Consider the following 57,164-nt stretch of genomic DNA (forward strand, 5'->3'; position numbering starts at 1 on the left):
ATCGGATTGAGGCGGATGCAGCGCGCCAGCTGCAGCACCGTCGTTCCGGCATCGAGGAAGAGCGAGCAATGGGGCGCGAGCTTCTCGAAGGCTGCCTCGGCGATCGCGCGTTTGGCGGCGAGGTTCTGCTGCTCGCGATGCTGGAACGCGACCTCGATCCCGGCGCTGTCGGCGATACGGGCGCCGCCGCGGGTCCGGGTGACCGCCCCGGTCGATTCCAGCGTCACGAGATCGCGGCGGACGGTCGCCGGAGACGCCCCGACGGCTTCGGCGATCTCCTCGATGGAGGAACTGCCGGAACTGTAGAGTATCTGCCTGATCGCCGAGAGCCGATCGCGCTTCATCAGTGGGGCTCCATTCAACTTTCATCAGGTTCTCAACCATTATGATCATTGTCAATCATTTTTTTGATTGATATTGATTGAAGCGTCGCCACAAGCCGAACCGGAGAATGCGATGACCGCGGACATCCTTGCGAATTTGCCAGACGCCAACCGGGCGAGAGGCGAAGGCATCGTCTCGATCTGCTCGGCCCATCCGCGCGTCGTCGAAGCGGCGCTTCTTCAAGCGGCGGAGGGCGAGTGGCCGGTGCTGATCGAGGCCACCTGCAATCAGGTCAACCAGGACGGCGGCTACACCGGCATGACGCCGTCGGACTTCCGGCGCTTCGTCGAGGCGATCGCCGAGCGGACGGGCTTCGACGCATCGAGGATCATCTTCGGCGGCGATCATCTCGGGCCGAACCCCTGGAAGCATCTTCCCGCGGAAGACGCGCTGCGGCGTGCCGAGGTCATGGTCGGCGCCTATGTCGAAGCCGGCTTTTCCAAGATCCATCTCGACACGAGCATGGGCTGCGCCGGCGAGGCTGCGGCGCTTCCCGACGAGGTGACGGCGGTGCGGGCGGCGCGGCTTGCGAGGGCCGCCGAGGCCGCGGCGGAACGCTGCGGTGTGGTGCCGCGCTATGTCATCGGCACCGAGGTCCCGACGCCGGGCGGCGCCACCGAGACGCTGTCATCGCTGCAGCCGACACCGCCCGAAGCGGTCCTGCAGACGGTGGAGGTGCATCGCGCCGCCTTTGCGGAAGCCGGGATGGACGCTGCCTTCGACCGGGCGGTGGGGCTCGTCGTCCAGCCGGGCGTCGAGTTCGGATCCGAAAGCGTCCACGTCTATGACCGTGCCGCGGCACGGTCACTCGCTGCCTCGCTCAAGACCCTGCCGCAGTTCGTTTTCGAGGCCCATTCGACCGACTACCAGCCGGCCGGCGCCCTCGCCGCGCTGGTCGAGGACGGGTTCGCGATCCTCAAGGTCGGCCCCGGCCTCACCTTCGCCATGCGCGAGGCCCTTTACGGCCTCGACGCCATCAGCGCCGCGCTTCACGGCGTGTCTGAGGGTGAAGGCCTGCGGGCGGCGATGGAGCGGCTGATGCTGGCCGCCCCGCAGCACTGGCGCGGCCATTACCATGGCGACGAGGCCGCCATGCGCCGGCAGCGTCACTTCAGCTATAGCGACCGCATCCGTTACTACTGGCCGCATCCCGAGGCCGAAAAGGCCGTCGAGCGGCTGATGGCGCGGTTCGGATCGGAGCCGATACCCGAGACGTTGATCAGCCAGTATCTCAGCTGGCTCGCCGCCGACGTGAAGGCCGGCCTGTTGCCCGCGCGCCCGCAGGACCTAGTCACCTGGTCGATCCGGCAGGTGATCGCAGGATACGAGCGCGCCGTCGGACACGTGTGAGAGCGGCACGAGCGGCCGGCGAACCCGGCCGCGTTCGTCAGAAGACCTTCCCCCGAGCGGTCACCGGCCAGAGGGTCTCGACCGTTTCTCCGCGCACAACGACGAACCAGTCATGGAGATTGCAGGTCGGGTCGCAATGGCCGGGGACGAGCTTGATCCGCTCGTTGATCGAAACTTCCCCGCCGTCGACCGCAAGGACGCCGTGCTCGTCGGAAGCGCCGTCGTAGCGCAGGCCCTTCCGGTCGAAGACACGCGGCAGGCCGCTGTCGACGGCAAGCGCCTTCAGGCCCGCGTCGCAGACGGCGCGATCGCGCACTGGAACGCTCATGACGGAGGTGAGGACGAAGAGCGCGTTCTCGAACCCGCCGACCCTTCCGCCGTCTTCCGCCCGGATCCGTTCGTAGTCTGCGTCCATGAAGACGTAGGAGCCGCATTGCAGCTCGTTGTAGACGCCCGAACGCGCCTCGAAGGGGAAGCTGCCCGTCCCGGCACCGCCGACGATGTCGCAGTCGAGGCCCGCATCCTTGAGGAGCGAGATTGTTTGCGCCGTAACGTCTGCCGCTGCGGCGATCGCTGCGGCCCTTTCGGCCGGATCGGCAATGTGCTGGGCAGGTCCGTGATAGGCCTGCAGACCGCCAAACCGAAGACCCTCCGCCCCGTCGATCACCCGCGCGAGCTGCACGGCCGGCGCGCCGGGAAGGGTCCCGCAGCGGCGGGCGCCGCAGTCGATCTCGACCAGAGCCTCGATCGTCACGCCGTGCCGTTGCGCCGCCCTTGAAAGCGGCGCGACATTTTCAGGATCGTCGACGCAGACGATGATGCGGGCCCGCGCGGCGAGCCGGGCCAGCCGGTCGATCTTGACCGGATCGCGGACTTCATTGGTAACCAGGATATCGGAGATGCCGGCGCGCACCAGCGCCTCGGCTTCCGAGACCTTCTGGCAACATATTCCGCAGGCCCCGCCGCGCTCGATCTGCAGCCGCGCGATGTCGGCCGATTTGTGCGTCTTGGCATGGGCCCGCAGCCGCATTCCGCTGGCCTCGGCATGACTGCGCATCCGGGCAAGATTGCGCTCGAAGGCATCGAGATCGACGACAAGCGCCGGCGTCTGCACTTCGCGGAGGGCCATGCCGGGCAGCGCCGGCACGTCGTAACCCACTTCGAGGCCCGACCAATCATGCATTTTTCGCTTTCCCCTTCGCCATGGCGTATGCCCCTCTCTCGCACGATCTGTAGCACCATCGACGGCCGGGGATCACCTCCGGCGCCCGGTTGCCGCTCCCACCAAGCTTCGACACGTTGAGCCGGGATCCGGCGGAGGAACAGGCGCTTGCGGGTCGTGACGGCCGCCTTCCGTTTTGCGGTATTCCGCCTTCCGCATATATCGTGATACTCCTTCGCACGTCGCGACGAGGCCTGGCACCACCATCGACGCGGCGGCGGGAGGAGCATTTGATCGATTCGCTGGCGGAAACGCCCGTGCCACACCGTTCCCAAGCTGCACCGGCCGAAGCGCGGTCCCCCGCCGAATCGGGGCCGCTCGCCCGCCTGCAGGCCACTGTCGAGGCCGGACTGATAGGCCGCACGCGGCTCGTCGAGCGCCTGATGATCGCACTCCTGACGGGCGGCCATCTTCTCGTCGAAGGACCGCCGGGTCTTGCCAAGACGCGCGCGGTCAAGCTTCTGTCCAGCGGTCTCGAAGCCTCCTTCTCCCGCATCCAGTGCACGCCCGACCTGATGCCCGCCGACCTGACGGGCACGCAGGTCTTCAGGCCCGAGGCCGGACGATTCGAGTTCGTCGCAGGGCCGCTCTTCCACTCGCTGGTCCTCGTCGACGAGATCAACCGCGCCCCGCCGAAGGTCCAGTCGGCTCTCCTCGAAGCGATGGCCGAGGCGCAGGTGACCGCCGGCGGCGTCACCTATCCGCTGCCGAGCCCCTTCATGGTCGTCGCGACTCAGAATTCGATCGAGCACGAAGGCACGTTCCCCCTGCCGGAAGCCCAGCTCGACCGCTTCCTGATGCATGTCCTCGTCGAACTGCCGGACGCGCGGTCGGAACTTGAAATCCTCGACCTCGTCGAGCGGGAAGACGCCGGCGAAAGCCCGGCCCGGCCCGACCCGATCTCGACCGGCGCGATCCTGAATGCGCGGCGCGAGGTTGCCGCGATCCATCTTGCCCCGGCGCTGAAGGACTACATCGTCCGGCTGGTCATGGCGACGCGCGAGGCGGAGGCAATCCCCGGGGTGAGCGGCCGGATCGAACATGCCGTCTCGCCGCGCGGCACGCTGGCCCTTGCCGCAGCGGCCCGCGCCCGCGCCTTTCTCGCCGGCCGCGACTACGCCGTTCCGGAAGACGTCTCGGAGCTCGCGCCGGATATCCTCGCTCATCGCGTCATCCCGACCTGGCGGGCAAGCGCCGAGGGCGTGACCGGCCGCGCGCTCGTCCAATCGCTGATCGAGCACGTCGAACCGCTATGATGCCTGCGGCCGCTTTAGAGCCGGGCGAAGGAGGAATCGCGGTCGACGCCGCGCATCTCTTTCACCTGCGCCACATCCTGCGCAGCGGACCCGAGCGGTCCGTGCGGGCGATCGGACGAGCCGGCGGCTTCGCCGGCAAGAAGCGCGGCAACGGGCTCGAGATCGTGGATGTCAGGCTGTTTTCTGAGGGCGACGACATCCGCCATGTCGACGCGGCGGCAACCGCGCGGACCGCGAAGACGCATGTGCGCACCTTCCGCGAGGAGCGCGACCGGGCGACGCTTCTGATTGCCGACTTCCGCACCCAGATGTTCTTCGGGACGAGGCGGCGACTGCGCTCGGTCGCCGCGGCGGGCGCGCTGGCTTTGGCCGGCTGGCGCGCGATCGAAACCGGCGGGCGCGTCGGTCTTCTCTCGGCCTTCGCCGGGCGGACCGAATTCCTGCCGCCGCGGGCGCGCGAACGGGCGATGGCCGGCATCGCCGGCGCGCTGGAGAGCGCCCATGCCGAGGCAGCCGGCATGCTCGCGGCTGGTAACGACCTTGCCGAACCCGGCCTTGCCGACATTCTCGACCAGGCGCTGGCCCGCGCGCTTCCAGGCACCTCGCTTGTCCTCGCAAGCGGCCTCGACGATGCCGGTGAGGATTTCTTCCGCCTCGCCGAAACCGCCGGAAAGCGCTTCGACCTCACGATTCTTCTCGTGAAGGACCGGTTCGAGACGGATCCGCCGCCGGGAGCCTACCCCTACCGGGCGATCGGCGACGGCCGGGCGGGCCCAATGCGCTGGGCGCTGCTGCGCAAGAGCCCGGGCGTCGCCAAGCGACGGGAAGAAACCCCTGTCGACGCGCGCGTCGAGCGCCTGGCGAACGGCAGGGTCGCCGTGCGCGTCCTTGCCGCCGATTGCGACTATGAGGTCATGGCGGCGAGCCTCGTCGGAGGCGTCGATGGCCGCTGATGCCGATTTCATCGAGAAGCTGCGCCCGATCCGGCTTCCGGCCGGTTTCGAGGCCTTCGACCTTCACGGCGCGCTCGCGGTCTTCGCGCTCGCCCTTCTGGCCGGTCTCCTGCTTTCCCTCTTCGCGCGCCTTGTGACGGCGCCGCGTCCCTCCCGGCGCCGCGAGGCCGAACGCGCAATCGCCGAAGCCCGCACGCTCGCCCGCGAGGAGAGGCTTCTCGCCCAGTCGCGTCTCGTCCTGCGGCTGAAGGAAGATGACGGCCGGCGGATCAGGAACCGCGGCTCGGTGCGCCGGCATCTCGACGAGTTGAAGCTCAAGATCGACGCTGAGCTCTACCGGCCAGATCCGGCCCTCGATCCCGACGCTCTCGACCGGGCCATCCTCGACGCGCTTGCGGCGCGAAGGTAGACGATGCCCGATTTCGCCCTGCCGCTTGCCTTCCTCCTCCTGCCGCTGCCGCTCCTCGCAATGCGCCTCCTGCCCGGGCGCGAAGCCGTCACAGGAGCGCTGCTCCTGCCGGCCAGCATCCGGCGAACCCTGCCGGACGGCGCCGAGAACGGCGTGCGGGTCCGCGTGCGGCGTGCCGTCCCGGCGCTCCTGTGGATAGCGCTGGTCACCGCCCTCGCCGGGCCGCAAAGCGTCGAGACGGTAGAGGCCCTGCCCGTCTCGGGCCGCGATCTCGTCATCGCCCTCGATCTGTCAGGCAGTATGGAGCGTGAGGATTTCACGCTCGACGGCGCGACCGTCTCCCGGCTGGAGGCGGTCAAATCGGTCGCCAAGCGCTTCGTCGCGGAGCGGGCGGGCGACCGCGTCGGGCTCGTGATCTTCGCCGAGAACGCCTATGTCGCCGCGCCGCTCACCTTCGACGTCGCCGCCGTCGCGCGCACCATAGACGAGGCGACGATCGGCCTTTCCGGGCGCTCGACGGCGATTGCCGGAGGGCTGGGCGTCGCGCTCAAGCGGCTAGACGGATCCACGGCGCGTTCGAGGGTCGTCATCCTGTTGTCCGACGGCGCGGACACTTCCGGCACCGTCATCCCCGAAGACGTCGCCCATCTCGCAAGGCAGATCGGCGTCACCGTCTATACGATCGCCCTCGGCCCGGCCGATCTGGAGAGCCAGCCGGAGACGCGCGACGCCGTCGACACCAAGACGCTGCGGGCGATCGCCGAGACGAGCGGCGGCGAAAGCTTCCGGGTGCGCGACACGGCCGACCTGGAAGCCGTCACCGCGGCGATCGACCGCCTGCAGGCAAGCGGTCTCGCCAAGCCCCCGGCCTCCGTCCGCCAGGCGTTCTGGATCTATCCGGCCATGGTCGCCTTCGCCTGCGCACTCTTCCTCGTGGTCAGCCGGAGGGCATTGTGATGGGCGATCCGGACCTGATGGGGCTGGGCGCGAGCGTCCTTTTGCGTCCCTGGTGGCTCGCGGCACTTCCCGCCGTCCTGATCCTCGCCATTCTCGCGCTGCGACGGGCCCGCGGGCTCGGCGCCTGGGAGCAGGCGGTCGACCCCGTCCTGATGCGGGCGATGGAGGACTTCGGCCGCGTCGTGCCCGGCCGCGGACGGCGTCTTCTCCTGCCGGCCACCATCGCGGCGATCCTCGCCCTCGCCCTGTCCGGACCGGCGCGGCGGATCGCCGATCCCGAGACCTTCCGCAATCTCGACGGCATCGTCCTCGCCATCGACCTCTCGCGCTCGATCGTCGAAGGCGGCGGGCTCGCCGACGCGCAGGCCGCCGCCCAGCTGGTACTGCAGCGGGCCGGCGGGCGGCCGGTGGCGATGATCGTCTATGCGGGCGAAGCCTATGTGGCGAGCGCCTTTACCAGCGACGCTGCTGCGCTCTCGCCCCTGCTCGCGGTGCTGGATGCCGGCATCGTGCCCAATCCCGGCACGCGAACCGACCGGGCGCTGGCGCTCGCGGACCGCATCTTCACCGAGGCGAAGGTGCTGAAGGGCGACGTCGTTCTCGTCACCGATGGCGACAATCTCTCCCCGGACGCCTTCGGCACGGCAGACACGCTCGGCAAGCGCGGCATCCGCGTCGACGCTTTCCTCGTCGAGCCCTCCTCAGGGAACGGCGATACGCCGCCCCCCGACGCGGCGGCGCTGCGACGTCTGACGCAGGAGGGCGGCGGCAGCTTCGGCGAGGCGCGCGAGCCGTTCCAGCTCGCCGAGACGATCTCACGGCGGGCCGCGAGCGAGCTTGCACGGGGCGACACCGCCGCGCTCCTCTTCTCCGATCTCGGACGCTACCTGCTGCTGCCCGCCCTCTTTCCCGCGCTGCTTCTGTTCAGAAGGGCGAATTAAGATGCGGTTTGCGCTTCCGATCCTATGCATCCTCGCCGCAGGTCTCGCAGCACTCGCGGCGAGGCCGGCGGCCTTCGGCAAGCTCGCGCTCGTCGCCGGCATGCCCGACCTCGCCGCACCGCTTCTCGGCGATAGCCATGCGCGCGGCGTCGCGCTTTTCGAGGCGGGCCACTACGGCGAAGCCGACAAGGCGTTTGCGGCGGCCGGCCGGCTTGCGACCTACGACCGGGCGATGTCGCTTGCCGGGCTCGGAGACTATGCCGGCTCGGTCGCCTATTTCGATGCCGTTCTCTTTGCCGATCCCGCCGACGCCGACGCCCGCTACAACCGCGAGCTTGTCGCCACGAAGGTGAAACCGGTCATCGGCGAGTCCAACTCGATCGACGGTATTCCTGCGACCGCCCCCTCCGACGGCCCGTCGCAGTCAGCCGCCACCAAGCGCGACATTCTCAAGCAGTTGACGCTCGCCGAGCAGCGCGGCGTCATGGATCCGCGGGTCAAGCGGATGACGGCGGCCACGACGGGATGGCTAGCGACACTGGAGGACGAGCCGGCACTCTATCTGAAGCGCCGCATCAAGGCCGAATACGAGCGCCGGCAGGACCTCGGCCTCGCCAATCCGCCGGAGGACACGGCATGGTAGCGTTTCTCGTTCGCCTCATGGTCGCGCTCTGCCTCGCAGGCGGGCTGCGGAGCGTGGCGGTCGCGGCGCCCACGGGCGAGCTGGCGCTGAACGTCACGATCAAGGCCGACAGTCCGGAGCCCTATGTCGGCGAGATGATCCTCGCCACTCTGCGCGGAAACTACGACGCCTTCATCACGCTGGAGCATTTCGAGGGCATCGAACTGCCCAACTTCACCTGGATCCAGCTTGGCCGCGACGTCTGGTCGAAGGACCGGGTCGGCGGGCGGGAGGTGACGACGGTCGAGCGCCGACTGGCCCTCTATCCACGCAAGGAAGGCCGGCTGTCCATCGGTCCGTTCCGTCACGTCCTCACCGTCGACGACGGCAAGGGCAAGCGCTCGGCCACCACCGTCGTCTCGAACCGGGTCGATGTCACCATCCGGCCGAAGCCGCTGACCAATGGGGGGTGGTGGCTGCCGGCGCGTCGGCTCACGGTCGACGACCATTTCGATATGGATACGGCCCATCTCGAAAACGGCGCAACTGCGACCCGGACCGTCACGCTGACCGTCGAGGGTCAGACCGCCGACGCATTGCCGCCGCCGCCCGAGATGCGGGCGCCCTGGCTGATCTCCTTCATCGCCCCAGAGGTCCGCGAGACGAAAGTCACCCGCGAAGGGCCGGTGGGCAAGGTGACGTGGCAATGGCGCATGCGCCCGTCAATGTCCGAACCGGGTGAACTCGCCGCCTTCCACATTCCCTGGTTCGACACGACCAGCCGTCAGGTGCGCGACGCGGTGCTGAAGTCGCACCGGATCGCCTATGCAGCGATCGCAGAGCCGGCGTCTTCCTTCAGCCCCGTCGCGATCTCGGCATGGCTGCTTCCGCTCTGTCTGGGACTGTTCCTGCCGGTCGCGGCGACCCTCACCGGACGCCGGCCGCTTCCGGCTGCCACGATCCTCGCCCGCATCCGCCTGGCGCTGCCACAGCGCGAGACATTCGCCATGCGCTGGGCCATTATCCGAAACGACGCGAAGGCTTATCGGCGCGCCGCGGCGCGGCGGCTTGCCTCGCGTGGGCTCGCTCCGGAGGCCCATCTTGCTCCCCTCGACACCGCGCTCTTTCGCGGTGGGCTAGAGAAGGCTCTGGACCTGCGGGCGCTTCACCGATCGCTGCGCCGGACCAGCGTCGGCTGGCGCGGAGACGTCCGGCCGAAGTGACGGCCGGCCGGTTCGGCAGAGCGGCGCGGAAGGCGGAGATCCTCAGGCGATCGCGGCCGGCCGGCGTTGGCGCTCCCGCCCGGCGGCATCGTCCTCGGATCGATCGTCGTCGCCGCGCTCCGTCGTCCCGGCTCCATCCTCCAGCGCGGCGAGCCGCGCTTCGACCGCCGCCTTCACCTCGGCAACGGCGGCCTGCTTGACCGGACCGTAGCCGCGCATGTCCATGGGCGCGGCTGCGATCGCGACGAGCTCGGCCTCCGGCACCTCGCCAAGCCGTGCGAGGAGCTGGTCGACGACTCCCTCGTACCAGCCGACCAGCGCGCGCTCCATCCGGCGCTCCTCGGTATAGCCGAAGGGATCGAAGGGGGTCCCGCGCAGCCGCTTCATCGGGGCCAGCATTCGAAACGCACCGATCATCCACGGACCGAAACGTTTCTTCAGCGGCCGGCCGCCGGCATCCGTCGCCCCGTTCAGCATCGGCGGGGCGAGGTGGAAGTTCAGCCGGTAGTCGCCGGTGAACCGCCGGGCGATGTCGGCGTGAAAGGCCGGATCCGTGTGGAGACGCGCCACCTCGTACTCGTCCTTGTAGGCCATCAGCTTGAACAGCGAGCGGGCCACCGCCTCGGCCAGCGCCTCCCCGCCCCGCCCCGAAGACGCCTGGCGCACCCGGTCGACGGCGGCGCGGAAGCGCCGCGCATAGGCCGCGTCCTGATAGGCGGTGAGGAACGCCTCGCGCCGGGAAACGAGCTGGTCGAGCGTCTCGACCTCGGGCTCCGGATCGCCGCCGGCGGAGCGCAGGAGCGCGGCAAGGCCGTCCGGGTCGGCGCGGGCGAGACGGCCGATCGCGAAGGCCTCGCGGTTCTTCTCGATGGCCACCCCGTTCAGCGTGATGGCGCGATCGAGCGCGGCAAGGCCGACCGGCACGAGCCCGCCCTGCCAGGCAAAGCCCAGCATCATGACATTGGCGAAGACGGCGTCGCCGAGCAGCGTTTCGGCCGCCGCGTTCGCGTCGAAGCTCGCGACGTTCTTCGGACCCGCGACGCGCTCGATCGCCTTCAGCCGGCGGCGGGCCTGCAGGTCGGCATCGCGCAGGCGGACGATGTCCCCGGTCGGCATTTCGGCCATGTTGACCGCCGCCTTCATGCCCGCGCGATAGGTATTGGAGGCCTTCGGCGAGGAGGAGACGACGATGTCGCAGCCGATCAGCGCGTCCGCCGAACCCTCGTCGATCCGCACCTGATTGATCGCCTCGGGACGATCGGCGAGGCGCAGATAGCTGAGGACCGGGCCGAACTTCTGGGCAAAGCCGGTGAAGTCGAGCACCGAGGCGCCCTTACCCTCGAGATGCGCGGCCATGGCGATCAGCGCGCCGACGGTGATGACGCCGGTGCCGCCGACGCCGGTGACGAGGAGATCGAAGGGCTTGGCGAGCGACGGCAGGACCGGATGCGGCAACGCGCCTGCCTTCGCCTCGGCATCGGTCTCGACCCGCTCGGGCCGCCGCCGCTCGCCGCCCTCGACGGTGACGAAGCTCGGGCAGAAGCCGTCGAGACAGGAGAAGTCCTTGTTGCAGTTCGACAGGCTGATCCGCCGCTTGGTGCCGAAGGGCGTCGGCTTGGGCTCCACGCTGAGGCAGTTGGAGGTCTTCGAGCAGTCGCCGCAGCCCTCGCAGACGAGGTCGTTGATCACGGCGAAGCGCTTGGGATCCTCCATCGTGCCGCGCTTGCGGCGGCGGCGCTTCTCGGTGGCGCAGGTCTGTTCGTAGATGAGAACCGTGACGCCCAAGATGTCGCGGAGTTCGCGCTGCACGGCGTCGAGTTCGGACCGGTGGTGGATGGTCGTGCCCGCCGGCAGATCGGGCGCGGCGAACTTTTCCGGCGTGTCGGAGACGAGCGCGACACGCGCGACGCCCTCGGCCCGCACCATATGCGCGATGGCATGCACGCTGATCGGCCCATCCACCGGCTGGCCGCCAGTCATGGCGACGGCGTCGTTGAACAGGATCTTGTAGGTGATGTTGGCCTTCGCGGCGACCGCCTGCCGGATCGCCATCGAGCCGGAATGGTAGTAGGTGCCCTCGCCGAGATTCTGGAAGACGTGGCGGTTGCCGGTGAAGCGGCTGGAGGCCGCCCAATTGACACCCTCGCCGCCCATCTGGATCAGCGATGTCGTATCGCGGTCCATCCAGCTCGCCATGAAATGGCAGCCGATGCCGGCGAGCGCCTGGCTGCCCTCCGGCACCCGGGTCGAGGAATTGTGCGGGCAGCCCGAGCAAAAATACGGCGTGCGCGTCGCGCCCGGCACCTGGATCGTCCGGTCGGCCGCGCCTGCGAGGGACGCGGCACGCTTGGGAAGGCCGAGTTCCGGGATGAAGCGGTCGAGGCGGCGGGCGACGAGCGGCGCCAGCATCCGCGGCGAGAGCTCACCGGTCCACGGCACCAGCCGCTCGCCGTCCTCGTCGCGCTTTCCGACCATGCGCTGCGGCTTCTCGCCGGGAAAATCGTAGAAATATTCCTTGAACTGGCTCTCGATGATGCCGCGCTTCTCCTCGACGACGAGAACCTCCTCCTTGCCCCGCACGAAGCGGAGCGCGGCGCCGCGGGCGAGCGGCCAGACTAGGCCGACCTTGTAGATGTCGATGCCGAGCCGGCGGCATTCTGCTTCATCCAGCCCGATGAGCCGCAGCGCCTCCAGGAGATCGAGATGGCCCTTGCCGGTGGTCACGATCCCGTAGCGCGCATCCTTGATGTCGTAGATCGCCCGGTCGATCGGATTGGCCTCGGCAAATGCGAAGACGGCCGCCTTCTTGTCGACGAGCCGCTCCTCGATCTGCGGCCCCGGCAGGTCCGGCCAGCGATAGTGGAGCCCCGAGGGCGGCGGGGTGTAGTCCGGCCGGGCGAAGCGGCGCGGCGGGCAAAGCTCCAGCGATGCCGCCGCCTCCACCGTTTCCGAGACCGCCTTGAAGCCGACCCACATGCCGGAGAAGCGCGACAGCGCGTAGCCATATTCGGCGAAGCTCAGATATTCGGCGATCGAGGCCGGGTTCAGCGTCGGCATGAACCAGGCCATGAAGGCGACGTCCGACTGATGCGGCATCGACGAGGACACGCAGCCATGGTCGTCGCCGGCGACGACGAGGACGCCGCCATGCGGCGACGAACCGTAGGCGTTGCCGTGCTTGAGGGCGTCACCGGCGCGGTCGACGCCCGGGCCCTTGCCGTACCAGAGGCCGAACACGCCCTCGACGGTCCGGTTCGGATCGCTCTCGACCTGCTGCGTTCCGAGGATGGCGGTGGCGGCGAGATCCTCGTTGACGGCCGGAAGGAATTCGATCCGGTGCTCGTCAAGAAGCGACTTCACTCGCCAGGCTTCGAGATCGACGCCGCCAAGCGGCGAGCCGCGATAGCCGGAGACGAAGCCGGCCGTGTCGAGCCCGGCTTCCCGGTCTCGCCGCGCCTGGTCGAGGACGGCGCGCATGAGCGCCTGCGTGCCGGTCAGATAGACCCGCCCCGTCTGCCGCGCATAGCGGTCCTCCAGGCGGTAGTCGGCGTCAAACAGGCCGGCGGCTTCGCTCGGGGCTGCGGCGATGGCTGACATGGTGGTCCTCCCAGTGCGATGGCGGTCTGGAACAATTCTAGTCGGATCGGCCGGCAGAACCTGCCGGAATGGCTTGATCCGGGCCTCGCTTATGGGAGATCCTGCCGATCGACGCCGTCCGGCTGAAAGGATCTGCCATGACCTCGCTCACCGATGCCGACCGTCGCATCCTGCGGCTGCTGCAGGCAGACGCTCGTCGCTCCAATCAGGAACTCGCCGATCTCGCCAATCTGTCGGCCTCGGCCTGCTGGCGGCGGGTCCGCTCGCTGGAGGAGGCGGGGATCATCAGGCGCTATGCGGCGATCGTCGATGCCGAGCGGGCCGGATTTCAGTTCAGCGCCATCGTCCATGTGACGCTGACGCGGCACGAGGCCTCGCATGTCGACGCCTTCATCTCCCGGATCGCCGACCGGCCGGAGGTGCTGGAATGTCTTTCGACGACCGGAGACGCGGACTATCACCTGAAGGTCGTCTGTGCCGACAAGGACGCCTACAACCGCTTCCTCGAACAGTTCCTGTTCAAGCTACCCGGCATCGCCCATGTCCGAACCAACCTCGTCCTGAAGGAGATCAAGTTCACCACCGCCCTGCCCTTCGACGGCAGCTGACGTCGGCAGCTCCGTCGGCGAGCGCGTTGGATGTCGGGTCCAACTGAGAGCGGAGCGTCCTAGCTCTGGCTGCTCTCGGCGCCCGGCACCAGATCGTCGCGCAGCCCGGCGAGCGCCGTGCGGGTGGCGAAGTCGGCATAGTCCTGCCGGCTGAGGCCCCGGTCCGGGCGGAACCAGGTGAACACCCAGTTGAGCATGCCGAGAAGGCTCATGCTGACCGCCGTCAGCCGTGCCCGGTCGGTCGAAAGCCGGGGCTCGAGGGCGATTAGCGCATCCTGGAACCGGGTCAGAATCGCCCGCTCCACCAGCCGAATCCGCTTCGCATCCGCCTCGGGGAGCGCGTCGAGCGAACCGAGCTGCAGGCGATGCAGATCGTCGGCATCCTCGTAGAGTTCGAGCAACCGGCGCGACAGCGCCCGGAGGCGCGCCTCGCCGCACAGTCCCGCCTCGGCCTTGGCGAGGCTGGCGTCGATGTCCTGCAGATGCTCGTGCAGGATGTCGAAGATCAGGGCGTTGCGGTCCTTGTAGTAGTGGTAGAGCAACGCCTTGGAGATGCCGCAGGCTTCGGCGATGCGAGCCATGGACGCGCGGCCGTTCTCCCATGACAGGATCTCCGCCGCCGCGCGGTGGATCGCCTGCCGCTTGTCGTCGTAGTCGCTCGCCCGCGGACGCGCCATGGCCCGTCTCAGCCTGCCTTAAGAAGCCGCAGCAAGTCCGCCGACGGCTCGCGGGTGAGCGCCCGGGCGAGGCCCGACCGGCCGAGAGACCGGGCGGCGTGCATCGGCCCGCCCCGCCAGCGCGGGAAGCCATAGCCGTGGATCTCGACGAGATCGATCTCGCCCGGCTCGCCGGCGATGCCCTCGGCGATGATCGCCGCGCCTTCCTCGGCCATGCCGGCGACCAGCCGCTCGGCGATATCCGCCGGGTCACCCGCCGTATCGGACGCATCGACGCCCGCCTGCCGCAACAGCGCGTCGACGGCCTCCGACGGTTTCGGCCGGCGGTCGCCCTCGGCATAATCGTACCATCCGCCGCCGCTCTTCTGGCCGAGGCGCCCGGCGCGCACGAGGTGATCGCCGAGCGTCTCCGGCACACTCTCGCCCGCTGCCCGCGCCGCCTCGCGCTGGCGGAAGGCGATGTCGAGGCCGCCGAGATCCTGCGCCTCGAAGGGCCCCATCGCGAAGCCATAGCCGCGCATCGCGGCGTCCACCTCGGCGACCGGAACGCCCGTCCGCACGAGGCTCTCGGCCTCGGCGCGGTAGCGTTTCAGGATGCGGTTGCCGATGAAGCCTTCGCAGATGCCGCTCTTCACGCCGATCTTGCCGAGCCGGCCGATGAGGGCGGAGGCGGTCGCGAGCGCTTCCTCAGACGTCTCCGGCACAGGCACGATTTCGACGAGCTTCATTACCTGGGCCGGGCTGAAGAAGTGCAGGCCGACGAAGCGCGAGGCGTCCGCGAGCCCTGCGGCGATCTTGCGCGGGTCGAGATAGGAGGTGTTGGTCGCGAGGATCGTCTGCGGCCGCACCGCCTCGCCAAGCCGCGCGAAGACATCGCGCTTGACCGCGAGGTCCTCGAAGACCGCCTCGATGACGAGGTCGGCTTGCGCGAAGGCCGAGAAATCCGTCGTCACGATGAGACGCGAGAGCGTCCCCGCCTCGTCCGGGACGAGGCCGCGCTTTGCCGCCGCTGCGATCGCTGAGGCGATCCGCGCCCTTGCGGCCTCGGCCGCCTCCAGCGTCGTCTCGGCCAGCGTCACGGCGAGGCCGCGCTGCAGGCAGGCCGTGGCGATGCCGGCACCCATGGTCCCGCCGCCGACGACGCCGACATGACGCAGGTCGCGCGCTCCGCCCGACTTTCCGCTCTTTGCGGCCCGGCGCTCGGCGAAGAAGACATGGCGCAGCGCCGCCGCCTGCGGCGCGTCCCTGAGACGCTCGAAGGCGGCCCGTTCGACACGCCGCGCCGCCTCGAAGGGCGTCCCGCATGATTGCCGGAGAACGTCGAGCGCGACCAGCGGCGCCTCCGCGCCGCGCGCCTTGCGGCGGACGTCGGTCTCCTGCTCTGCCCAGAAGTCCGGTCCGGGATCTGCCGGCGCGTCGCGCTGCGACAGCGGCGTCGGAAGGCGGCCTGCCGCAAGCTCCTCGGCAAAGGCGATCGCCGCCTCGCGAAGATCGAAGGAAACCACCCGGTCGACGAGGCCGAGCGCCTGCGCCGTCTCGGCCGAGACGGGCTTGCCCCCGGTGATCAGCGGTACGGCTTCAGCGAGAGGCGTAACGCGCACCGTCCGCACCACGCCGCCCGATCCCGGAATGACGCCGAGGGTCACCTCCGGAAAGCCGATCCGCGTGCCCGCGAGCGCGATCCGGCCATGGCAGCCGAGCGCCATCTCCAGCCCGCCGCCGAGCGCATTGCCGTGCAGCGCCGCGACCACCGGGAAGGGCAGTGCCTCGACGATTTCCGCCACCTCGTAGATCGCCGGCGGCTCCGCCGTCTGCCCGAATTCGCGCACGTCCGCGCCGGCCATGAAGGTGCGCCCTGCGCAAAGAAGGACGGCCGCGCGCGGCGGATCGGCCTTCAGCGCGGCGAAGGCCTCGGCGAGGCCGCTGCGCACGGCGTGGCCGAGCGCATTCACCGGCGGGTTGTCGACGATGATCAGCGCGATGTCGCCGGTCCGCTCGGTCGCGACGAGGGTCATGTCAGGCTCCCAGATAGGCTTCGCGGATCGCCGGGTCCGCGATGAGGTCCGCGGCGGAGCCGGACATCGCGATGCGCCCGGTCTCCATGACATAGCCGCGATCGACGATGGTGAGCGCCGCATAGGCGTTCTGCTCGACGAGAAGAACGGTGACGCCGCGCTCGCGCAGCGTCGTGATGGTCGAAAGGATCTGGTCCACCAGCACCGGCGCGAGGCCCATGGAGGGCTCGTCGAGCAGGATCAGCCGCGGCCGGCCCATCATCGCGCGGCCGATCGCCAGCATCTGCTGCTGGCCACCGGAAAGGCCGCCGGCCTGAAGATGACGCTTGTCCTTCAGGATCGGGAACAGCGCATACACGGCGTCACGATCCTCGCCGAGATCGGCACCGCGGCGGTGATAGGCGCCGAGGTCGAGGTTCTCCTCCACCGTGTGGTCGAGGAAGATCTGCCGACCCTCCGGCGAGTGCGCGATGCCGAGCGCGGCGCGCGCATGATCCGGCCTGGCGGTGAGGTCCGCGCCGGCAAAGCGGATCGTCCCGGCCGTGACCGGCTGGACGCCTGAGATACAGCGCATCAGTGAGGATTTGCCGGCGCCGTTCGCCCCGACGATGGTGACGATCTCGCCCTCACTGATCGAAAGGTCGATGCCGTGCAGCACCTCGACCGGGCCGTAGGCGGTCTTGAGGCCCTTGATCTCAAGAAGCATGGGCCGCCCTCGCCTCCGCCGCGCCATGAGCCCCGAGATAGGCCTCGATCACCCGCGGGTTCTCGCGGATATCCTCCGGCCGGCCCTCGGCGATCTTCCGGCCCTGGTCGAGGACGACGATGTGCGAGGAGATGCGCATGACCATCCGCATGTCGTGTTCGATGAGGACCACGGCGGCACCCTCGGCGGCGATCTCCTGGACGAGGTCGTCGATCTCGCGGGTTTCCACCGCGTTGCAGCCGGCGGCCGGCTCGTCGAGCAGCAGGATGCGGCAGTCCATCACCAGCGCGCGGGCGATCTCGAGACGCTTCAACTGGCCGTAGGAGAGTTCCGAGGCGAGCCGGCCGGCGCGATCGCCGAGCCCGACGCGCTTCAGCGCGGCGCGGGAGGCCTCGCGGCTCTTGTCCGTCTCGCGCCGGCTGGACGGCAGGCCGAGAAGATCGGCGAGAAAGTTCGGGCGCTCCTTGAGATGGCGGCCGGCCATCACGTTGTCCTCGGCCGTCATCTGCGGGAAGACCTGCAGGTTCTGGAAGGTCCGCGCCATGCCCCGCTCGGCGAGGCGATGCGGCGGCAGGCCGGTGACATCCGTTCCGTCGATCGTCGCGCGGCCGGTATCGGCCGGATAGATGCCGCTGATCAGGTTGAACAGCGTCGTCTTGCCCGCGCCGTTCGGCCCGATGATCGAGGTCACTTCGCCCCCGGCGGCCTCGAACCCGACGCCGTCGACGGCCCGCAGCCCGCCGAAGGAGATGCCGAAATTCTCGATCGCGAGAACGCTCATTTGCGCCTCCGCAGGACGTCCGCGATCGCGGGCACGAGGCCGCGCCGCATCAGGATCATGGTCAGGACCATCACCGCGCCGAGGACGAGGTTCTCGTATTCGGCAAAGACCGTGAGGACCTGCGGCAGCGCCGTGAGGATCAGCGAACCGACGATGGCGCCGTAGACGGACCCGGCTCCGCCGAGCACCGCCATGGTCACCATTTCCACCGAATGCATGAAGCCGGCCGTATCCGGCGAGATATAGCCGTTGGCGAGCGCCAGCAGGGCGCCCGCGACGGCCGCATAGACCGCGGAGGTCACGAAGGCGGCGGACTTCGCCTTGGCCACGTCCACTCCCAGCGAGGCGGCCGCGACATCGCTGTCGTGGACCGCCTTCAGCGCCCGCCCCCAGGGGCTGTTGCCGAGATTGACGGCCAGAACCGCGCCGACCACCATGACGAGGCCGGTGAACCAGTACCAGGCTTCGGCCGTGTTCACCTTCAGCCCGACGAAGCGGAAGAGGTCGCGTGGATTGAAGCCGGAGACCACCATGCCGTCGGGCCCGCCGGTAAGCCAGGCTTCCTTCGACAGCACCATCCAGATCAGCATGCCGAGCCCGAGCGTCGCGATGGCGAGATAATAGCCGGACAGCCGCAGGATCGGCCGGCCGACGAGAAGCGCCAGGAGACCGGCGAGGACCGCGCCCGACAGCGCGGCCAGGAGCGAGGGAATGCCGTAGCCGGGCAGGATCGCCGCCGCATAGGCGCCGATGGCGAAGAAGCCGGCATGGCCGAGGCTGACCAGCCCGACATAGCCGAGCAGGACGACGATCCCGGTGACCGAGATGGCGTTGATGAAGACCAGCGAGCCGACCCGGTAGTAATAGCTCGACGGAAACACCAGCGCGCCGAGGACGACGAGCGCGGCGGTGATGACGAGGGCCCTGAGCGTCGGTCCCATCACACGCGCTCCGTGATCCGGCGGCCGAACAGGCCCTGCGGCATGAAGAACAGCACTGCGAGAATGACGATGAAGGCGGCCGCGTCCTTGTAGTCGGAGCTGATATAGCCCGCCGTCAGCGCCTCGATGAGGCCGATCGCGAAGCCGCCGACGAGCGCCCCGAGCGGCGATCCGACGCCGCCGAGCATGGTCGCCGAAAAGCCCTTCAGCGCGATCAGGACGCCGGCATCGTAGCTGGTGAATGTCACCGGCGTCGCGATGACGCCGGCGAGCGCGCCGACCGCCGCCGAAAGGGCGAAGGAGAGGTTCATCGCGCGCGACGTGTTGACGCCGACGAGCTTTGCCGCCAGCCGGTTGGAGGCGGTCGCGCGCACCCCGCGGCCGGCGCGTGTTCCCCCGAAGAACCAGGCGAGCACGAGGAAGACGAGGACGCTGCCGCCGACGATCCAAAGGCTCTGCGGCAGAAGCGTCGCGCCGAGAACCTGCAACGCCTCGTCGCCGGAAAAGCCGGGATAGCGGTGGATCTGCTTGTCGAAGACGAACTGCACGGCGCCGCGCAGGAAGATCGACGCGCCGATGGTGATGATGATCAGCGAGACGAGCGGCGCCTGCCGCGCCGGCTCGATCGCCACCTTATATAGGAGCACGCCGACGAGCGTGCCGACGAGGACGGCGACGGGTGCCGCGATGAAGACGGGAACGCCGGCGGCGATCAGGGCGGCCGTCGTCATTCCGCCGATCACCACGAATTCGCCTTGGGCGAAGTTCACGACGCCGGAGGCGTTGTAGATGATGGTGAAGCCGAGTGCGACGGCGGCGTAGATCGCGCCGACCGTCACACCCGAGAACAGGAACTGCAGAAGTTCTGCCAAGATCGACTCTACTTCACCGGGACGAACTTGCCGTCGCGGATCTCCAGCATGCGGAAGGCCGCAAGGTCGAGGCCGAGATGATCGTCCGGCGACATGGTGTAGACACCGGTGACGCCGGCATAGCCGCTGGTCGCTTCGAGGCCGTCGCGAATAGCCGAAGGCTCGTACGAACCTTTCGCCTCGATCGCTCCCTTGACCAGGTTGAAGGCGTCATAGGCATAGCCGCCGAAGGTCGACGGCGCCTCGCCATAGGCCTTCTTGTAGCTGGAGATGTAGTCGTTCACCGGCCCGCGCTGCGGATCGTCCTCGGCCATCTGGTCCGGGATGAGCAGCGCCGTGGCGGGCAGGCGCACGCCTTCGGCCGCCTTGCCGGCAAGCTCGATGAAGCTCTGCGAGGCAACACCGTGGCTCTGGTAGAAGGGCAGCGTCAGCCCGAGCTGCTGGAAGTTGCGCGTCACCACTGCCGGACCCTGGCCGAAGCCGGGATTGACGACCGCTTCGATGCCGGCGGTGTTGGCGATGTTGGTCAGCTGCGGCGTCATGTCCGCGTCGTTCGGGCCGTAGGTCTCGTCCGCAACGATCTCGACGCCGGCGTCCTTGGCGACGTCGAGGCACTGTTCGCGCATCGACTTGCCGAAGCCGTCGGTGCCCGAGATCAGCCCGACCTTGGCGAGGCCGCGATCGGTGATGTCCTTGAAGATCTTCTCGCAGGCCATCCGGTCGGTGTGCGGCGTCTTGAAGACGTATTCCTTGACCGGATCGATGATCACCACGGCGCCGGCGAGCGAGACGAACGGGATCTCCGCGTCCTGGAACAGCGGCACCATCGCCATGGTCGCTCCGGTGGAGGTGCCGCCGATCACTGCGTCGACCTCGTCCTCCTCGATCAGCCGAGTCGCGAAGGTGCGCGCCTTGTTGGGATCGCCGCCGTCGTCATAGATGACGAGTTCGATCTTCTCGCCGTTGATCCCGCCCTTGGCGTTCAAATCGTCGACGAGCATCTTCAGCGTCTTCGCCTCCGGTTCCCCGAGAAAGGCAGCCGGCCCCGTCTCGGCGAGCGTCGCGCCGATCTTGATCTGCGCGAGGGCGGGTGTCGAAAAGGCAATCGCGAGCGCGGATGCGCCGATGCCGAGCTTGGCAAGCGTCATGAATCTCCTCCCAAAACATCACCGATCGGAATTTCTCATCCGAATTTCGTGATGCTTTATTCATTGACCAGACGGTCGGCTTATGCAACACATTTTTCGAGGGAGGAGGCCAAAACTGTGATGCGTTCGGCCTTCGAAACGGAATAAGGCCGAGTCCGACATGAGTGAAGAGCCTCTTCTGCGGGAGACGTCCGAGGGCGTGCTGACGCTGACGCTGAACCGCCCCGACAAGCTCAACGCCTTCACGCCCGACATGCACAGGGCGCTCCACGTAGCGCTCGGCGATGCGGCCGAGGATGCGGCGATCCGCGCGGTGCTTCTCACCGGCGCCGGCCGCGGCTTCTGCGCCGGCCAGGACCTCGGCGACCGCAATCCGGACGCGGCGGACGGACCGCCGGACCTCGGCGAGACGATCGAGACTTTCTACAATCCGCTGATCCGCGCGATCCGCTCCCTGGCGAAACCGGTCGTGTGCGCCGTCAACGGTGTCGCTGCCGGCGCCGGCGCCAACATCGCCCTCGCCTGCGACATCGTCCTCGCCGCCGAGGGCGCGAAATTCGTCCAGTCCTTCTCGAAGCTCGGCCTCGTGCCCGATTCCGGCGGCACCTGGATGCTCGCCCGCCTGATCGGCGAGGCGCGCGCCAAGGCGCTGTTCCTGACGGCCGAGCCGATCACCGCATCGCAGGCCGCCGAATGGGGCCTCATCTGGCGCGCCGTGCCGGACGCCGAGCTGATGGTCGAGGCACGGCAGCTCGCCGAGAAGCTCGCCGCCGGCCCGACCTTCGGCCTCGGCCTCATCAAGCAGGCGGTGCATGCCTCCGCCGACCAGTCGCTCGATGCGAGCCTCGATCTCGAGCGGGACCTGCAGCGCCGCGCCGGCCGCAGCGCCGACTATGCCGAGGGCGTCCGGGCCTTCCTGCAGAGGCGCAAGCCGACCTATTCGGGGGTCGAATAATGGACTCGCCGAACGCCACACTCCCTGACCAGGAACGGGCCGAACGCTCGGCCGCCGCGATGTGGGCGAACGACCGCGCGAGCCAGGGCCTCGGCATGGACCTCGCCGCCGTCGGACCGGGCACGGCGACCCTGACCATGCGGGTGCGCGAGGACATGCTGAACGGGCTGTCGACCTGCCATGGCGGCTTCATCTTCACGCTGGCCGACAGCGCCTTCGCCTTCGCCTGCAACAGCTACAAAGAACGCGTCGTCGCCCAGCACTGCTCGGTCACCTTCCACGCCGCGGCTCTCGAGGGCGACCTCCTGACGGCCGTCGCCCGCGAAGTGACCCGGTCCGGCCGCTCCGGCCTCTACGACATCGCCGTTACCCGCGAGGACGGGACGCTGATCGCGAGTTTCAGGGGCCATTCGCGCATGGTCAAGGGCTCGCACTACGAGGATGCCTGAACGCTTCGGCGTTCCATCGGGAGGATTTCATGCTGACACGCAATCACGATCATGCGCCGCTCGACGCCATCGAGACCGCCTCGCGCGACGAGATCACGGCTCTTCAGACCGAGCGCATGCGCCGGACGCTCGGCCACGCCTATGCGAACTCGTCCTTCTATCGCGCGCAGTTCGACGCGGCGGGCGTTCATCCGGACGACTTCCGCACCCTTAACGACCTGTCGAAGTTCCCGTTCACGGTGAAGCAGGACCTTCGCGACAACTATCCCTTCGGCATGTTCGCCGTGCCGCGGGAGGAGATCGCGCGGCTGCACGCCTCTTCCGGCACCACCGGCAAGCCGACCGTCGTCGCCTATACGAAGAACGACATCGACATGTGGGCGCAATGCGTCGCGCGCTCGATCCGCGCGGCGGGCGGGCGGCCGGGGGACATCGTCCATGTCGCCTATGGCTACGGCCTCTTCACCGGCGGCCTCGGCGCGCATTACGGCGCCGAGAAGCTCGGCTGTACCGTGGTGCCCGTCTCCGGCGGCATGACCGAGCGCCAGATCATGCTGATCGAGGACTTCAAGCCGCGCGTCATCATGGTGACGCCCTCCTACATGCTCTCGATCCTCGACAGCTACCGCAAGGCCGGGCTCGATCCGCGCGCCTCCTCGCTGAAGGTCGGCATTTTCGGGGCCGAGCCCTGGACCAACGCCATGCGCACCGAGATCGAGGAAGCCTTCGACATGGATGCGGTCGACATCTTCGGCCTGTCGGAGGTGATCGGCCCGGGCGTCGCGCAGGAGTGCGTCGAGACCAAGGACGGCCTGCATATCTGGGAAGACCACTTCTACCCGGAGGTGATCGACCCCGCGACCGGCGAGGTCCTGCCCGAGGGCGAGGAAGGCGAGCTCGTCTTCACCTCCCTCACCAAGGAAGCCTTCCCGATCATCCGCTACCGCACCCGCGACCTCACCCGGCTCCTGCCAGGCACGGCCCGCTCGATGCGGCGCATGGAGAAGGTCACCGGCCGCTCGGACGACATGATCATCCTGCGCGGCGTCAATGTCTTTCCGACCCAGATCGAGGAGCAGATCCTCAAATGCGCGGCGCTCGCCCCGCATTACGAGATCGTGCTGTCGCGCCAGGGCCGCATGGACACGATGACCGTGCGCTGCGAATGCAAGGGCGACGCCGAGGCCGGCGCTCGCGACAGCGCGGCACGCGAGCTCGTCCACCACGTCAAGAGCGTCATCGGCGTCTCGACCCTGGTGGAAATCGTCGAGACCGGAAGCATCGCCCGCTCCGAGGGCAAGGCCAAGCGCGTGCGCGACGAGCGTCCGGCCCGCTGACCGCCGCGCGATTGCAGTGCGGGAGAACGCGGACTATGGCCGGGGGGAGCGTCCAACAGGTTCCCCCATGCCCGAAGCTTCCGGCGTCATCGACACCATCCTCGACACCTTTCCCGTCCGCGCCGGCGCCTTCATCGTCACGCTCTACGGCGATGTCGTCGCGCCGCGCGGCGGCGAGGTCTGGATGGGCAACATCATCGACACCTGCGCCACCATGCGCATTACCGAGACCCGCGTGCGGACCGCGGTCTCCCGCCTCGTTGCAGCCGACCAGATCATGGGCGAGCGGGTTGGCCGCAAGAGCTACTACCGGCTGACGCCCGCCGCCGAGGCCGCCTTTTCCTCAGCCGCCAGGCTGATCTACCGCCGGCCGCGGTCCCGGCCGCTGAAGGGCTGGCACCTCGTCGCCCTGCCGCAGGGCCCCGAGCGGGACGCTCTGGTATCCAGGCTGACGGCACTGCGCTTCGGCCTGCCCCAGCCGCATCTGGCCATCCTGCCGGATCGCGGCGAGGATCTGCCGCCGCTTGGCGCGCCGCATTTCCAGGCGGTGACGACAGACGATCTCACGGTTCTCCTGCGCAACGCCTGGCCGCTCGCCGAGATCTCCGCCCGCATCGGCCAGTTCGTGGAAGGCTTCTCGCCCCTCGCCGGCCGCCGGACCACACCCGCCGAGGCGCTCGGCCTTCGGCTCCTTCTCGTGCACACCTTCCGCCAGATCGCGCTCACCGATCCCGACCTGCCCGAGGACCTCCTGCCCGAGGACTGGCGGGGCGCGGAAGCGCGAGCGCTCTTTGCGCATCTCTATCTCGAACTCTCGCCCGCGGCGGATATGGCGATCGCGGACGGCTTCGTGAACTCGTCGGGGCCGCTAACGGCGGATCCGACGCGCCTTGCGCGGCGTATTGCCGACCTCTCCTACGCGTGACGCGTCCGCCGCGGGTTCATCCCGCAGCGCACACCAAACAGCCACCAAAAGCATCACATGAAAATCTTCACCACACTTGAAGTGTGATGCTTTCCATGCGATATCAGTCTGGCGCGCTCGGCTGGAATCGGCCGCGCGCCGGGAGGAATGCGCCGGAACTCCTCGGATCCGCCGATTACGGCGTCGCATCCGGGGCGCCCCATCGGGGAGCCGTCCGGACCGATACGCGTTTCTTCTCGAGGACGACCGGGTGGCCGACCCTCATGCAGTGCAGCATGGCTCGGGCAGGCCCGGTAATCAGGGAGAGATGCAGATGTACGCGCAACTCGTCGAATCCGGTGAAGCCGGCCAGTCGCCCGAGGAGATCGCCTTCCAGAAGCGGATCGATGCCGACATCCGGATCGAGCCGAAGGACTTCATGCCGGAGGGCTATCGCAAGACGCTGATCCGCCAGATCAGCCAGCACGCCCATTCCGAGATCGTCGGCCAGCTGCCCGAGGGCAACTGGATCACGCGCGCGCCGACCCTGCAGCGCAAGGCGATCCTGCTTGCCAAGGTGCAGGACGAGGCCGGACACGGTCTCTACCTCTATTGCGCGGCCGAGACCCTCGGCATCTCGCGCGACGAGATGACCGAGCAGCTTCTGGCCGGGAAGGCCAAATATTCCTCGATCTTCAACTATCCGACGCTGACCTGGGCCGATATCGGCGCGATCGGCTGGCTGGTCGACGGCGCCGCGATCATGAACCAGGTGCCGCTGCAGCGCTGCTCCTACGGCCCCTATTCGCGCGCGATGATCCGTATCTGCAAGGAGGAGTCCTTCCACCAGCGCCAGGGCTTCGACATCATGCGCGCGCTCTGTGAGGGATCGGACGAGCAGAAGGCGATGGCGCAGGACGCGCTGAACCGCTGGTGGTGGCCTTCGCTGATGATGTTCGGCCCCTCCGACAAGGATTCGGTGCATTCCGAGCAGTCGATGCGCTGGGGCATCAAGCAGAACACCAATGACGAGCTGCGCCAGAAATTCGTCGATCAGACCGTCCCGCAGGCCGAGTGGCTGGGCCTCACCGTTCCCGACGAGGCGCTTGCCTGGAACGAGGAGAAGGGCGGCTACGATTTCGGCGAGCCGGACTGGACCGAGTTCTTCGAGGTCATCAAGGGCAATGGCCCGTGCAACCGCGAAAGGCTGGCGGCGCGTCGCAAGGCCTGGGACGACGGCGCCTGGTTCCGCGACGGCCTGATGGCGCATGCCGAGAAACAGCGGCCGATGGCCGTCGCCGCCGAGTGACGGGCGGCCGAGAGAACAGCGGGCCACTAGAAAGCAGGAATGTGTCGATGAGCAAGGAATGGCCCCTCTGGGAAGTCTTCATCCGCGGCCAGCACGGGCTGTCGCACCGTCATGTCGGCAGCCTGCATGCGCCGGACGCGGAAATCGCGCTGCGCAGCGCCCGTGACGTCTATACGCGGCGCAACGAGGGCCTGAGCATCTGGGTGGTTCGTTCGGCGGAGATCACCGCCTCCTCGCCGGACGAGGCGGCCGAGCTGTTCGAACCGGCCGAGAGCAAGATCTACCGGCACCCGACCTTCTTCGACATCCCCAAGGACGTGGGGGCGATGTGATGGACGCGTTCGTCACCTTCGCGCTGAGGATGGGCGACAACAGCCTGATCCTGGCACAGCGCACCGCGGAATGGTGCGGCCATGCACCGGTGCTGGAGGAGGACATCGCCTTCGCCAATATGGGTCTCGACCTGATCGGCCAGGCGCAGCTCTGGTACGCTCTCGCCGGCGAGGCCGAGGGCAAGGGCCGCACGCCGGACGACATCGCCTTCCTGCGCACCGAACGCCAGTTCCTGAACTCCCTGCTGGTCGAGCAGCCGAATGTCGATTTCGGCCACGCCCTGATGCGGCAATATCTGTTCGACGCCTGGCACCTGCCCATGCTCGACGCGCTGACCGCTTCGACGCATGACGGCGTGAAGGCCCTGGCGGGTAAGGCGGTCAAGGAGGTGCGCTACCATCTCGAGCGGTCCCGCGACCTGGTGATTCGGCTCGGCGACGGCTCCGAGGAGAGCCACAGGCGCATGCAGGACGCGCTCGACGCGCTCTGGCCGTTCACCGCCGACCTTCTCGGCACCGACGCGGTCGATGAGGAGCTTGCGGAAAAGGGCGTGCTGCCGGATACAGCGGCGATCGAGAGCGCCTTCAGGGCCGAGGCCGCCGCGACCATGGCCAGGGCGAATCTTACGCTTCCCGGTAGCGGGCTGTCGCGCACCGGCGGGCGCAACGGCGTCCACTCCGAACACATGGGCTACATCCTCGCGGAGATGCAGTACCTGCAGCGCGCCTATCCCGGCGTCGCCTGGTAGCCCGATGCAGCCATCCCTTGAAACGGTCCGCGACTGGCTCGGCGAGATCCCCGACCCGGAAATCCCGGCCATCTCCCTCGTCGATCTCGGCATCGTACGCGACGTCGCCTATGAGGACGAAACGCTGGTGGTGACGGTCACGCCGACCTATTCCGGCTGCCCCGCCACCCTCGTCATCGCGCTCGACATCGAGACCGAGCTGACCCGGCGCGGCGCCGGCAAGGTCAAGGTCCGCCAGCAGCTTTCGCCGGCCTGGACCACCGACTGGATCAGCGAAGCAGGCCGCGAGAAGCTCCACGCCTACGGCATCGCGCCGCCGGCGGTCGCCGCGGCGAGTTGCGCCGGCATGCTGTCGGCGCAGACGGCCGCCTGCCCGCATTGCGGCTCCCAAAACACCGAGGTGATCAGCGCCCGCGGCTCGACGCCCTGCAAGGCGCAGTTCCGCTGCCGCGAATGCCTCGAACCCTTCGACTACTTCAAGGCGATCTGAGATGGCCGATTTCTATCCCCTCACCGTCACCGACATCGCCCACGACACCCGCGACGCCGTCGTCCTGACGCTGGCGCCACGCCCCGAAGATGTCGGGCGCTTCCGCTTCACGCCGGGCCAGTACCTCACCTTCCGCCGCCGCTTCGACGGCGAGGAGCTGCGGCGCAGCTATTCGATCTGCGCGGCGCCGGGCGAGGGCGTCCTGAAGGTCGGCATCAAGCGGGTCGAGGGCGGCGCCTTCTCCAGCTACGCCAAATCCGGGCTCGCGGTCGGCGAGACGCTGGAGGCGATGCCGCCTGAGGGCCGCTTCGGCGCGCCCGAGGAAACCGCCGGGCGCCACTTCCTCGGCTTTGCCGCAGGCTCCGGGATCACCCCGATCCTCGCCATCGTCAAGTCGGTGCTCTCCGGCGATCCGGACGCGCGCTTCACCCTCGTCTACGGCAATCGCTCGGTCTCGCAGGTGATGTTCCGGCGCGAGCTCGGCGAGTTGAAGGACCGCTATCTCCACCGGCTCAACGTCGTCCACGTCTTTTCCGGCGAGGCGCAGGAGATCGAGCTCTTCTCCGGCCGCATCGATGCCGCCAAGTGCCGCGCTCTGTTCGGCAGATGGATTCGCCCGGAGGATGCCGAAATGGCGTTCATCTGCGGGCCAGAGGCCATGATGAAGGACGTCTCGGCCGCCCTTCAGGAAGCCGGCATGGCGAAGGAGAAGATCCGCTTCGAACTCTTCGGCAGCGCCCAGCCCGGCCGGGCGAAGCAGAAGGCGAAGGCGGATGCCGCGCGCGCCATCGGCAACATGGTCAAGGCGACGATCATCATCGACGGCGTGCCGCACAGCTTCGACATGCCGCGCGAGGGGCAGTCGGTGCTGGACGCGGCGCGCGAGCACGACATCGACGCGCCCTTCTCCTGCCACAACGGCGTCTGCTCGACCTGCATGGGCCGGGTGAAGTCCGGCGAGGTCGAGATGGCGCAGAACTACGCGCTGGAGGACTACGAGGTGGAGCGCGGCCTGGTGCTCACCTGCCAGTCCTATCCGGTCAGCGACGAAATCACGATCGAATACGAAGGACACTGACATGCTCGACCGCACCCGGCCGATCCGGCTGAAGAGCTTCCTCGCCGGACGCTGGCAGGAGGGCGATGGCGACGGCACGGTGGTCCTCGATGCGGCGACCGGCCATCCGGTGGCCGAGTTGAACGCGGCTGGCATCGACATGGCGGAAGCGCTGGCCTATGGCCGCGACGTCGGCGGTCCGGCGCTGCGGGCGATGCGCATCCACGAGCGGGCGCTGATGATGAAGGCGCTCGGGCTGAAACTCCTGGAGCTGAAGGAGGAGTTCTACGCCCTCTCGACGGCGACGGGCGCCACGCGCTCCGACAGCTGGATCGACATCGAGGGCGGCATCGGCACGCTTCTCACCTACGCCTCCAAAGGCCGGCGCGAACTGCCGAACGGCCATGTCATTGCCGACGGCGCGCCGGAGATCCTGTCCAAGGACGGCAGCTTCATAGGCCAGCACGTGTTCTCGCCGATGCACGGCGTGGCGATCCACATCAACGCCTTCAACTTCCCGGTCTGGGGCATGCTGGAGAAGCTGAGCCCCACCTGGCTCGCCGGCATGCCGGCGATCGTCAAGCCGGCCAGCCAGACCGCCTATCTGACCGAACTCGTTGTCCGCCGCATCCTGGAGACCGGCCTCCTGCCGGAGGGAGCGTTGCAGGTCATCTGCGGCTCGACCGGCGACCTCCTCGACCACGTCACCTGCCAGGACGTCGTCACCTTCACCGGCTCGGCGGCGACCGCCAGGAAGCTGCGCGCGACGCCGGCGGTGATAGAGAATTCGGTGCGCTTCACCTCGGAGGCCGACAGCCTCAACGCCTCGATCCTGGCGCCTGACGCGGAGCCGGGAACGCCCGAATTCGACCTCTTCGTCAAGGAAGTCCATCGCGAAATGACGGCGAAGACCGGGCAGAAGTGCACGGCGATCCGCCGCGCCATCGTCCCGGCGGAGCATCTTCTCGCCGTCGTGGATGCGCTGAAGGCCCGCATCGACAAGACCGTGATCGGCCATCCCGGCGAGGAAGGCACCCGGATGGGACCGCTCGCCTCGCTCGCCCAGGTCGAGGAGGTCCGCGCCTCGGTCAGGAAGCTCGCGTCGGAAGCCCGGATCGTCATCGGTGATCCCGAGACGTCTCCGATGCCCGAGGGCGCGTTCTTCTCCCCTTGCGTCCTCGTCTGCGACGATCCGCTGAACGCGACGGCCCCGCACGAGGTCGAGGCCTTCGGACCGGTGGTGACGCTGTTTGCCTACGAGACGATGGACGACGCCGTCGCGATCGCCAATCGCGGCGCCGGCAGCCTGGTCGCCTCGATCTTCACCGACGATGCCGAGAACGCCAGGGCCCTCGGCCTCGGCATCGCTAGGCTGCACGGCCGCATCCTCTTCGGCAACCGCGCCTCGGCGAAGAGCTCGACCGGCCACGGCTCGCCGCTGCCGCAGCTGATCCATGGCGGGCCGGGCCGGGCCGGCGGCGGCGAGGAACTCGGCGGCATGCGTTCGGTGCACCATTTCATGCAGCGCACCGCCCTGCAGGGCACGCCCGATCTCCTGACGGCCGTGGTCGGCCGCTGGATGCCCGGCGCCAGCCGCCGGACCGGCGGGGAGCATCCGTTCCGCAAGTCGCTCGCCGAACTCGAGCTCGGCGACACGATCGTCACGGAGAAGCGAGTGGTGACGCTGGAGGACATCGAGCGGTTTGCACAATTCACCGGCGACACCTTCTACGCCCATATGGACGAGGCGGCCGCAAAGCGGAACCCGTTCTTCGAGGGCCGCGTCGCGCATGGCTATCTGATCGTCTCCTTCGCGGCCGGCCTCTTCGTCGAGCCGGCGGAAGGTCCGGTACTCGCCAATTACGGCGTCGACAATCTGCGCTTCATGACGCCGGTCTATCCGGGCAATGCGCTGCAGGTGCAGCTGACGGCGAAGGAGATCACGCCGCGCGAGACCGAGGACTACGGCGAGGTACGCTGGGACTGCACCGTTACCCGCGACGAGGGTGAAGTCGTCGCGCAGTACGACGTCCTGACCATGGTCGCGAAGACCCAGCGAGACGCCTGAGCGATGGCGCGGGTCTACGCCTTCGACGGCTTCATCCCGGTGATCGACCCGTCCGCCTTCGTCCATCCGGACGCGATCCTGATCGGCGACACGCTGGTCGGACCCCGGTCGTATGTCGGACCCGGCGCCGTCCTTCGCGGCGATTTCGGCCGGATCACGATCGGCGAAGGCGCCAACGTCCAGGAGACCTGCGTCGTCCACACTTTCCCGAACAAGGAGGTGGTGGTCGAGGCGATGGGCCATATCGGGCACGGTGCGGTGCTGCACGGCTGCCGGATCGGCCGCAACGCCATGATCGGGATGAACGCGGTGGTGATGGACGACGTCGTGGTCGGCGCCGAGAGCATCGTCGGCGCCCTCGCCTTCCTCAAGGCCGGCATGGACGTGCCGCCGCGCTCGCTGGTCGTCGGCGCGCCGGCCCGGATCCTGCGTGAGGTCACCGAGGAGGAGGTGCGCTGGAAGACCGAGGGCACCGGCGTCTACAACCGCCTCGCGGCCGAAGCCGGGGCGAAGCTCGTTCCGGCCGAGCCGCTCGCGGCCGAAGAATCCGGCAGGGGCCGGATCAAGGCGCCGGACTACGACCCGAAATATGTCATGCGCGAGAGCCCCGCCGACTGACGAGTGACACATGGGGACGTTCCTCCGAACCGCGCCGGGCGCAGTATATCCCGTAACATTCTCGGTCGACCGCACCTGATGATCCGCTCGCAGACCGTGAGGTGACCCTTCCACACTCCTGCATCCGATGCCGTCATTGCGGATACCCCTGCGGCAAGTGTCGAAGTCGAAAGACATCGACTATCCTTCTGCGTCTTCTGAATTTTCGGTGTCGACGTTCGACCCGACTCTCGCTCCGGACGGAGCGCAAACGTCTAATTCGATCCAACAGCCGCCATTCGTGCTACCATCTTCCCATAGGGAAGAAGGAATCTCGTGCGATGCAGTCTTCAACTATTGATTCCGGCGGCAGGGAAGCATCGCGCTTCCTCTTGCATGTTCTCGCCCCCTGCGGTGCGGCCTTCGTCGCCGCGGCGATCTGCCTTGCGCCAGCAACCGCCGGCGCGACATCGCGCTTTCCCGACGGGACGGTGACGGCCCCGCTCGGACCATCCGAGCGGCAGGCCGGCGCTACGGTCGAGGCCCCGAGAGGCGCGGACGGCCAGGCGGTCGCAACCTGCGACGCCCTGGCCTCCGATCCCGACGACATGACCCGGCCGGACGGGCTGACCGGCGAGCGCGACCCCAACGCCGTCGCCTTCGAGCGGGCGATCCCCGTCTGCATGGCGGCGCTCGCCGCGCATCCGGAGACGCCCCGCTACGCCTTCCAGCTCGCGCGTGCCTACCGGTCTGCCCAGCGCTTTCCGGAGGCGGTGAGATATTACGAGCAGGCGGCGCAGGCCGGCCACCCGGCAGCGCAATACGATCTCGGCCAGATGTACGAGAGCGGCCTTGGTGTCGAACAGGACGATTCCAAGGCGTTGGCCTACTTCCAGACGAGCGCGGACTCCGGGACGTCCTGGGCGCTCTATGGCGTCGGCCTCATGCAGAGGGACGGCCGGGGCGGACTCGAAGCCAACTCGGAAAAGGCGTTCGCACTCCTCCAGCGCGCTGCCGAAGCCGGCCTTTCCCCTGCACAGGTCGAGGTCGGCTACATGCTGCAGGACGGCAATGGCGCCCCGCGCGACGAGGCCGCGGCCCTGGAATGGTTCCGCAAAGCCGCCGGGGCCGGCAGCGCCGACGCCCTGATGTGGATCGGCAGCTTCTACGAGAACGGTCGCGGCGGCCTGGAACAGAACGACGAGACCGCGCTCGACTTCTATCGCCGCGCTTCCGAAGCCGGGAACGCCTTTTCCGCGAACATGGTCGGGGTCTTTACCGCCGACGGCCGGGGCGGGCTGACGGCCGACGCCGAGAGGGCGATTCCGTTCTTCCGCAAGGCGGCCGAGGCCGGCGACGTCGACGGTCAGCGTAATCTCGCCTGGCGGCTGGCCAATGGTGTCGGGGTCGAACAGGACGACGTCGCGGCGCTCGGCCTGTTCCAGAAGGCGGCCGAGGCAGGCGATGCCGACAGCCTGATGTGGCTCGGCAATTTCCACGAGACCGGTCGCGCCGGCCTCGAAAAGAGCGATGTGACCGCGCTCGACTTCTACCGCCGCGCGTCCGAGGCGGGGAATGTCTTCGCCACCAACATGGTCGGCGTGTTCACCGCCGACGGCAGGGGCGGGATCGAGGCCGATGCCGAAAAGGCGACAGAGCTCTTCAGAAAATCGGCCGAGGGCGGCGATTCCGACGGCCAGCGAAACTTTGCCTGGCGGCTGGCCGGAGGCACCGGCATCGCCAAGGACGAGGCGGCTGCCCTCGAATGGTTCCGTAAGGCTGCAGAGGCGGGCGACCACGACGCGGAAAACAGCTACGGATTCCGCCTGATCTACGGCACGGGGACCGAGGCGAACACTGCCGCCGGCATCCCCTGGGTGCGCAAATCCGCCGAAGCGGGTTTCGCCGCGGCGCAGGTCAATCTCGGCAAGTTCTACGAGCAGGGCCTCGGCGTAAAGCAGGATTATGCCGAGGCCCGGCAATGGTACGAAAAGGCCGCGGCACAGGGCGATACCGGCGGATTGGTCGACCTCGGCTACCTCTATTCCGCCGGCCTCGGCGTCGAGAAGGATGAGGCGAAGGCCGCGGAACTCTACCGCCAGGCGGCAGAGGCCGGCGAAAGCGTCGCGCAGGACAATCTCGCCCGCCTCTATGACGACGGCCGCGGGGTCCCAAAGGATCGCGCGGAGGCGCTGCGCTGGTTCCGGAAGGCCGCCGAGGGCGGCTATGCCCCGGCCCAGACCACCCTCGGCTGGGCCTATTGGAACGGCGACGGCGTCCCACAGGACGACAGGCAGGCGTTCGACTATTTTTCCAAGGCCGCGCAAAGCGGCGATGGCGATGCCCAGGCCCAACTGTCGGTCCACTACGCCCAGGGACGCGGAACGCGGCAGGACTATTCGCAAGCGCTGAAATGGCTTCGCATGTCTGCCGATACCGGCAATCGGTTCGGCCAGTATGGCCTCGGCCTCGCCTATATGAGCGGACGCGGCATCGAAAAGGACGCTGCCGAGGCGCGGATCTGGCTGGAAAAGGCGGCGGAGCAGAAGGTCCCGGAGGCCAAAATCGCTCTGGCCAAGCTCTATGGGGACGGTGCCGGCGGGGCGAGAGATGTCGAACGCTCGCTCAGCCTCTACCGCGAGGCGGCCGAAGCCGGCAATGTCGAGGCCCAGCGCCAGGTCGGCCTCAGCTATCTCAACGGATCGGCGGGAGCCAAACGCGATGACGAACAGGCGCTGATCTGGCTCTTGGCGGCCGCCAAGCAGAAGGACCGGCGCGCCCAGTATCTCGCCGGTACCATGCTGCTCGAAGGCCGCGGCGGCAAGGCAGACCCGCTTCAGGCCGCCGACCTCATCCGCGCGGCGGCCGAATCCGGCGAAGCCGATGCCCAGTACCGGCTCGGCGAGATGCTGAGCGCCGGCGAGATCGTCGCGAAGGACGAGCGCGATGCCGCGCAGTGGTACCGAAAGGCGGCGGAAGCCGGACAGGACAAGGCGGCGACCCGCCTCGCCGCGCTTCTGCTCGACGGCCGTGGACTCGCCCGTAACGCGTCGGAGGCGGCCAGATGGACGCGGCGGGCCGCGGCCAAGGGCGAGGCCGAGGCGCTCGGTCTGCTTGCCGAACTCTATCGTTCCGGCCGCGGCGTTCCGAAGGACGAGGTCGCGGCGGCGGCCCTGTTCATCCAGGCAGCGGAAGCCGGGCATGCGCCGGCGCAGCTGCGGCTGGGCGATCTTCTGATGTCGGGCGACGGCCTCCGGCAGGATCGCACGCAGGCGATCCAATGGTATCAGCGCGCGGCGGCCAGCGGCAGCGCCGAGGCTAGGGCGAAACTGGCGGCGCTTGGGGCCTCTCCCGACGGCGCCGCGCCCGACACGCGCTCGGCCGAAGACGACGCTCTTCCGGCCCTCGGCAACCCTTGAAACTCGGCCGCCTGCACGCAGATCCCGCCTCGGAGTTCGAGACGACGGAGCGAGCGGACCAGATGCAGACCATGCCGTGCGCCCTGCCGGGGCTCAACGATCGCCGGCCCGGGCCGCTCACCCGGCCTTGCACCCGTCCCGGCCGCTGTGTCGGGCGCATGCGAGGCGCGGACGCGACGCGGCTTGCGCTTTTCCCTGCAATCGCCGCGTGAGGCCGCCAATGGAACTCCTTGACGGCATCGCAACGCTTGCCGATCGCTACGACGCCTTCTTTCTCGACCAGTTCGGGGTGGTCCATGACGGCACAAGCAGCTATCCCGGCGCGGCCGAGGCGATCGAAAGGCTCTCACGCCTCGGCAAGGCCGTCCTGTTCATTACCAATTCGGGCCGGCCCGCCGCCTTCAACGAGGCGCGGCTCGCGCGCCTCGGCGTGCCGCGCGAACGCTATCTCGCCTGCGTGACCTCCGGCGACGTCGCGATCGCGCTTCTGGAAGCCGGACGCATTCCCCTGCCCGTCGGCCGCAGGCTTCGCTGCCTGACCATTTCGAGCGAAGACGATTTCAACCTGTCCGACCGGCTCGGCTTTTCGCGGGTCGAAACCGGAGCCGAGGCGGATATCGTGGTCGTCGCCGGCAGCCAGGCCGGCCGAATCGCGATCTCCGAATACGAGGCGCGCATGCGCCCGGCCGCCGAGCGGGGCGTGCCGTGCCTTTGCACCAATCCGGACCGCCACATGCTGACGCCGTCCGGCCTCGTTCCTGCCGCCGGCGCCCTCGCCGACATCTACGCGTCGATGGGCGGCCCGGTCACCTTCGTCGGAAAGCCCTACCGTGACATCTACGAGGCCGCGCACGTCCTCGTGCCCGATACGCCGAAGTCGCGGATCCTGTGCGTCGGCGACAGCATCGACCACGACGTCGCCGGCGCTGCCGGCTTCGGGGCCGCCCGGGCCCTGGTGCGGACGGGAATACTGGACGGTGTCGGCGAAGAGGAGATTGCGGCGCGGCTTCGCGAGGCGAAGCTCAGCGCCGATCATCACCTTGCGGCGCTGCGCTGGTAGGACGCGGCGCGGCGAGTTCCTCCTGGCGGCCCGCTCACCCATCTGCGCCGCTCCGATGCTCGCGCGCGTCCAGCCATGCGCCGAAGGCGGCGGTTTCGTCCGCCGTCAGCATCCGCGCATGCTTGGTGCGGCGTTCCAGGATGTCCTCGGCGAAGACCGCCCACTCCTCGGCGATCAGATATTCCGCTTCGCGCTCGTAGAAGAGCCCGCCGAAATGACGTCCCAAACCGGCAAGGCTGTCCGCCCCGGCGACGAGCCGCTCCGCCCGCGTCCCGTAGAGCCGGAGATAATGCCGGGCGAGTTCGTCCGGGAGCCATGGGTACTGGCGACGGAAATCCGCACCGAACCGGTCGAAGTCCGCGTCCGGCATGTCGCCGCCCGGCAATGGCGCCGTCGCGGTCCAGGCCGGCTTCATCTCGGGAAAGAACGGCTTCAGGCGGTCGAGACCACGCTCGGCCAGTTCGCGATAGGTGGTGATCTTGCCGCCGAAGATCGACATAAGCGGCGCCTTGCCGTCTATCTGGTCGACGTCGAAGACATAGTCGCGCGTGACCGCCGAGGGATTGTCCGCCTCGTCCTCCAGAAGCGGGCGGACGCCCGAAAAGGCGTGCAGCACGTCGGAACGCGAAAGCTTCGTCCTCACGTAGCGGTTCACCGCCGCGAGGAGGTAGTCGATCTCGCGCTCCTCCACCGAGACGTCGCCCGCATCCCCCTCATAGGGGATGTCGGTCGTGCCGATCAGCGTGAGGTCGGTGAGATAGGGGTTGACGAAGATCACCCGGCGATCGGTGTTCTGGAACAGATAGGCTTGGTCTCCCTCCCAGAATTTCCGGGTCACGATGTGGCTGCCCTTCACGAGACGCACGCGCCGCGACGAATTGTTGCGCGTCACCGTCCGGATCACCTGGTCGACCCAGGGTCCGGCGGCGTTGACCACGCCCTTCGCGGCGAGGGTGAAGCGCGTCCCGTCCGCCGCCTTCAGCGTCGCCCTCCACAGATCGCCCTCGCGCGCGGCGGAAACCGCCTCGGTGCGGGTCAGGACAACCGCGCCCCTCTCCTTGGCATCGAGCGCGTTGAGGACGACGAGCCGGGCGTCGTCCACCCAGCAGTCGGAATATTCGAAGGCGCGGGTGAACTTCTCCTCGATGATCCGGCCTTCCGGCGCCGAGCGCAGGTCGAGCGAACGCGTGCCGGGCAGCGTTCGCCTGCCGCCGAGATGATCGTAGAGGAAGAGGCCCAGCCGGATCAGCCAGGCCGGCCGCTGCTCCGGAGAATGTGGCAGCACGAAGCGCATCGGCCAGATGATGTGCGGGGCCGTCTTGAGCAGCACCTCGCGCTCCTTCAGCGCCTCGCGGACCAGCCGGAACTCGTAATATTCGAGATAGCGCAGGCCGCCATGGACGAGCTTGCCGGAGCGCGAGCTGGTCCCCTCGGCGAGATCGCCCTTCTCGCAGAGAACGACCGAGAGCCCGCGGCCCGCGGCATCGCGGGCAATCCCCGCCCCGTTGACGCCGCCGCCGATGACCAGAAGGTCGACGCTGCCGAGATCGCGCATCGGCCGGTCGGCGCTCAGGCCGCGTTCTTCTTGTCGTGATCCTGCAGGCCGTAGGACCCGAAGGACTTCACCGTCTCGTCGATCGCCTCCTTGGGAAGCAGCACCGGCCCGCCGATCAGGAGCGTGTGGTAGTACTGCTTGGCGATGGTCTCGAGCTCGACGGCGAGCCACATCGCCTTGTCGAGATTGGCGCCGGTGGCGATCATGCCGTGATTGGCGAGGAGGCAACCCGTGCGATCCTCCAGCGCCCGCAGCGCCGCCTCGGACAGCTCCTTCGTGCCGAATGTCGCATAGTCGGCGACGCGGATGTCCATGCCGCCGAAGGCCGCCATCATGTAGTGGCAGGCGGGGATCGGCTTGCGGGCGATGGCGAGCACGGTGGCATAGGTCGAATGGGTGTGGACGATGCCGCCGACATCCGCCCGCGCCCGCATGATGTCGAGATGGAAGCGCCACTCGGTGGACGGCTTCAGCGGCCCCTCCCACGAGCCGTAATCGCCTTCCAGCGGCATCGCGGCAATCATCTCCGGCGTCATCGAATCATAGGGCGTCGCCGAGGGCGTGATCAGCATCCTGTCGCCCGAGCGGGCCGAGATGTTGCCCGACGTGCCCTGGTTGAGGCCGCTCGCATTCATCCAGCGGGCCTTCTCGACCATCGCCTTGCGCAGGGAGGTTTCGCTCTTGTTGGCCATGTCTGTCACTCCTTGACGGGAAAGTCTGCCATGCGGGCGCCGGGCCGCATCAGCAGGGATTGACCGGCGGCTCGCCGGAGAGATAGCGGCGCACCTCCTCGCCGGCCTGACCTGCCGCGATCTTCACGGTCCTCAGCGAGGCGCCGGCGATATGCGGCGTCAGCGTCACGTTCGGCATTGTCAGGAGCCGCCAGTCCGCCGGCACCGGCTCGATGGCGAAGGTCTCCAGCATGGCTCCGCGCAGATGGCCGCGCTCCAGCGCGTCGGCGAGCGCCTCATAGTCGACCAGCGGGCCGCGCGCGGTGTTGACGAAGCTCGCGCCGGTCTTCATGCGGGCGAAGGCATCGGCGTCGAACATGCCGGTGGTTTCGGCGGTGACGCGCGGATGCAGCGTCACGACGTCCGAGCGCGCGAGCAGGTCGCCGAGCGCGACGTGCTCGACCCCGGCCTCGGCATCGTCGCGCGAGAGCTGGACATAGGGGTCGGTGACGACGATCCGGCAGCCGAACGCGCGAAGGAGCTTCACAACCCGCGTGCCGATCTGGCCGTAGCCGACGACGCCGACCGTCATCTCCGACAGTTCCCGCCCGGTCGTATCGGCGCGGTAGAGATCGCCGCGCCAGTCGCCGCGCCGCAGCGCATCGTGGCCGCGGGAAATGTTGCGCGTCTCGGCGAGAATCGCGCCGATCGTGAACTCGGCGACGGCGCCGGCATTGCGCCCCGGCGTGTTGACGACCCTCACCCGATGCTCGCGCGCGGCCTCCATGTCGATATTGACCGGGCCGCCGCGCGAGACCGCGACGAACTTCAGCGACGGCAGCCGCTCGAACATTTCCCGCGAGAGCGGCGCGAGATGGGTGACCAGCAGCTCGGCCTCGCCGATCATCGCGATCGTCTCCTCGGCGCTCCCCTGATACTCCTTCAGCCCGGCGAGGCCGGCGACGGCATAGCCGTGCTCCATCGGCTCGTCCGGCCAGGGCAATGTGTGGCGGTCCACCGCAAGCTCGCGGCCGCCGCAGGCTTCCTCGATCGCCGCGGCGAACATGTCCGGCAGCATGAAATTGTCGCCGATGATCGCGATGCACCGGGCCATCACGCCGCTCCCCTCGCCAAAACACCCGCCCGCAGTGAAGCGAGGCGGCTCCACACGGGCGGCAGGGTCCGCCTGATATGCTGATAGAGACCGAAGGCCTCGTCGTAACAGGGCGCCAGCGCTTCGTCCGGGAGCGTCTCGGCCGACAGCCTCCCGTCCATCCAGACCGCGCTGCACTGTTCCAGCGTCTCGAACAGGCCGAGCGAGAGCGCCGCGATCATCGCGGCACCGGCCGCGCCCGCCTCCTCCCGCTCGACATGGCGCACCGGACAAGAGAGGACGCTGGCGAGGATGGCACGCATCGCCTTGGAGCGCGCCGCTCCCCCGGTCACCCGCAGTTCGTCCGGCAGGCCGCCGGCGCCCTCGAAGCAGTCGCGGGCGGCGAAGGCGAGGCCCTCGAACACGGCCCGCATCAGATCGTCGAAATTCGCCCGGCTGTGAAGGCCGGTGAACTGCGCCCGGGCGAGCGGATCCATGAACGGCCCGCGCTCGCCGGCCTCCGAGATATAGGGGTGGTAGATCGCCGACAGCGGTTCGGCCCGGGTCACCCGCTCATCGAGGCGAGCGATCAGCGAGCGACGGTCCCGCTCCAGCCCCTCAGTCTCCAGGACGCTCTCGGCGAGGCCGACGATCCAGTCGATGTTGAGCGTCGCCGCCATGTTCGACTGGAACTGCGTCAGCGCGGTCTCGGAGGGCAGCGGGATGACATAGCCGCTGCGCTGCGGATTGGGGACGACCTCCGAGGGCCCGGCGACGTAGCGCATGTGGATTCCCGTCGAGCCGAGGATCGACAGGCCGAGATTGCGCTTGTCCCCGACGAGGCCGCCGCCGATACCCGTCGCGACGATGTCGACATAGCCGAGCACGATCGGAATGCCGGCCGCAAGGCCCGATGCCCCCGCGACCTCCGCGAGCAGCGGATGCGACGTACGGCGGCCGTCGATCATCGGCGGCAGCAGCCGTCGCAGGCCTGCAAGGCCGAGATTGTCGATCACCGCGTCGCTGTAGTCGCGGGTCCGGTAATCGCCGAAGGTGAACTGGGCCTCCGAGACGTCGGTGACGCGCTCGCCGGTCATGCGGAAATAGAGCCAGTCCTTGCAGTGCATGGCGCTCGCCGCCCGCTCGATGAGCTGCGGGAAGCGGCGCTTCATCACCATCAGCTGGATGCTTTGCTGGCAGGTGCTGATGCCGGTGCCGGTGTGCTCGTAATGAAGGGCATGCGCCGCGCTCGCCGCGAAGCGCCGCGCCTCCTCAGCGCCGCGCGCGTCGAGCCACAGCCAGGCGGGTGCGACCGGCTCTCCCTCGGCATCGACGAGCCAGGTGCCATCGCCCTGCCCGGTGATGCCGATCGCGGCGATATCCTTCGCGCGCGGGCCCAGTTGCTCGGACAGATCCTTAAGGGTCGCGACGGTGTCCCGCCATGTCCTCGCCATGTCCTGCTCGACGCCGCCGCCGTCGACCTGCCGGTAGAGGTTCGGGCGGGCGGCGCTCGCAATCTGCTCGCCCTCGGCCGTGAAGGCGACGGACTTGATCACCGAAGTCCCTGCATCGATGCCGACGAGGATCGGACCGCCGGTCATGCCCCCGCCCCGTTCGCTGCAACGCGGCGCCCATGCGCCAGCGCCTGGCCTTGCGAGGCGAAGACATGCAGGCGATCGGCCGGAACGTCGACGCGGATCGCCGCGCCGACGCGAGCCGCAAAACGATCCGGGATGGTGGCGACGATGACGCCGCCGCCGAAGGACGATTCCAGATGCGTCTGGTCGCCGATCCATTGATTGGAGACGATCTCGGCCGGCGCGCCCTCCGACCCGACGACGACATCCGACGGCCGAACGCCGACCACGACCTCGCCCTGCCGCGCCATCAGGCCGAGGACCTCGTCGCTGACGGCGCCGGCCTCGTAGCCGAAGAGTTCCTCACCCTCCGACCGCAAGGACAGCCGTCCGCCGGAAATTGCCGGCTTGACCCGGTAGACGTTCATCGGCGGCTCGCCGATGAAGGTGCCGACGAAGAGGTTCGCCGGCGCGTTCTTGAGCTCGGCCGGCGAGGCGAACTGCTGCAGGACGCCGCCTTCCATGACCGCGATCCGGTCGGCCAGAGCATTCGCTTCGGTCTGGTCGTGGGTAACGAGGATCGCGGTCAGCCCGTGCTCGCGCAGATAGCGCTTCAGCCGGCCGCGCAGGACGGCGCGCAGCTGCGGTTCGAGCTGGCCCATCGGCTCGTCGAGAAGATAGAGTTCCGCCTTGCGGACGAGGGCCCGGCCAAGGCTCGCGCGCTGCTGCTGGCCGGCGGAGACCGTCGAAGGGTAGCGGTCGAGATGCGGCTCGAGTTCCAAGAGCCGCGCGATCTCCTGCACCCGCCGATCGGTCTCGGCGCTGCCGAGCTTCTCGGCCTTCAGCGCGAAGGCGATGTTCTCGCGCAGCGTCAGCGGCGGATAGAGCGAATAGCCCTCGAAGGCCATGGCAACGCCGCGCTGGGCCGGCGGCAGCTCGTGGATCCGCCGCTCGCCGATGAAGATCTCGCCCTTGGTCACCTCCTCGAAGCCGGCGATCATGCGTAGCGTCGAGGTCTTGCCGCAGCCGGAGGATCCGAGCAGCGCGACGATCTCGCCCGGCGCGATCCTTATCGAGAAGTCGCGGACCGCATAGATCGGGTTCTTGTTCCTGGCGCCGTAGACCTTGTTGACGGCGTCGAGGACGACTTGCGCGGTCATTTGAGGTCCCTCGCGGGCGTCTTGGGAAAAGCATCGCGACAGGTCGTGCTCAAGCTGCGGCTGATCTCACCCCCCTCTGTCCTGCCGGACATCTCCCCCACAAGGGGGGAGATTGGAAGCTCCGACCGGTTGCCCAAACCACAGGAGTCTGCGGAAGCTTCGGCTTTCGATGTCTCACGCCGGCGTTGGGGAGAGCTCGATTTCCCCCCTTGTGGGGGAGATGGGCGGCAGCCCAGAGGGGGGTGCAACGCGGCCATAGCGAGAGAAGAAGACGGCGACATCATTTCATCCCTCATCCTCACAGGTTTTCCTGCGACGCCGGACCCGCAAATTCGGATTCTCGCGACGCGATCCGCCGGCCGCTCTGGCGGTCGAAGACAATCAGCGCGGCCGGGTCGGCGGCGACATGGCCATGCGCACCCTCCTCCATCGCCGCACCGTCCGGCTCGCGCGAGGTGTAGAGTTCGCGGCCGTCCTCGGTGACGAGCAGGCGCACCATGCGGTCGTTGAGCGGCAGGAGCGCGGCGACGCGGACCTTGAACGCGCCCTCGGCTCCTTCCGAAGCGAAACCGACATGCTCGGGCCTGACGCCGATGGTGACGCTGCGGCCGGCAGCCTGCTCGAAGCCCGACGGAAGCGGCAGCCGTGCCCTTCCGGTGACGGCGGCCGTATGGCGGCCAATCATCTCCACACCGGCCTCGAAGAGGTTGATCCCGGGATCGCCGAACAGTTCGGCGACCTCGATATTCGCCGGCCGGTCGTAGATCTCTTCCGGGGTTCCGATCTGCGCGATCTTGCCGCGAAGGAGGACGGCGATCCTGTCTCCCAGCGCCATCGCCTCGCGGAAGTCCTGGGTCACGTAGAGGACGGTCGAGCCGAAGCGCTGAAGGAGGCGCGGCAGTTCGAGCCGCATCTCGAAGCGCAGCTTGGCGTCGACATTGCGCAAGGGGTCGTCGAGGAGAAGGATCTTCGGGGCCGCGACCAGCGCCCTGGCGAGCGCGGTCCGCTGCTTCTGCCCGTTCGACAATGCCCGCGGCGCATGGCCGAGCACATGGTCGATCTTCAGGAGCTTGGCGATCTGGTGGACGCCTTCGGCCACCTTCTCCCGGCCGAGCCGCTGCGCAACGAGCGGGCTCGCGATGTTGTCGAAGGCCGTCATGTGCGGAAACAGCGCGAAGTTCTGGAACGCCATGCCGACGGCGCGGTCCTCCGGCGCGATGTCGATCAGATCCTCGCCGTCGGCGAGGATGGCGCCCTCCTCCGGCTCCGCCATGCCGGCTATGAGGCGCAGGAGCACCGTCTTTCCCGCGCCGGAGGGGCCGAAGACGGAGACGATCTCGCCGTCGGCGACGCTGAGCGACACCTGGTCGAGCACGGTCTCCTTGCCGTAGCGCTTGGTGACGCGGTCGAGGGTGAGGGTCGCCATGAGGATCAGCCTTTCACCGCGCCGAGGGACAGGCCCTCGACGAGGTAGCGCTGGGCGAAGAGCGCCAGCGCCAGGGTCGGCGCGATCGAGATGACCACGGCGGCGGCGATCTGGCCGTACTGGATGCCGGAGGCGGTGACGAAGGCGAGCGCGCCGACGGTCACCGGCTGCTTGTCGGCGGAGGCGAGCACCAGCGCGAAGACGAAATTGTTCCAGGCGAAGATGAAGGACAGGAGCGCGGCCGCCGCGATCCCGGGCATGGCCAGCGGGATCGATATCTTCAGGAAGGAGCGCAGCCAGGAATGGCCGGCGATGCGGTAGGCGTGCTCGATGTCCGGGCTGATGTCCTCGAAATAGCCGCGCACGATCCACAGGATCAAAGGCAGGGTGATCAGCTGATAGACCCAGATCAGGCCGAGATAGGTGTTGGCGAGGCCGATCTGCTGGAAATAGATCGTCAGCGGCAGGAGCACGAGCAGCGGCGGCGCGAACTTGAAGGACAGGAGGGTGAAGGCGATGTCCTCGGAGAAGCGGAACTTGTAGCGCGCGAAGGCATAGGCCGCCGGCACGGCAAGCAGCAGCGAGAGGGCGACCGAGGCGACCGAGAGGATCAGGCTGTTCAGGAGGTTCTGCATGAAGGCGAGCTTCAGGATGCCGCTCGCGGTCTTCAATTCGCCGGTGATCAGCGAGACGTAGTTCTCCAGCGTCGGCGAGAAGAGGATGCTCGGTGGGATCCTGAGGATCTGCGCATTGGTCTGGAAGCTCATCAGGAGAATCCAGAAGATCGGAAAGAGGAAGAAGGTCAGCGCGAAGGTGATGAGGATACCGCGGACGATGCGCTCGCCGGTGGATGTGTGCTGCATGTCTTCCTCCCCTCAGGCCACCGCGCCGTGGGCGCGTTCGCGCAGGCGCAGCCAGTTCTTCACGAAGACGTTCGACAGCGCGAAGGTGATCGCCCAGAGCACCATCAGGAGAGCCGCCGAGCGACCGACATTGGTGAACTGGAAGAACTGAAGGTAGGCCTCGACCTGGAACACGGTCAGCGTGTTGCCCGGCCCCCCTTGGGTCATGGCGTAGACGATGTCGAACTGCTGGATCGATTCCAGCATGCGGAACAGCGAAGCCGTCAGGATGTATGGCATCAGCATCGGCAAGGTGATGCGGAAGAAGACGAAGGTCCGCGGCACGCCGTCGAGCGCCGCCGCCTCGAAGGGCTGTTTGGGAAGCGATCTGAGGCCGGCGAGGAGCAGGACCATGATGAAGGGCGTGTAGACCCACACGTCGACCAGGATGACGGTGAACAGCGCCGAGGAGGGGTCGGAGGCCCAGCGAAAATTGGTGATGCCGACGAGGCTGACGAGATAGCTGAGGATGCCGAAGTTCGGGTTGGTCATCAGCTTCCACATCAAGGCCGCAAGCGCCGGGGCGACCATCAGCGGCAGGAGCAGGAGCATCGCCGCGAGATTGTTGAAGCGGGTCGAACGCTGGAGAAGCAGCGCGATGCCGAGGCCGAGCACCAGTTCGACGACGACGGTCAGCACCGTATAGAGCAGCGACACCTGGACCGTGTACCAGAAGCGCCCGTCGGTGAGGAAATTCAGATAGTTGTCGAACCAGACGAAGCCGCGCAGCTGCGGCAGGGAGAGCCGGTAGCGCAGCAGCGAATAGTAGATCGCCGTGAAGAACGGGATGACGATCCAGACCGTGACGAGAAGGGCCGGCAGGCTGAGGAGATAGGGCAGCAGTTTAAGGCGCCGGCGCCGCGTCAGCGGCTTCTCCGCGCTCGCATGCTCGGCTGTGGCATGATCGGCAGTCGTCATGTCGCATCCCTGGCAACGGGTCCGGGCCGCCCCACCGGGCCGCTCGGACGAAGATCCGGGAGACGCCGCCGGCCGTGGGCGGCGGCGTCCTTTCGCGTCGCGGGCGCGCCTTCGCAAGAAGGCCGCGCCTGGCTTGGGAGGACGACGCTTACTGGAGGCCGGCCTGACTCATCTGGTCGTTGATGTTGGCGACCAGCTGGTCGAGCCCCTCGTCGACCGGGACTTCATTCGCCACCATCTGCTGCAGCATCGCCGCCCAGGCGGTGGTCACATCGAAGAACAAAGGCTGCGGCGTGAAGTAGATCTTGGCCCCAGGCGCCGATGCCTGGAATTGCTCCAGATATCCCGCGTTCTGCTGCATCCGCTTCTGGAAGTCCTCATCGTCCCAGACCGACTGGCGAACCGGGTTGACCATGTCCATCTTCACCGCGCCGAAGAGGTCATGCTGCTTCGAGGTCGCCCACTGCAGGAAGTACCAGGTGGCGTCCTTGTTGCCGGAGAAGTTCGACATCGCCAGCGACCAGATCCAGACATTCGGCGTCGGCTGCTTGGCGTCCGGATTGGCGGCAAAGGCGTGGAAGCCGATATTGCCCTTTTCCTTGGTGTCGCCATTGTTCTGGAAATAGCCGAGGATGTCGGCGTCGAAGATCATGCCGGAGGCGCCGGCGCCCAGATCGTTGCCGACCTGGTACCAGGTGTAGGTCGACCAGTTCTTCGGGCCAGAATCCTGGATCATCTTCACCCACTGCGTGGTGAAGTCCTTGGCCGCGTCGCTGTTCATCGCGGCCTTGAGGACGCCGTCCTCGACATTGAAGTCGGTCGCGCCGAAATTGACATAGCCCGACAGGAAGCCCGGATGGATCGTCGCCCAGGAGCGCGAGCCCCGGACCCCGATCCCGTACATGCCGTTCTCGGCCTTGGTGATCTGAGCCGCCTTGTCCATCAGATCCTGAAGGTTGGTCGGCGGGTCCAGCTTCATCTGGTCGAAGGCGCGCCTGTTGTAGCTGATCGAGTTCAGCTCGAAGGCCCAGGGCAGGCACCACTGCTTGGCATTGTCGCCGCCGAGCGCCTCGCCCGGCACGCCCGACCAGGAGGTCGAGGCCCTGAGGTTCGGCAGAACGTCGTTCCAGTCCCAGTCGCCGGAGGTCTTGGAGCTGTCGTTGATGTACTCCTTGAGGTCGACGATCCAGCCGGCGGGCCCGTAGGTCCAGGTCTGATAGGCGCCGGTCATCAGCGCGTCGTATTCGGACGAGCCGGAAGAGAGCGCGGCGGTCACCTTGTCGAAATAGACGTCCTCCGGAAAGACGTCATAGGTGACGTCCATTCCCGTCAGTTCCTTGAAGGCGTCGAGGTCGGCGATCATCGCGTCGGCGTAAGGGTGTTTGTTCAAGAGCAGCTTCAGCGAGGTGCCCTTGTGCTTCTTCCAGTCGAAGCTGCCGTCCTGGGCCAGCGCCCGGGTAAGCGTCTGGCCCATGAGGCCGCTCATCAGGGCCGTGCCGAGGCCGAGCTGAGCGCTGCGCCGCATGAACTCGCGGCGGCCGACCTGGCGGCGGGCCAACGCGTCGATGAGATCCCGTTCCTTTTCATACATGGCATGTCTCCTCCCAGTTGTGCCGGGCCGATCGGACCGGCTGCCACGATGCGTCTGTCAGTCCGAGGCAGTCTCCCTCGCGATCGCGTCGGCGGTCATTTCGTCGACGACGAGACCGTTGAGCACCCCGCTCCGCAGCAGGGCCATCACAGGCTCGATCTTCTCCCGGCCGCCGGCTATGGCGACCACCGTCGATGCCTTGAGATGTTCGATGCCGGGCGCGAGCGCCCGTTGGCTGAAGCTTTCGGCGACCACCATCCCGCGGGGGTCGAAATAGTGGCCGAGCAGTTCGCCGACCGCGCCGCTCTCTCGCAAGAGCGTCATTTCCTCCGGGCCGATCATCCGGTTCGACAGAAGCGACGCCTCCTCGGTCACGCTGCCGATGCCGGCGACCACGAGCGTTGCCGAACAGGCGAGATCGAAGACCTCGCCGACGCCCGGCTGCGACAGGAGCACCGCCTTGTCCTCCGCCGTATTGGCAAAGAGCGGCAGCGGAATCTGATAGGCCTCGGCGCCGGTGCGCTCGGCCAGCCGGTGGATGACGTCATAGGGATTGGCGGCGAAGCGCCGGTTGAAGCCGCCGAGCACCGAGACGAAGCGGGTCTTGTGGCTGGCGACCTGCGGCATGGCATTCACTGCGGCCGCCAGCGTGCGCCCGTGACCGATGCCGATCAGCGCATGCTCGCCGCGCTCCACCTCGTTCTTCAGGAAGGTGGCCCCGGCGAGCCCGAGCGCCTTCAGCGGCAGGCCCGTCTCCGCCAGATCGGGCGCGACCTGACAGAAGCCGAGGCCGAAGCGGCCTGCGAGCTCGTCCTCCAGCTGGATGCAGCTTGCCACCTCGGCGTCGACGAAGACCCGGATCAGCCCCTCGCGGGACGCCCTTGCGATCAGCCGATGCGCCTTGGTGTTCGCGACGCCGAGGCGCTTAGCAATCTGCCCCTGCGTCATGCCAGCGGAGAAATAGAGCCAGGCGGCCCGAGCCGAGAGGCTGGCCTCGTCGGTCTCGAGCCGGGGGAGGCTCGCCTCGGCGTTCATGTCTCGCTCCCGCCGCAGCGTTCTTGTGCGCCGCGAATTATTTTTCATTGTGCGCAAAATTTTCCACCCTGCCCTCCGTTTGTCAAGTCCGCCGGCGGTCCGTCCGGCCGGGATTTTCGGAACCGGCGCCGCAATGGTTGCAGAAGACCCGCCGACATGGTGGGAAATGAAGGAAGCAGAACCGAGTGTCGGAGGCGGAGCCATGACCGGACGCGACGAAGTGCTGCGCCGCGTGCGGGGCGGCCGGACGGTCGAGGACAACGTGCTGGAGGCGGCTTGGCTCTACTACAACGAGGAGCGCAACCAGAACGAGATCGCCGAGCGGCTGGGCGTCTCGCGCGCGACCGTGGTCAACTATCTTCAGCAGGCGCGCGACCAGGGGCTGGTCGAGCTCCGCCTCGGCCCGGAAATCTTCAACCGGCAGAAGCTGGCGAGCGCGCTGCGCGACCGCTTCGGCCTTGCCGACGTCCTCGTGGTGCCGGGCCCGGCCTTTTCACAGAGCGCGGTGGCGCTCGCGGCGGCGCGCTATGTCCCGGACCTCATCGAGCGCGGCGACATCGTCGGCATCGCCTGGGGCCAGACGATCTTCGCGATGGCCGAGAAGATGCTGCCGCGGGTCGTCCCCGACCTCACCGTCGTGCAGATGGTCGGCTCGATGCCGACGCCGTACATCTTCACCGCCGAAAGCTGCTCGACCAATGTCGCGCTGAAGCTGTCGGGCAAGGTGGTCAATCTCTATGCGCCGGCGGCCCTGTCGAGCCCTGAGGCCGCCGCGGTCCTGCGGGCCGAACCGCTGATCCAGCGTCATTTCGACCTCCTCGAACGCATGCGCAAGGCGATCTTCGCCGTCGGCTCGATGTCCGCCGACAGCCATGTGGTCACCAGCGGCATCGCCACGCTCGACGACCTCGAAGCCTATGCGGGCCAAGGCGCCGTCGGCGTCGTCTGCGGCCGGTTCATCGACGTTGCGGGCCGCCATGTCCCGGGGCCGATCGACGAGCGGATCATCGGGATCACGCCGGACGGCCTCAGCGGCCTGTCCGCCGGCATCCTCGTCTCCTCAGGCCCCGAACGCGTCGCCGCCATGCGCGGCGCCATGATCGGCGGCTATGTCACCCATCTCGTCACCGACGAGCCGACGGCGCAGGCAATCCTCAACCGGCCGGCGTGAGACAGCCGTCCGCGCATACGCAGGGCCTCAGGCGCTCTTCCTGGCGAATTCCGGAAACAGCGAGGCAAGACCCGCCTCGCTGGCGGTGCACACGCCACGTTCGGTGATGAGGCCGGTGACGAGCCGCGCCGGGGTGACGTCGAAGGCGAAGTTCGACACCTTCGTCGCTTCGGGCGCGATGCGGACGCGCTCGACGACGCCCGCGTCGTTCATGCCGACGATATGCGACACCTCCTCGCCGCTGCGCTCCTCGATCGGGATTTCGGCAACGCCGTTGCGCGCCGTCCAGTCGATCGTCGAGGCAGGCAGGGCCGCGTAGAAGGGCACGCCGTTGTCGCGCGCGGCGAGTGCCTTCAGATAGGTGCCGATCTTGTTGCAGACGTCGCCGAGCGCCGTCGTGCGGTCGGAGCCGACGATGCAGAGATCCACCTTGCGGTGCTGCATCAGATGGCCGCCGGCATTGTCGACGATGAGCGTGTGCGGGACGCCGTGATTGGCGAGTTCCCAAGCGGTCAGGCTCGCGCCCTGGTTCCGGGGCCGCGTTTCGTCGACCCAGACATGGACCGGGATGCCCTTCTCGAAAGCCTGGTAGATCGGCGAGGTGGCCGTGCCCCAGTCGACCGTCGCCAGCCAGCCGGCATTGCAATGGGTGAGGATGTTGACCGGCTCGCCGGTCCGCTTGCCCCTCGCCGCCGCCTCGATCAGGGCGAGGCCGTTCAGCCCGATCTGCCGGTTGGTCTCGACATCCTCGTCGCAGACCTTGCCCGCGAACGCCCAGGCGGCGTCGGCCCGCTCGGACACGGGCAGCTCGCGCATGCGCCGGCGCACGGCATCGAGCGCCCAGCGCAGGTTGACCGCGGTCGGACGCGCCGCATGGAGGACGTCATAGGCATGGTCGAGCCCTGCATCCGAAGCGTCGGCGCGTAGCGCGAAGGCCATGCCATAGGCCGCCGTCGCGCCGATCAGCGGCGCCCCGCGCACCCACATGTCGGCGATCGCCGTCGCCGCGTCGTCGAGCGAGGCGAGCGTTACGATCTTCAGTTCGTGCGGAAGCCTGGTCTGGTCGATGATGCCGACCGTCGATCCGCCGGGCTCCGGCCAGATCGAACGGAAGTCGCGGTCGCCCACTCTCATGAAAGGCCCTTCTCCCGGCGGATCGACCGCGCGAGGCTGGTGACGGCACAAATGTCGGAAAGCCGGCCGCGATTGACGAGGAGCTCGCGGCCCATCGCCAGGGCCTTCGCCTCGCAGGCGGCGCGGCGGGTCTCCTCGGCGATCGCCTCCATGTCCTCGACATGGGCAAGGCCGACCAGCCGGCGGATCATCTTGGCGCCGGCAAAGCCGGTCGTGTCGGCGAAGAGCCCGCAGAGGAAACGCGACAGGGCGATCTCCGCCCCCGAAAGGTCGCCCTGATCCTCGAACAGGCTGCGGGCGTAGAGGATGCCGGTGCGCTCGCTCCGCCAGAGGTCGCGGAAGCGCGCCTCGAAGATCCGCCAGACGGACTCGGTCGTCCGCAGCAGCCATTCGCCATAATCGTCGCGCCCCCCAGCCTCGGCCTCATGGCCTTCCTGCGAGAAATAGGCGAGCAGGAGATTGGCGATCAGTGCGCCGATATCGAAGCCCATCGGGCCGTAAAAGGCGAATTCGGGATCGATGACGCGGCTGTCTTCTTGCGTCACCATGATCGAGCCGGTGTGGAGGTCGCCATGGACCAGCGCCTCGCTCTTGGCCGTGAAGGCGTGGAGCATCTCCTGCGCGGCGATCTTCACCGCCCGGTCGGAGCGCAGCGCCAGCGCCGCCCGATCGAGGCCCGGCTTCGTCCAGCGGTTCAGCGGCGCGTCGAAATAGGGATCGGTGAAGACGAGGTTCTCGGTGATCGCGCAGAGCGCGACATTGTCGGAGAACAGCGCGACGTCGCTCTTCTTCTTCGCCGTCTCCATGTGGAAATCGGAGGTGCGAAACAGCGTTTCGGCGAGGAAGACCCCGATGTGTTCGGCGAGATGCGGAAACCGCTTGCCTGCGATCAGCTCCTTTCGCAGAATCACATGCGGGGTGAGATATTCCATCACCACGAGCGCATTGGTCTCGTCGAAGTGGAAGATCTGCGGCAGGCGCTGTGGCATGATCGCGGCCTGCCGCGTCAGCGCGTTCCATTCGAAGAAGGCGCGGGAAAGCGGCAGCGGCCAGGAATCGCCGACGAGGCGCACATAGGGCAGCGCCTGCTTCACCACGACCGAGCCCGTCGGGCCCTCGACGATGAAGACGAGGTTCAGATTGCCGTCTCCGACCTCGCGGGCGGTGAGCTGCCCCTCCCCGCCGCCGAGCCTGCCGGACAGCTGCGAGAGGCCTGCGACATAGGCCTTCACCGTCTCGACGTCGAGCGGCCGGTAGCCTGCCGGTTGCGCCTCCTCCCTCCTCACGGAGCCCTCCGTTCCTGTCCATCGCACGCCGCGACGGATCCTCCCATGATCCGCCCGGCCGCCTCTTCGCCTGCTAGGCTGCCGGCCTGCTGGGCGATTGTCAATCATAGTTGACTTTCGAACAGTTTTCCATACCGTCTGGCCTCGGGAGGAACCATGCAGCATCCGGCCGGCCACGCTGGGCGGGCGATGCTCGAGCTGCGCCAGCTCGAGCGGTCGTTCGGCCCGAACCGCGTCCTGAAGGGCGTCGATCTCGACGTGCGGTCGGGCGAGGTCGTGGTCCTGATGGGCGCCAACGGCGCCGGCAAGTCCACCCTCGTCAAGATCATCGCCGGCGTCCATAAGCCGGGCGGCGGCACGCTGACGCTCGCCGGCGCGCCCTATTCTCCGGAGCGGCCGATCGACGCCGTCCATGCCGGGCTCTGCGTCGTCCACCAGGCGATCAACGACGGCGTCGCGCCGGACCTTTCGGTCGCCCAGAACCTGCTGCTCGACCGGCTCTGCTCCGGCAAGGCGGGCCTGTTCTTCTCCCGAAGCGCGGCCCGCAGGCAGGCACGCGAGATCCAGGCGATCCTCGGGCTCGACCTGCCGCTTGACCGGGCCGTGCGCGACATTCCGCTCGCCGACCGCCAGCTTGTGGCGATCTGCCGGGCGCTGGCCGAGGACCCGAAGGTGCTGGTCCTCGACGAGCCGACCTCCTCGCTCTCCCAGCGCGAGGCCGAGCGCCTGTTCGGCATCGTCGAGACGCTGAGAGCCCGCGGCGTCGCCATCCTCTACATCTCGCACCGCATGTCCGACATAAGGCGCCTCGCCGACCGCATCGTCACCCTGCGCGACGGACGGATCACCGGCGTGTTCTCGCCGCCGCTGGACTATGAGGGCGCCGTCGTCGCCATGCTCGGCGACGCTGTCCAGCCCGCGGGCAGCACCAGGCGGAGCACGGGCGAAGTCGTCCTGTCGGTGAGGGACTGCCGGCTGAGGCCCTGGTCGAAGCCGTTCTCGCTCGATCTTCATGCCGGCGAGGTGACCGCCATCACCGGCCTCGTCGGCACCGGCAAGAGCGAGTTCGCGGAGATCCTGTTCGGCTCGCGCCGTCCCGTTTCCGGCGAGATGACGATCCGCGGCAGGTCGTATCGCCCGGGCTCGAGCGCTGCCGCGATCCGGGACGGCGTGTTCATGGCCGCCAAGGACCGCGCGACCAACTCGCTGATCCCCGCCTTCGACATCGCCCGCAACCTGTCCCTGCCCTTCCTGTCGCGGCATTCGCGCGCCGGCTTCGTCGACTTTTCCGGCGAGCGGCGGCGCGCCCGGCAGACGATCGCGGGGCTCGGCATCGTCTGCCGGGGCGAGAGCGACCCGATGGCCGTCCTGTCCGGCGGCAACCAGCAGAAGGTGGTCGTCGGGCGCTGGCTGTCGGAGCCATGCGAGGTGCTGATCCTGGACGAGCCCTTCCAGGGCGTCGACATCCGCGCGCGCACCGATATCGGCCGGCGCCTGCGGGAGACCGCCGAAGGCCGCGCGACGCTGGTGCTCGCCGCCGAACTCGACGAGGCCCTGGAGGTCGCCGACCGCTTACTCGTGATGTCCGACCACACCATCGTCGGCGATCACCGGACCGGGCCGGATCTCGACATGGCGCAACTCCTCGCCGAGGTCGCGGGAAGCCCGTCGGCGGCCGGGGAAGACGCCGCACACCGTCTCGAAAGGACCGCCTGATGCCGCTCGCCATGCGCGACCTCTCGATCCGCTACGGCTTCTTCGTGCTCCTGATCGCTCTCGCGATCTTCTTCTTCGTGGCGCAGCCGGCCTTCCTGTCGCTGCGCTCGATGATCTTCGTCTTCCAGTCGGTCTCGATCACCGCGATCCTCGCCCTCGGCGTCACCGCCACGCTCGTCGTCGGCGGCTTCGACCTGTCGATCGGCTCGGTCGCCGCCTCCTCGATGATGGCCGCGTCCTACGCCATGGTGATATGGGGCTGGGGGACGCCCGAGACCGTCGCGCTCTGCATCGGCTTCGGCCTGCTCGTCGGGCTGATCAACGGCCTCATCATCGTCTATGGCCGCGTGCCGGACCTCCTGGCGACGCTCGGCACGATGTTCCTTTTGCTCGGGCTGCAGCTCGTGCCGACCGCCGGGCGCTCCATCGCCAAGGGCATGCTCCTGCCCGACGGCTCGACCGCGACGGGCTCCTTCGACAAGTCCTTCCTGGCGCTCGGCCGCTCGCATCTCTTCCACATCCTGCCGATCTCGGTGATCGTCATGCTGGCGCTCGCCGCGGTGATCTTCGTGTTCCTCGAATTCACCCGTTTCGGCCGCGTGATGTACGCAATCGGCTCCAATGAGCAGGCGAGCCGCCTCGCCGGCGCGCCGGTCGCCCGCTACAAGATCGGCGCCTACATGATCTCGGGCGGCTTCGCGGCGATCGGCGGCATTCTCCTGGCCGCCCGGGTCGGGCGCGGCGACGTCTCCTCCGGCAACAATCTCCTGCTCGACGCGGTCGCGGCGGCGCTGATCGGGTTCGCGGTCCTCGGCGTTGCCAAGCCGAATGCGTTCGGCACGCTCATCGGGGCGCTCTTCGTCGGCATGCTCCTGCAGGGCCTGACCATGATGAACGCTCCCTACTACACGCAGGACGCGGTGAAGGGCGCGGTGCTGGTGGTGGCACTGCTCTTCACCTTCTCGATGACCCGCCGGGCGGGAGGCTGATCCGGCGGTCAGGTCCGGACGCGGCGGCGGTCCGGCAATGACCCGACTGGGCGGAAGAACCGGTGGAGGACCGGCCTTCGCCTCATCAAAAACGACAAGGGAGGACATGGCATGCATGAAACGACATGGACGAGGCGATCGCTCGCCAGGCTCGCGGCCGGCGCCGCGATGCTCCTCAGCCTTCCGGGGCTCGCCTTTGCGCAGGACCGGCCGAAGCCGCTCGACAAGCCGGAGGACGTGACGATCGCGCTGGTGCGCTATCTGTCGACCGGCGACTTCTTCCAGGCCTATCTCACGGGCGTCCAGAACCAGGCGAAGGCGCTGGGCGTCAATCTGCGCGTTCTCGACTCGCGCCAGGACGCGGCGCTCCAGGCCGACATGGTCGACCAGGCCGTTGCGCTCGGCGTCGACGGCATCATCGTCCAGCACGGCCTGACCGAATCCATGACCGAGCCCGTCAAGCGCGCGGTCGCGGCCGGCATCAAGGTCGTCGCCTTCGACGTCAACGTGGACAACCCCGACGTCCCGCAGATCGAGCAGAGCGACCGCGACCTCGCCCGCCTCGCCCTGGAACAGGCGGTCAAGGACAATGGCGACAGCTTCCAGGCGGCCTACGTCTATGTCGCCGGCATCGCCCCGCTCGATCGCCGCGACGAGACCTGGCGGGAGTTCAAGGAAAAATATCCGGGCATCGAGCAGGTCGCGCAGTTCGGCACGCTCGACAATCCGATCGCCAATTCCGTCGCCAACCAGGCTTCGGCGGTGCTGCGCGCCAATCCTGGCATCTCCGTCATCTTCGCCCCCTATGACGAGTTCGCCAAGGGCGTGAAGATCGCCGTCGACGAGGCGGGCCTCACCGAAGACATCAAGATCTACAGCGCCGACATCTCGACGGCGGACATCCAGGCGATGCGCGAGGAGCCGAGCGCCTGGATCGCGACGGCGGCGACCAACCCGCAACTGATCGGCGAGGTCTCCGTGCGCGCCCTCGCCATGCTGCTTGCCGGAGAGGATCCCGGGCACAATGTCGTGGTGCCGCCGACCCTCGTCACGCGCGACATGCTGATGGAGAACGAGATCCAGAACATGGACGAGCTGTCGCAGAAGCTGCCGCAGTTCGCCAAGACCGACGTCGCCAAGCCCGAGTGGATGCCGGTCCCGTAAATACGGGAAGGGGCGCCACGTCTGCGGCGCGGCGCCCCTTCCTTCGGATATGGTCGAACCGGCACGGGCGGAGGCCGACCGTTCCGAGTCGTCCGGCCGTCGCCCGCCCTTCGGGCAGGGCTGGCCGGAGGAGACGAAGGCGCCCGAAGACACCCTCGCCCGACCAGGGTCAGATCGCGGTGAGATCCTGCGGCAGCACCGTCTCGGACATGTTTTGGTAGCAGACCGGGCGCAGGAAGCGGCGGATCGAGAGCGTGCCGACCGAGGTTGCCCCGAAGTTGGTCGAGGCCGGATAGGGACCGCCATGCACCATGGCGTCCGCGACCTCCACTCCGGTCGGGAAGCCGTTGGCGAGCAGCCGGCCGGCCTTGCGCTCCAGGATCGGCAGGAGGCGCTTCACGGCAGGCGCGTCGGCCTCGTCCATCTGGACCGTGATCGTCAGCTGGCCGTGCAGGCCGCGGGCGATCGTCTCCATCTCCGCGGTGTCCTTGACCCGCACCACGATCCCGAGCGGGCCGAACACTTCCTCGGCGAGACCCTCGTCCTTCATGAAGACGTCGCCGGTCGTCTCGAAGAGATAGGGCGAGGCGTGGCGCGAGCTGTTCGCGGTGCCGACCAGGGCGCTGACGCCGGCCGTGCCCGACACGCGGTCGGCGCCCGCACGATAGGCGGCGGCGATCCCGTCGGTCAGCATGGCCTGCTTGTCGCCGGCCTTGGCGGCCTCGACAGCCGCTTCCACGAAGGCGTCGGCGCCGGGACCATCGAGAAGCAGGACGATGCCCGGATTGGTGCAGAACTGGCCGGCGCCCATGGTCAGCGAACCGACCCAGGCCTTGCCGATCGCCGCGCCGCGGGCCGTGGAGGCTTCCGGCATGACGAACATCGGATTGACCGAACCCAGCTCGCCGAAGAACGGGATCGGCTCGGGCCGCGCTGCGCACAGATTGTAGAGCGCGCGCCCTCCCCCCAGCGAGCCGGTGAAGCCGACCGCCTTGATCAACGGATGGGTGACGAGCGCCTCGCCGACGGCCCGGCTGCCCCCCTGGACCAGCGAGAAGACGCCAGGATCAAGCTCGTGCGCCTTCACGGCCGCGGCGATCGCCTGGGCGACGATCTCGCCCGTGCCGGGATGGGCGTCGTGGCCCTTGACCACCACCGGGCAGCCGGCTGCGAGTGCCGCCGCGGTGTCGCCGCCGGCGGTCGAGAAGGCCAGCGGGAAGTTCGACGCGCCGAAGACGGCGACCGGCCCGATCGGCCGCTGGATCATCCTGAGGTCCGGACGCGGCATCGGCTGGCGGTCCGGCAGGGCGACGTCGTGCCTGCGATCGAGATAGGCGCCCTCGCGGATGTGCTTGGCGAAGAGCTTCAGCTGGCCGGTGGTGCGGCCACGCTCGCCCTGCAGGCGGCCTGCCGGCAGCCCCGATTCCTGCGTACCGATCTCGGTGATCTCGTCGCCGCGCTTGTCGATCTCCTCGGCGACCGTCTCCAGGAAGGCCGCGCGCGCCTCCCGCGAGGAATAGCCGTAGGACGAGAAGGCGTCTTCCGCCGCCTTTGCCGCGCGGTCGACGAGTTCCGGCGTGCCGGCGGAGAACTCGCGGGGGGACGCCTCCAGAGGTTCGGAGGAGAAGGTGGCGTCCGAGCCGACCCATTCGCCGGCGATGAGATGCTTCCCTGTCAATTCGAGCGTCATGAGACTATTCCCTTTCAATGTCGTGTTTCGAGCCGGCAGCGGCAGGAGCCGGCCACCGGCGATACGATCCGCAAGGCGCAGCCTTTACCGCGGCGGAGATTACCGCCCCCAGCGCAGGACCAGCGGATCGAGTTCGCGCGCAAGTTCCAGAAGCCCGGCCCTGGTCTCCGGATGCGGCGCCATGATCGGCCGGCGGACGGCGTCGCTGGCTATGACCCCGCCCTCCTTCATCAGGATCTTTGCGGTGATGAAGCTCGTCTGGCGGTTCTCGTAGTTGATCAGCGGCAGCCAGCGGCGGTAGGCCTCAATCGCGGCCGGACGGTCGCCGGCGAAATAGGGATCTATGATCTGGCGAATGCCGTCCGGGTAACCGCCACCGGTCATGGCTCCCGTCGCGCCGGCGTCGAGATCGGCCATCAGCGTGATCGCCTCCTCCCCGTCCCAGGGCCCTTCGATGGCGTCCCCGCCGAGCGAGATCAGCTCGCGCAGCTTGGAGGCGGCTCCCGCCGTCTCGATCTTGAAATAGGACACGTTCTCGATTTCGGAAGCCATCCGCGCAAGCAGCGTCGGCGGCAGCGGCGTTCCGGCCATCGGCGCGTCCTGGATCATGATCGGGATCGTGATCGAATCCGACAGCGCGCGGAAGAAGGCGAAGAGCTGTACCTCGCCGACGCGCAGCGTCGCGCCGTGATAGGGCG

General features: G+C 68.1%; 50 protein-coding genes (2 of these 50 only partly in view). 26 read left to right on the top strand and 24 right to left on the bottom strand.

The window, feature by feature from the left end; all coding sequences use genetic code 11:
• Window positions 1–362: the 5' end (the start) of a DeoR/GlpR family DNA-binding transcription regulator gene (locus tag LH400_RS02770; RefSeq protein ID WP_370638313.1), read on the bottom strand. The gene continues 451 nt to the left of window position 1, outside the view; only the first 362 of its 813 coding nucleotides appear in the window; its start codon is at window positions 360–362; the stop codon falls past the left edge of the window.
• 94 nt (window positions 363–456) lie between these two features.
• Between LH400_RS02770 and LH400_RS02775 the strand changes: the two genes are divergently transcribed.
• Window positions 457–1,734 carry a D-tagatose-bisphosphate aldolase, class II, non-catalytic subunit gene (locus LH400_RS02775; protein ID WP_229151106.1) on the top strand — a complete coding sequence of 426 codons (1,278 nt, stop codon included), beginning with the start codon at window positions 457–459 and terminating at the stop codon, window positions 1,732–1,734.
• A gap of 37 nt (window positions 1,735–1,771) precedes the next feature.
• Here the strand turns inward: LH400_RS02775 and LH400_RS02780 are convergent, their stop codons facing one another.
• A complete protein-coding gene (locus LH400_RS02780; RefSeq protein ID WP_229151107.1) occupies window positions 1,772–2,917 on the bottom strand; it encodes a DSD1 family PLP-dependent enzyme in 1,146 nt (381 codons plus the stop codon).
• Window positions 2,918–3,213: 296 nt separating this feature from the next.
• Between LH400_RS02780 and LH400_RS02785 the strand changes: the two genes are divergently transcribed.
• The 7 genes from LH400_RS02785 to LH400_RS02815 are packed head-to-tail and all read left to right on the top strand — an operon-like array spanning window position 3,214 to window position 9,317.
• Entirely contained in the window at window positions 3,214–4,212 is a 999-nt protein-coding gene (locus LH400_RS02785) for an AAA family ATPase (protein WP_370638314.1), read from the top strand.
• Window positions 4,209–5,165 (top strand): DUF58 domain-containing protein, encoded by a 957-nt coding sequence (locus LH400_RS02790; RefSeq protein ID WP_229151108.1) that lies wholly within the window; start codon window positions 4,209–4,211, stop codon window positions 5,163–5,165. Before LH400_RS02785 ends, LH400_RS02790 begins: the two co-directional genes overlap by 4 nt.
• On the top strand, window positions 5,155–5,574 hold the full coding sequence (locus LH400_RS02795) for a hypothetical protein (protein WP_229151109.1): 420 nt from the start codon (window positions 5,155–5,157) through the stop codon (window positions 5,572–5,574). The genes LH400_RS02790 and LH400_RS02795 overlap by 11 nt, the downstream gene beginning before the upstream one ends.
• A gap of 3 nt (window positions 5,575–5,577) precedes the next feature.
• A complete protein-coding gene (locus LH400_RS02800) occupies window positions 5,578–6,531 on the top strand; it encodes a VWA domain-containing protein (protein ID WP_229151110.1) in 954 nt (317 codons plus the stop codon).
• Complete coding sequence (locus LH400_RS02805) at window positions 6,531–7,472, top strand: vWA domain-containing protein (RefSeq protein ID WP_229151111.1); 942 nt, start codon at window positions 6,531–6,533, stop codon at window positions 7,470–7,472. Before LH400_RS02800 ends, LH400_RS02805 begins: the two co-directional genes overlap by 1 nt.
• Window position 7,473: 1 nt before the next feature.
• Window positions 7,474–8,115 carry a tetratricopeptide repeat protein gene (locus LH400_RS02810; protein WP_229151112.1) on the top strand — a complete coding sequence of 214 codons (642 nt, stop codon included), beginning with the start codon at window positions 7,474–7,476 and terminating at the stop codon, window positions 8,113–8,115.
• The gene (locus LH400_RS02815) at window positions 8,109–9,317 is read left to right on the top strand and encodes a hypothetical protein (RefSeq protein ID WP_229151113.1); all 1,209 of its coding nucleotides are present in this window, start codon (window positions 8,109–8,111) and stop codon (window positions 9,315–9,317) included. Before LH400_RS02810 ends, LH400_RS02815 begins: the two co-directional genes overlap by 7 nt.
• A 42-nt stretch (window positions 9,318–9,359) precedes the next feature.
• On the opposite strand, the gene LH400_RS02820 is transcribed toward LH400_RS02815, so the two are convergent.
• The gene (locus LH400_RS02820) at window positions 9,360–12,914 is read right to left on the bottom strand and encodes an indolepyruvate ferredoxin oxidoreductase family protein (RefSeq protein ID WP_229151114.1); all 3,555 of its coding nucleotides are present in this window, start codon (window positions 12,912–12,914) and stop codon (window positions 9,360–9,362) included.
• Between the two features lie 137 nt (window positions 12,915–13,051).
• Here LH400_RS02820 and LH400_RS02825 point away from each other — a divergent pair, with 137 nt between their 5' ends.
• Window positions 13,052–13,522: an Lrp/AsnC family transcriptional regulator gene (locus LH400_RS02825; RefSeq protein WP_229151115.1), complete on the top strand. Its 471-nt coding sequence runs from the start codon at window positions 13,052–13,054 to the stop codon at window positions 13,520–13,522.
• A gap of 59 nt (window positions 13,523–13,581) precedes the next feature.
• Here the strand turns inward: LH400_RS02825 and LH400_RS02830 are convergent, their stop codons facing one another.
• The 7 genes from LH400_RS02830 to LH400_RS02860 are packed head-to-tail and all read right to left on the bottom strand — an operon-like array spanning window position 13,582 to window position 20,662.
• On the bottom strand, window positions 13,582–14,199 hold the full coding sequence (locus LH400_RS02830; RefSeq protein ID WP_229151116.1) for a TetR/AcrR family transcriptional regulator: 618 nt from the start codon (window positions 14,197–14,199) through the stop codon (window positions 13,582–13,584).
• Window positions 14,200–14,207: 8 nt separating this feature from the next.
• Entirely contained in the window at window positions 14,208–16,214 is a 2,007-nt protein-coding gene (locus LH400_RS02835; RefSeq protein WP_229151117.1) for a 3-hydroxyacyl-CoA dehydrogenase NAD-binding domain-containing protein, read from the bottom strand.
• 1 nt (window position 16,215) lies between these two features.
• On the bottom strand, window positions 16,216–16,920 hold the full coding sequence (locus LH400_RS02840; protein WP_229151118.1) for an ABC transporter ATP-binding protein: 705 nt from the start codon (window positions 16,918–16,920) through the stop codon (window positions 16,216–16,218).
• Entirely contained in the window at window positions 16,910–17,701 is a 792-nt protein-coding gene (locus LH400_RS02845; protein WP_229151119.1) for an ABC transporter ATP-binding protein, read from the bottom strand. Before LH400_RS02845 ends, LH400_RS02840 begins: the two co-directional genes overlap by 11 nt.
• On the bottom strand, window positions 17,698–18,642 hold the full coding sequence (locus LH400_RS02850) for a branched-chain amino acid ABC transporter permease (RefSeq protein ID WP_229151120.1): 945 nt from the start codon (window positions 18,640–18,642) through the stop codon (window positions 17,698–17,700). The genes LH400_RS02845 and LH400_RS02850 overlap by 4 nt, the downstream gene beginning before the upstream one ends.
• On the bottom strand, window positions 18,642–19,514 hold the full coding sequence (locus LH400_RS02855) for a branched-chain amino acid ABC transporter permease (RefSeq protein WP_229151121.1): 873 nt from the start codon (window positions 19,512–19,514) through the stop codon (window positions 18,642–18,644). The genes LH400_RS02850 and LH400_RS02855 overlap by 1 nt, the downstream gene beginning before the upstream one ends.
• 8 nt (window positions 19,515–19,522) lie before the next feature.
• Complete coding sequence (locus LH400_RS02860; RefSeq protein WP_229151122.1) at window positions 19,523–20,662, bottom strand: ABC transporter substrate-binding protein; 1,140 nt, start codon at window positions 20,660–20,662, stop codon at window positions 19,523–19,525.
• Window positions 20,663–20,822: 160 nt separating this feature from the next.
• Between LH400_RS02860 and paaG the strand changes: the two genes are divergently transcribed.
• From paaG to LH400_RS02925, 13 genes are all read left to right on the top strand, one after another.
• Window positions 20,823–21,617, top strand: a complete 795-nt coding sequence (paaG, locus tag LH400_RS02865; protein ID WP_229151123.1) for a 2-(1,2-epoxy-1,2-dihydrophenyl)acetyl-CoA isomerase PaaG — start codon at window positions 20,823–20,825, stop codon at window positions 21,615–21,617.
• Window positions 21,617–22,066 (top strand): hydroxyphenylacetyl-CoA thioesterase PaaI, encoded by a 450-nt coding sequence (gene paaI, locus LH400_RS02870; RefSeq protein ID WP_229151124.1) that lies wholly within the window; start codon window positions 21,617–21,619, stop codon window positions 22,064–22,066. Before paaG ends, paaI begins: the two co-directional genes overlap by 1 nt.
• Window positions 22,067–22,095: 29 nt before the next feature.
• Complete coding sequence (gene paaK, locus LH400_RS02875; RefSeq protein WP_229151125.1) at window positions 22,096–23,403, top strand: phenylacetate--CoA ligase PaaK; 1,308 nt, start codon at window positions 22,096–22,098, stop codon at window positions 23,401–23,403.
• A 67-nt stretch (window positions 23,404–23,470) separates the two neighbouring features.
• A complete protein-coding gene (locus tag LH400_RS02880) occupies window positions 23,471–24,328 on the top strand; it encodes a PaaX family transcriptional regulator (protein ID WP_229151126.1) in 858 nt (285 codons plus the stop codon).
• A gap of 313 nt (window positions 24,329–24,641) precedes the next feature.
• Entirely contained in the window at window positions 24,642–25,616 is a 975-nt protein-coding gene (gene paaA / locus LH400_RS02885; RefSeq protein WP_229151127.1) for a 1,2-phenylacetyl-CoA epoxidase subunit PaaA, read from the top strand.
• Between the two features lie 47 nt (window positions 25,617–25,663).
• Window positions 25,664–25,948: a 1,2-phenylacetyl-CoA epoxidase subunit PaaB gene (paaB, locus tag LH400_RS02890; RefSeq protein WP_229151128.1), complete on the top strand. Its 285-nt coding sequence runs from the start codon at window positions 25,664–25,666 to the stop codon at window positions 25,946–25,948.
• Complete coding sequence (paaC, locus tag LH400_RS02895) at window positions 25,948–26,697, top strand: 1,2-phenylacetyl-CoA epoxidase subunit PaaC (RefSeq protein ID WP_229151129.1); 750 nt, start codon at window positions 25,948–25,950, stop codon at window positions 26,695–26,697. Before paaB ends, paaC begins: the two co-directional genes overlap by 1 nt.
• A 4-nt stretch (window positions 26,698–26,701) precedes the next feature.
• Window positions 26,702–27,187, top strand: a complete 486-nt coding sequence (gene paaD / locus LH400_RS02900) for a 1,2-phenylacetyl-CoA epoxidase subunit PaaD (RefSeq protein ID WP_229151130.1) — start codon at window positions 26,702–26,704, stop codon at window positions 27,185–27,187.
• 1 nt (window position 27,188) lies between these two features.
• On the top strand, window positions 27,189–28,265 hold the full coding sequence (locus LH400_RS02905; RefSeq protein WP_229151131.1) for a ferredoxin--NADP reductase: 1,077 nt from the start codon (window positions 27,189–27,191) through the stop codon (window positions 28,263–28,265).
• A gap of 1 nt (window position 28,266) precedes the next feature.
• Window positions 28,267–30,312, top strand: coding sequence for a phenylacetic acid degradation bifunctional protein PaaZ (paaZ, locus tag LH400_RS02910; RefSeq protein ID WP_229151132.1), 2,046 nt, complete (start codon window positions 28,267–28,269; stop codon window positions 30,310–30,312).
• Between the two features lie 3 nt (window positions 30,313–30,315).
• Complete coding sequence (locus LH400_RS02915; RefSeq protein WP_229151133.1) at window positions 30,316–30,930, top strand: acyltransferase; 615 nt, start codon at window positions 30,316–30,318, stop codon at window positions 30,928–30,930.
• A 320-nt stretch (window positions 30,931–31,250) separates the two neighbouring features.
• Entirely contained in the window at window positions 31,251–34,328 is a 3,078-nt protein-coding gene (locus tag LH400_RS02920; RefSeq protein ID WP_229151134.1) for an SEL1-like repeat protein, read from the top strand.
• Between the two features lie 220 nt (window positions 34,329–34,548).
• Window positions 34,549–35,388 carry a TIGR01459 family HAD-type hydrolase gene (locus LH400_RS02925; protein WP_229151135.1) on the top strand — a complete coding sequence of 280 codons (840 nt, stop codon included), beginning with the start codon at window positions 34,549–34,551 and terminating at the stop codon, window positions 35,386–35,388.
• A 34-nt stretch (window positions 35,389–35,422) separates the two neighbouring features.
• Here LH400_RS02925 and LH400_RS02930 read toward each other — a convergent pair whose 3' ends face one another.
• The 10 genes from LH400_RS02930 to LH400_RS02975 all read right to left on the bottom strand — a co-directional run bounded on the left by LH400_RS02930 (window position 35,423) and on the right by LH400_RS02975 (window position 47,316).
• Window positions 35,423–36,943, bottom strand: coding sequence for a glycerol-3-phosphate dehydrogenase (locus LH400_RS02930; protein WP_229151136.1), 1,521 nt, complete (start codon window positions 36,941–36,943; stop codon window positions 35,423–35,425).
• A gap of 14 nt (window positions 36,944–36,957) precedes the next feature.
• Window positions 36,958–37,635, bottom strand: a complete 678-nt coding sequence (locus LH400_RS02935; protein WP_229151137.1) for a class II aldolase/adducin family protein — start codon at window positions 37,633–37,635, stop codon at window positions 36,958–36,960.
• Window positions 37,636–37,684: 49 nt separating this feature from the next.
• Window positions 37,685–38,728 carry a 2-hydroxyacid dehydrogenase gene (locus LH400_RS02940; RefSeq protein ID WP_229151138.1) on the bottom strand — a complete coding sequence of 348 codons (1,044 nt, stop codon included), beginning with the start codon at window positions 38,726–38,728 and terminating at the stop codon, window positions 37,685–37,687.
• Window positions 38,728–40,308, bottom strand: a complete 1,581-nt coding sequence (locus tag LH400_RS02945; RefSeq protein WP_229151139.1) for an FGGY-family carbohydrate kinase — start codon at window positions 40,306–40,308, stop codon at window positions 38,728–38,730. Before LH400_RS02945 ends, LH400_RS02940 begins: the two co-directional genes overlap by 1 nt.
• Entirely contained in the window at window positions 40,305–41,444 is a 1,140-nt protein-coding gene (locus tag LH400_RS02950; protein WP_229151140.1) for an ABC transporter ATP-binding protein, read from the bottom strand. Before LH400_RS02950 ends, LH400_RS02945 begins: the two co-directional genes overlap by 4 nt.
• A gap of 298 nt (window positions 41,445–41,742) precedes the next feature.
• Complete coding sequence (locus LH400_RS02955) at window positions 41,743–42,870, bottom strand: ABC transporter ATP-binding protein (RefSeq protein ID WP_229151141.1); 1,128 nt, start codon at window positions 42,868–42,870, stop codon at window positions 41,743–41,745.
• A gap of 5 nt (window positions 42,871–42,875) precedes the next feature.
• Window positions 42,876–43,733 carry a carbohydrate ABC transporter permease gene (locus tag LH400_RS02960; RefSeq protein WP_229151142.1) on the bottom strand — a complete coding sequence of 286 codons (858 nt, stop codon included), beginning with the start codon at window positions 43,731–43,733 and terminating at the stop codon, window positions 42,876–42,878.
• Between the two features lie 12 nt (window positions 43,734–43,745).
• A complete protein-coding gene (locus LH400_RS02965; protein WP_229151143.1) occupies window positions 43,746–44,690 on the bottom strand; it encodes a carbohydrate ABC transporter permease in 945 nt (314 codons plus the stop codon).
• A gap of 148 nt (window positions 44,691–44,838) precedes the next feature.
• Entirely contained in the window at window positions 44,839–46,281 is a 1,443-nt protein-coding gene (locus LH400_RS02970; RefSeq protein WP_229151144.1) for an ABC transporter substrate-binding protein, read from the bottom strand.
• A 57-nt stretch (window positions 46,282–46,338) separates the two neighbouring features.
• Entirely contained in the window at window positions 46,339–47,316 is a 978-nt protein-coding gene (locus tag LH400_RS02975) for a sugar-binding transcriptional regulator (protein WP_229151145.1), read from the bottom strand.
• A gap of 202 nt (window positions 47,317–47,518) precedes the next feature.
• Between LH400_RS02975 and LH400_RS02980 the strand changes: the two genes are divergently transcribed.
• The gene (locus LH400_RS02980; RefSeq protein ID WP_229151146.1) at window positions 47,519–48,487 is read left to right on the top strand and encodes a sugar-binding transcriptional regulator; all 969 of its coding nucleotides are present in this window, start codon (window positions 47,519–47,521) and stop codon (window positions 48,485–48,487) included.
• A gap of 27 nt (window positions 48,488–48,514) precedes the next feature.
• On the opposite strand, the gene mtnA is transcribed toward LH400_RS02980, so the two are convergent.
• Window positions 48,515–49,621 carry an S-methyl-5-thioribose-1-phosphate isomerase gene (gene mtnA, locus LH400_RS02985; RefSeq protein WP_229151147.1) on the bottom strand — a complete coding sequence of 369 codons (1,107 nt, stop codon included), beginning with the start codon at window positions 49,619–49,621 and terminating at the stop codon, window positions 48,515–48,517.
• Window positions 49,618–50,907, bottom strand: coding sequence for an S-methyl-5-thioribose kinase (gene mtnK, locus LH400_RS02990; RefSeq protein WP_229151148.1), 1,290 nt, complete (start codon window positions 50,905–50,907; stop codon window positions 49,618–49,620). The genes mtnA and mtnK overlap by 4 nt, the downstream gene beginning before the upstream one ends.
• Window positions 50,908–51,063: 156 nt before the next feature.
• Here mtnK and LH400_RS02995 point away from each other — a divergent pair, with 156 nt between their 5' ends.
• The 3 genes from LH400_RS02995 (at window position 51,064) to LH400_RS03005 (ending at window position 54,776) form a co-directional block, all read left to right on the top strand.
• Window positions 51,064–52,623, top strand: coding sequence for a sugar ABC transporter ATP-binding protein (locus LH400_RS02995; protein ID WP_229151149.1), 1,560 nt, complete (start codon window positions 51,064–51,066; stop codon window positions 52,621–52,623).
• A complete protein-coding gene (locus LH400_RS03000) occupies window positions 52,623–53,612 on the top strand; it encodes an ABC transporter permease (protein WP_229151150.1) in 990 nt (329 codons plus the stop codon). The genes LH400_RS02995 and LH400_RS03000 overlap by 1 nt, the downstream gene beginning before the upstream one ends.
• Window positions 53,613–53,723: 111 nt before the next feature.
• Window positions 53,724–54,776, top strand: coding sequence for a substrate-binding domain-containing protein (locus LH400_RS03005; RefSeq protein WP_229151151.1), 1,053 nt, complete (start codon window positions 53,724–53,726; stop codon window positions 54,774–54,776).
• A 169-nt stretch (window positions 54,777–54,945) separates the two neighbouring features.
• Here the strand turns inward: LH400_RS03005 and LH400_RS03010 are convergent, their stop codons facing one another.
• Together LH400_RS03010 and LH400_RS03015 are read right to left on the bottom strand one after the other, a co-directional pair.
• The gene (locus tag LH400_RS03010; RefSeq protein ID WP_229151152.1) at window positions 54,946–56,466 is read right to left on the bottom strand and encodes an aldehyde dehydrogenase (NADP(+)); all 1,521 of its coding nucleotides are present in this window, start codon (window positions 56,464–56,466) and stop codon (window positions 54,946–54,948) included.
• Window positions 56,467–56,565: 99 nt separating this feature from the next.
• Window positions 56,566–57,164: the 3' portion of a dihydrodipicolinate synthase family protein gene (locus LH400_RS03015; protein ID WP_229151153.1), read on the bottom strand. The gene runs 334 nt beyond the window's last position; the window shows 599 of its 933 coding nt (coding positions 335–933); the start codon falls outside the window, past its right edge; its stop codon occupies window positions 56,566–56,568.

The organism is Jiella soli (assembly GCF_020615385.1).
GTDB lineage: Bacteria > Pseudomonadota > Alphaproteobacteria > Rhizobiales > Rhizobiaceae > VKMB-3413.

Coding starts and splice junctions, on each gene's coding strand:
- LH400_RS02775 (WP_229151106.1), top strand. CDS start 457: ATGACCGCGGACATCCTTGCGAATTTGCCAGACGCCAACCGGGCGAGA.
- LH400_RS02780 (WP_229151107.1), bottom strand. CDS start 2,917: ATGCATGATTGGTCGGGCCTCGAAGTGGGTTACGACGTGCCGGCGCTG.
- LH400_RS02790 (WP_229151108.1), top strand. CDS start 4,209: ATGATGCCTGCGGCCGCTTTAGAGCCGGGCGAAGGAGGAATCGCGGTC.
- LH400_RS02795 (WP_229151109.1), top strand. CDS start 5,155: ATGGCCGCTGATGCCGATTTCATCGAGAAGCTGCGCCCGATCCGGCTT.
- LH400_RS02800 (WP_229151110.1), top strand. CDS start 5,578: ATGCCCGATTTCGCCCTGCCGCTTGCCTTCCTCCTCCTGCCGCTGCCG.
- LH400_RS02805 (WP_229151111.1), top strand. CDS start 6,531: ATGGGCGATCCGGACCTGATGGGGCTGGGCGCGAGCGTCCTTTTGCGT.
- LH400_RS02810 (WP_229151112.1), top strand. CDS start 7,474: ATGCGGTTTGCGCTTCCGATCCTATGCATCCTCGCCGCAGGTCTCGCA.
- LH400_RS02815 (WP_229151113.1), top strand. CDS start 8,109: ATGGTAGCGTTTCTCGTTCGCCTCATGGTCGCGCTCTGCCTCGCAGGC.
- LH400_RS02820 (WP_229151114.1), bottom strand. CDS start 12,914: ATGTCAGCCATCGCCGCAGCCCCGAGCGAAGCCGCCGGCCTGTTTGAC.
- LH400_RS02825 (WP_229151115.1), top strand. CDS start 13,052: ATGACCTCGCTCACCGATGCCGACCGTCGCATCCTGCGGCTGCTGCAG.
- LH400_RS02830 (WP_229151116.1), bottom strand. CDS start 14,199: ATGGCGCGTCCGCGGGCGAGCGACTACGACGACAAGCGGCAGGCGATC.
- LH400_RS02835 (WP_229151117.1), bottom strand. CDS start 16,214: ATGACCCTCGTCGCGACCGAGCGGACCGGCGACATCGCGCTGATCATC.
- LH400_RS02840 (WP_229151118.1), bottom strand. CDS start 16,920: ATGCTTCTTGAGATCAAGGGCCTCAAGACCGCCTACGGCCCGGTCGAG.
- LH400_RS02845 (WP_229151119.1), bottom strand. CDS start 17,701: ATGAGCGTTCTCGCGATCGAGAATTTCGGCATCTCCTTCGGCGGGCTG.
- LH400_RS02850 (WP_229151120.1), bottom strand. CDS start 18,642: ATGGGACCGACGCTCAGGGCCCTCGTCATCACCGCCGCGCTCGTCGTC.
- LH400_RS02860 (WP_229151122.1), bottom strand. CDS start 20,662: ATGACGCTTGCCAAGCTCGGCATCGGCGCATCCGCGCTCGCGATTGCC.
- paaG (WP_229151123.1), top strand. CDS start 20,823: ATGAGTGAAGAGCCTCTTCTGCGGGAGACGTCCGAGGGCGTGCTGACG.
- paaI (WP_229151124.1), top strand. CDS start 21,617: ATGGACTCGCCGAACGCCACACTCCCTGACCAGGAACGGGCCGAACGC.
- paaK (WP_229151125.1), top strand. CDS start 22,096: ATGCTGACACGCAATCACGATCATGCGCCGCTCGACGCCATCGAGACC.
- LH400_RS02880 (WP_229151126.1), top strand. CDS start 23,471: ATGCCCGAAGCTTCCGGCGTCATCGACACCATCCTCGACACCTTTCCC.
- paaA (WP_229151127.1), top strand. CDS start 24,642: ATGTACGCGCAACTCGTCGAATCCGGTGAAGCCGGCCAGTCGCCCGAG.
- paaB (WP_229151128.1), top strand. CDS start 25,664: ATGAGCAAGGAATGGCCCCTCTGGGAAGTCTTCATCCGCGGCCAGCAC.
- paaC (WP_229151129.1), top strand. CDS start 25,948: ATGGACGCGTTCGTCACCTTCGCGCTGAGGATGGGCGACAACAGCCTG.
- paaD (WP_229151130.1), top strand. CDS start 26,702: ATGCAGCCATCCCTTGAAACGGTCCGCGACTGGCTCGGCGAGATCCCC.
- LH400_RS02905 (WP_229151131.1), top strand. CDS start 27,189: ATGGCCGATTTCTATCCCCTCACCGTCACCGACATCGCCCACGACACC.
- paaZ (WP_229151132.1), top strand. CDS start 28,267: ATGCTCGACCGCACCCGGCCGATCCGGCTGAAGAGCTTCCTCGCCGGA.
- LH400_RS02915 (WP_229151133.1), top strand. CDS start 30,316: ATGGCGCGGGTCTACGCCTTCGACGGCTTCATCCCGGTGATCGACCCG.
- LH400_RS02920 (WP_229151134.1), top strand. CDS start 31,251: ATGCAGTCTTCAACTATTGATTCCGGCGGCAGGGAAGCATCGCGCTTC.
- LH400_RS02925 (WP_229151135.1), top strand. CDS start 34,549: ATGGAACTCCTTGACGGCATCGCAACGCTTGCCGATCGCTACGACGCC.
- LH400_RS02930 (WP_229151136.1), bottom strand. CDS start 36,943: ATGCGCGATCTCGGCAGCGTCGACCTTCTGGTCATCGGCGGCGGCGTC.
- LH400_RS02935 (WP_229151137.1), bottom strand. CDS start 37,635: ATGGCCAACAAGAGCGAAACCTCCCTGCGCAAGGCGATGGTCGAGAAG.
- LH400_RS02940 (WP_229151138.1), bottom strand. CDS start 38,728: ATGGCCCGGTGCATCGCGATCATCGGCGACAATTTCATGCTGCCGGAC.
- LH400_RS02945 (WP_229151139.1), bottom strand. CDS start 40,308: ATGACCGGCGGTCCGATCCTCGTCGGCATCGATGCAGGGACTTCGGTG.
- LH400_RS02950 (WP_229151140.1), bottom strand. CDS start 41,444: ATGACCGCGCAAGTCGTCCTCGACGCCGTCAACAAGGTCTACGGCGCC.
- LH400_RS02955 (WP_229151141.1), bottom strand. CDS start 42,870: ATGGCGACCCTCACCCTCGACCGCGTCACCAAGCGCTACGGCAAGGAG.
- LH400_RS02960 (WP_229151142.1), bottom strand. CDS start 43,733: ATGCAGCACACATCCACCGGCGAGCGCATCGTCCGCGGTATCCTCATC.
- LH400_RS02965 (WP_229151143.1), bottom strand. CDS start 44,690: ATGACGACTGCCGATCATGCCACAGCCGAGCATGCGAGCGCGGAGAAG.
- LH400_RS02970 (WP_229151144.1), bottom strand. CDS start 46,281: ATGTATGAAAAGGAACGGGATCTCATCGACGCGTTGGCCCGCCGCCAG.
- LH400_RS02975 (WP_229151145.1), bottom strand. CDS start 47,316: ATGAACGCCGAGGCGAGCCTCCCCCGGCTCGAGACCGACGAGGCCAGC.
- LH400_RS02980 (WP_229151146.1), top strand. CDS start 47,519: ATGACCGGACGCGACGAAGTGCTGCGCCGCGTGCGGGGCGGCCGGACG.
- mtnA (WP_229151147.1), bottom strand. CDS start 49,621: ATGAGAGTGGGCGACCGCGACTTCCGTTCGATCTGGCCGGAGCCCGGC.
- LH400_RS02995 (WP_229151149.1), top strand. CDS start 51,064: ATGCAGCATCCGGCCGGCCACGCTGGGCGGGCGATGCTCGAGCTGCGC.
- LH400_RS03000 (WP_229151150.1), top strand. CDS start 52,623: ATGCCGCTCGCCATGCGCGACCTCTCGATCCGCTACGGCTTCTTCGTG.
- LH400_RS03005 (WP_229151151.1), top strand. CDS start 53,724: ATGCATGAAACGACATGGACGAGGCGATCGCTCGCCAGGCTCGCGGCC.
- LH400_RS03010 (WP_229151152.1), bottom strand. CDS start 56,466: ATGACGCTCGAATTGACAGGGAAGCATCTCATCGCCGGCGAATGGGTC.